Here is a 55433-nt window from a genome sequence, read left to right as displayed (position 1 = left end):
ACGAGGAACTGGACACCCAGGAGCGCTGGGGCCTGCGGTTCATCGCGAGCAGCCACGGCAACCGGGTGCTCCGCAAGCTGCGGGACGCTCGTGCGGCGGCTGAGGGAAGTCACGGCGCGCGCGGCAGGCACCTGGTCATCGTCCGCAACGGGTCGAAGGGCTGGACGGGCGCGGTGACGCGAAGCCTGGTCGCCGAGATCGAGAGCGCGGGCGGCCGGTGCGTCGACATCACGGACGACGACCTGCGGACGTTCAGCGCCCTCAAGGAGATCTCCGCGGTGCAGACCCACCAGCTGCTCGCCTGGCTGGTGGCGCGGAAACCGGCCAGCGGCACGACGTTCCTGAGGTCGGTGCTGCCCGATCAGGAGCGAACCGCGGCCGGCCACCAGGAGACGCGCCCTCCGCCGAAGGCGAAGTCGCAGCCGAAGCCGTCTCCGCAGGCACAGCCGAAACCTCGGCGGGAGCCACGGCTGCAGGGGCCGGTGGCCGGGTCGGGTGACGGGGCGATCGTGCTCGGGATGGACGGCGAGATCCGAATCGAGCTGGAGTCTTTGCGCAAGCACGCCATCGTGTTCGCTGGGTCCGGCAGCGGGAAGACCGTGTTGTTGCGCCGGATCGTCGAAGAGTGTGCGCTGCAGGGTGTTTCGGCGATCGTGCTGGATCCCAACAACGACCTGGCGCGGCTCGGTGACGCGTGGCCCGAGGTGCCGGGGGAGTGGCGTGCCGGAGACGAGGCCCTGGCCGCCGAGTACCTGGCCGGTACCGAAGTCGTGGTGTGGACGCCGGGGCGGGCGGGCGGGCGGCCGTTGAGCTTTCACCCGCTGCCTGATTTCGCGCTGGTGCGAGGCGATCAGGACGAGTTCGAGGCCGCGGTCGAGTCGGCTGTGGCTCGGCTGGTGCCCCATGCCCGGATCGCCAACGAGACCAAGTTCGCTGTTCGTGCGCGGGCTGTGCTCAAGGAGGCCTTGAAGCACTACGCGAGCAAGGATCGGCGAGATTTGAACGGGTTCGTGGACCTGCTGGCGGAGTTGCCGGACGGAGTCAGCAAGCTGTACTCGGCCACGGCCACCGCGGCCGATCTGGCGGAGACGTTGCGGGCCGCGATGGTCAACGATCCTCTTCTCGCGGCGAGTGGAGAAGCGACGGATCCCGGGGCGTTGTTCGAGCCGTCGGAAGGGAAGAAGGCCCGTGTCTCGGTGATCAGCTTCGTCGGGTTGCCGTCCGACGAGCAGCGGCAGGGGTTCATCAGCCAGTTGCAGCTGGAGGTGTTCGCCTGGATCAAGCGGAACCCCGCGGTGAACCGGCCGCTGGGCGGGCTGATGGTGATGGACGAGGCGCAGACGATCGCGCCGTCCGGTGGTGTCACGGCCAGCACCCAGACCACGATTCTGCTCGCGTCACAGGCACGCAAGTACGGGTTGGGGCTGTTGCTCGCCACTCAGGCGCCCAAGGGTGTGCACAACCAGGTGACCGGGAACGCGACCACGCAGTTCTTCGGGCGGTTGAACAGTCCTGCACAGATCGCGGCGGCCACGGAGATGGCGCGGGCCAAGGGCAGTTCGATCGCGGACATCTCCCGGTTGGAGCGCGGGCAGTTCTACGTCACCGGGGACACCTTCGGGTTCCGGCGGATGCGGGCGTCGCTGTGCCTCAGCCACCACCCGCCCAGTCCGTTGCGGCTGGAGGAAGTGGTCGAGAAAGCCCGGAAGTGAGCGAAAGGGCGGTGCCCCGAGGAAGGGGGCACCGCCCTTTCGCTCACCGCGTCACAGCGTGGTGAGCATGTCCTCGATCCGTTGCCACAGCGTGGGGAACTGGTCTGCCGCGCCGCCGAGGACGACGAAGTTCACGATGTCGTCGCTGGTGCCGTCGCGCCGCACTTCGAGTGCGTAGACCGTGTCCTCAGCGCGTTCGACGCGCACCGCGATCGTGGTGTCGCCCTGGTGCATGGTGCCGGCGAGGCCGCGCTTGGCCAGGCTGGGGGAAGCGGCGGCGAACTGCTCTGCCAGCCGGCGCAGAGCAGCGTTCTGCTCGGCGTGGCCGCTGAACGGGGTAAGGGCCGGCTGCTTGACCGCGACGGCGGCGTCGGCCACCGGAATTCGCGGTTGCTGAGCGGTTTCCGCCGCTTCGACGCGGGCCACCAGGGTGTCGACGAGGTGCTCGTCGGCGCGCAGGTACTCGGGCGACCAGGGGACGTCGCCGGTCAGGACCGGCAGCACGTGGTCGTCTCCGGCCGGCAACTCGTCCGCCGTGTCCGCGAAAGGGACCAGGAAACGCACCTGCGCGTGCGGTAGGTCGTTGCTTTCCAGCACGGTCAAGCCGCGCTGGCGGCACGCCTCGACCACCTCGTCGGCCACGGCGCGCTGGTCCTCTGCGAACGACACGGCGATGTCGTAGTTCGCTGGTTCGATCACTCCATCCTCCTCGGTGAGCCGGCCGGCGGCCGGAGGCGCGCAGCATGCGCGCCGGCTGTTGACCAGAAGTGGATGAGGAGTGGACGCGTTGACCACCTCGGTGGGCAACGGGAAACACCTGGTTCCAGGCTTTTCAAAGACGAATGCTCGAAGGGAGCCCGCAGAAAGCGGGCGAAATCCGGAAATCAATTCCGATTGCCTTCGGGAGATTCGCCATGTCCAAAATCATGTCCACTCTCGCTGCCGGCGTCGCCACCCTGCTGACCGCGATCGCCGTCGCGGCCTCCGTTTCCGGTGGTGTTGCGGCCAACGCCGACGACAACCCGCCGCCGCCTCCCACCACGACCACCACAGAAACGCAGGACGGCGGCGGCAACGTCTGGCACGGTTGATTCAGCCGCACAATCGCCCCGGCCATTTTCCGCAAGGCCGGGGCGATTGCGCCGACCAGGTTCGGATGATGTACTCGGAACACGCCGGAGCGGGAGGTAATCGTGGCCGGGACTTTTGGTGAGCTGTTGCGCGAGCACCGCATCGCCGCAGGGTTGTCGATGGGCCAGCTGGCCAAGATGATCCACTACAGCAAGGGCTACCTCAGCAAGATCGAGAACGATCTCAAGCCCCCGACCCCGACCGTGGCGCGGCTGTGCGACGGTGCGTTGAAGGTCGGTGGCCTGCTGGTCGAGGCCGCGGCGCGTCCCGCCTCATCGCTGCGGAGGCAGGTGCTGCTCGCCGGCACGGTGATCGGTGCGGGGACGATGCTCGGCGTCGGTGGTGCGCGGCCGGTACCCGACGCGACGGTGCTCGCCGGCATGCGCACGTCGTTCGAGAACCTGCAGCACCTCGGTCTGCAGACGAGTCCGCTGGTGCTCATCGAACCGTTGAGCGCTTTGCAGCACACCGTGCACGGTATGGCGCGCGAGAACACGGGACCGGTCGGCACGCGGTTGCTGCGGCTCGCGGCGCGCATCGCCGAGTACACCGGCTGGATGTGCCAGGAGGCGGGCGACGAGACGAACGCGCTGTGGTGGACGAGGCACGCGTCAGAACTCTCGCGTGCGGCGGGCGATCCGGACATCGCGAGCTACGCGTTCGTGCGCGAGGCTGGGCTCGCGCTCTACCGCCAGGACGCGGCCGCCACGATCAGGCTCGCCCAGCAGGCGCAGCACACCGGCAGGACCGGGTCGCGCGTGCTCGCCCTGGCGGCACGGCGTGAGGCGCAGGGCCACGCACTCGCCGGCGACAGGTACCGGACGGAGAGCGCCCTGGACAGGGCCGCGGAGCTCATGGAGGCCGTTGATCCGCGGGCTCTGTACCCCGCCCTCGGCTCCAGCGTTCCCGATCCGCTGGAACTCGCCAAGGGCTGGGCGCTCTCCGATCTCGGGCTCAACGAGGAGGCCGCGGACGTGCTGACCCGGCAGTTCGCGCTGGTGCCCGCCACGTCGCGCCGTTCCAGGGCGAGGTTCGGCACCCGGCGCTCGCTGGCGTACGCGCTGTCAGGCGAGGTGGACGAGAGCTGCCGCACTCTCGTCCACACGCTCGAAGACGCGGCCCACGTCGATTCGGCGACGGTGCGGACCGACCTGCGTCAGCTCGCGAGAACCCTTGGGCGCTGGCACAACCACGGTGCAGTGCAGGAGGTCTACCCGGACTTGAAGCGACTGCTATCTCACCGCTGACCGCACGCGCACGTGAACGCCGCGCGGTCTGCGCGCACCACCTCGGCTTCGGGTTGTTCGAGTTCGCGGAACAACGCTTCGGCGGCGTTCCAGTGTGCGACCGCCTCGTCGTGCCGGTCCAGTTCGTGCAGTATCCGCGCGACGCCGATCTCGCCTTGCGCCAGGTTGGTGCGGTTGTCGGCGTCGGTAGCGATGTTCAGCGATGACTGGTAGTGCTGCAACGCCCCGGCCGGGTTGCCGCTGTCGCGCAGGATGGCCGCCCGATCACGGTCCAGCCTCGCTTTCAGGTCCAGGTCGTTCAGCCCCTTGGCCGTCCTGATCGCCAGATCGTTGTTGTGCAACGCGAGGTCCAGCCTGCCCAGCAGGCGGTGGGCATCGGCGATGTTGGTCAGTGCGAAGGCGGCGGTGCACGCATCACCGAGCTCGGCGGCGATCTCGTGCGCTTCGAAGTGCGTCGGGATCGCCTCCTCGACCTGTCCGAGGTGTTGCTTGATCGCGCCGAGATTGTTGAGCACGTGGGCGAGTCCTTGCCGGAACCCGATCTTCCGCAGGATCTCGACGGCTTCTTGCTGCTGCTCCAGCGCGACGTCGTAACGGTGGTGCTGCTCGTTGAGGAAACCGAGCGAGCTCAACGCATGGGCGCGGCCGCGCAGGTCGCCGCACTGCTCGCACTTCGCTTGAGCGGCTTCGAAGTGCTTCATCGCCTCGTCGTGCTGGCCCAGTTGCACGAACGACACGGCGAGTGCACCCAAGGCCACCGCCTCACCCGCCACATCGCCGAGACGCCTCCAGCGCCGCAACGCCTGTCCGGCCTGGTCCAATGCCTCCGCGTGCCTGCCGCGCCGGTCGTTCGCGGTGGAAAGCCGTTGCAGCATGTGAGCTTGGCCGTAGTCGTCGTCCGGGTGAACCGCCCTGACGGCCTCGACCCAGTCCTCGAACCGGTTCGTCGTGTTGAAGTGCCGCCAGATCAACGCGGCCAGTCGCCACGCCTGATCCGGTCCGGAGTGGCTGATCGCGGCCATCAGGTTGTCGCGTTCGGCGGTGATCCACGCCAGCGCCTCGTCCTGAGTGGAGAACCGCACGCTGAGCGGAGCTTCTCCTTGCACGGACGGTGAAGCGAGGCGGTCGAACGGGTAGGCGACGTCCACCGCGTCGGCCAGCGTCACGAGGTAGAAGTCGATCAGGCGGGTCAGTGCGCCGGCCGGTGCTTCCCCGGCGGCGGCGAACTCCTTGATGGAGTCGAGCATCTGGTAGCGGTCCGGCGCGACTTCTTCGAGCAGGCAGACTTCGTGCAGGTCGTAGAGGAGCTTGCGGGTCGTGGCGATGTCGTGGCCTGCGAGGGCGGCCGCACCGGTCAGGTCGACGTCGGGACCGGGCAGGTGGCCGAACAGCCGGAAGAGGCGTTGCTGCCGGTCGTCGAGCTGCTGGTAGGACGCGTGGATGGCCGCGTCGGCGCCTTCCCGCCACGCTCCGCTGTCGTCCAGCCGGCCGAGCAGGTGGTCGAGCGACCACCTGTCGTGCTTGCGCAGCAACGCGGCCGCGACCGTGATCGAGACGGGCAGGTAGCCGCAGCGCTTCACCAGCCCCGCCACGTCCGACGACCGGCCGTGCACGCGGGATCCGATGAGCCTCCGGAACAGCGCCTCCGCGTCGTTGCGCGGCAACGGGGTGAGCCTGAGGTGCTCGCCGATGTCCGGCTCGCCCAACCTGCGGCTGGTGACGATCGCGAAGCAGCCGCGGGCTTCGGGCAGCAACGGCCGGATCTGTTCAGGTGATGCCGCGTTGTCCAGCACGACGAGAGTTCTCGTGCCGTAGAGCTGGGTCTGGTAGAGCGTCGCCTTGCGCCCCTCCGTGTCGGGGATCTGTTCCGGCGGTATGCCCATCTCGGTCAGCAGCTGCGTCAACGCCTCCGACACGGACATGGGTGCCACGTTCGGGGTGAACCCGTTGAGCCCGACGAGGAGCTGTCCGTCCGGGAACCGGTGGCGCAGGCGGTGCGCGGCCTCGACGGCGAGGCCGGTCTTGCCGACGCCGGGCGTGCCGCTGATCCACACCCCGCGGCGTTCGTCCGATCCCGCGGCGGCCGCCTCGATCATGTCGAGCTCCTCGGAGCGGCCGGTGAACCCGCCCGGACGCGACGGCAGTGAGCTCGCCGGCTCGCCGCGGCGGGCGCGTTCGGCGAGGTTGCGCAGCAAGGTTCCGGGTTCGAGACCCAGCTCGGCGAGTGCGTCGGAGGCGGCGTCGAAGGCCTTGATCGCTCCTACCCGGTCGCCACCCGCGATCAGTGCGCGCATCAGCAGTTCCGCGTACTTCTGGTGGGCCGGCTGGATGCGGACCGCACGGCGCATCCGGTCGCGGGCCGAGCGGTGGTCACCGGTGACGAGTTCCAGCTCGGCCAGGTCCCCCAGCGCGTCGAGGTGCGCCTCCTCCGGAGGGATCACCTCGGTGCCGCCGATCCGGTCGATGTTGATGTCCTCCAGGAAGTCGCCACGCCACAGTGCGACGGCCTCGCGCAGCAGGTCGACGGCACGGCGCTGGTCGTTGTCCTGCCGGGCCTGCGCGGCTTCGGCACGCAGCCGGTCGAAGCGCAGCGAGTCGATCTGGTCGTCGCCGACGCGCAGGAGGTATCCGGTGGCCGTCCGCTCGATCTCGGCGCCGGTCCCGTCGAACGCCTTGCGCAGCTTGTTGATGTAGCCGCGCACCAACGTCCGGCGTTCCGGGCTGTCCGGCCACACGACCTCGGTGATCCGTTCGGGTGACACGGGCTTGTTCGCGTTCAGCAGGAGCACGACGAGGATGAAGCGTTGTTGCTGGTCCCCCAACGGTACGGCGGCGTTGTCGTGCCACGCCTCCAGCGGACCCAGCATCCGAAATTCCACGCCGCCTCCCCATCTGAAGCTTCCGTCTGGGGGAATGTCGCGCAAAGCGCCTTACATGTGTCATGGAATCATCTTTTTGTCCACGTTTGATCAACGCGATTCGGTAACGGTGCACGTCATGGTGCCCGAGGTGTTGCCGTGTTACGTCGTGTGCGACGTGTCCTCGTCGATGAGCGACCACATCGACGAGGTGAACGCCGGAATGCGTGAGTTCCGGGGTGCGGTGCACGCGGACCGGCGTGCCTCCGCTCAGGTCAGGTTGTGTGTCGTCGCTTTCGCGGAGAGCCCGCTGGTGGTGCGGCCGTTGTCGCCCGCGCTCGATCCGGCCGAAACCGTTCGATCTCGCCAGGAGCCGGGTTCGGACTTCGGTTCGGCGCTCACACTCGTGCGCACGGTCATCGAACGCGACGTGCATGCCCTCAAACAAGAACGGGTGCGGGTGCGCCGTCCACTGTTGTTCTTCGTCTCCGACGGCAGGCCGACCGACCCGGCGTGGTCCGCGGCGCTGGACCGGCTCGCCGCCACGGCGTCGTGCCCGGAGATGATCGCGTTCGGGCTCGGTGCCGTCGACCGGCCGACGCTCGGCCGCATCGGCACGTCGCGCGTCTTCCTCGGTGATGACGGTGTGCGCCTCGGCATCGCGCTGGTCTCTTCGGTCGCGCGGACCGTCCTGCGATCGGAGCACGTGTGACCGATCCACGACGTGTCCACTTCTCGTCCACACGTCCGCCGCACGCTGCCCCCGCCGCACGCGAGAGCGCAACGGGGAGGAGATACGGAGATGATGACCAACCTGGTCAAGGAGCTGAAGGCACTCCGCAAGGGACGGGGTGTGCACGTCGGCCGGATCGTGGAAAGAATCGGTCCGTCGCTGGCCGTCGCGTGCGGGATCACGAGTGCCGACGGGGCGGTCGCGGCGAAGCAGAAGCTCGTCACCCGGCTGACCGAGCTCGTCGAGCAGCTACCGGAGGACCTCCAGCTCGCGGCGCGGGCGGCGTTCGGCCTCATCCCCGACGTCCGGCAGCCGCTCTACCAGGACCGCGTCACGTGGGTGGCGGCGCGGATCGACCGCGACTCCCGCACGGTGCGCCGCCGCGTCGACGAGGCGGTCGAGCAGCTCGCCGAGCTGGCGGCCACGACCACCAGCCGGGTGGACGGGGGCTGGCACACCGCGGAGCTCAGCGTTGCCGTGGTGCTGGACCAGGGGCAGCCGGAGGTGCTGGAGCGCCACCAGGTCGTCGTCGACCAGGACGGGGTGGACTCGCTGGATTTCACATCGGTGTTCCCGGTGCGCCGGCGGGACGTGGACGTGCATCTGCTGTACGGCGGGACGTTGGAGAACCGCGTGGACCGTCCGGGTTTCACGCTCGTCCCGGCCGAGCCGCTGAGGCGCGGTGACACCCACGACTTCACCGTCCGCTACCGGTTGCCGAACCGCGAGGCCATGCACCCGTGTGTGCTGCACGTGCCCGAACGGCCCTGCGAGCTGTTCGATCTGCGGGTGAGGTTCGAACACGACCGCAGGCGGTTCGTGCGGACGTTCGACGGCGTGCTGCAGCGCTCCGACGTGGAGCCCGCCGGGATGCAGCAGGCGGTGGACCGCGCGGGGGAGGTCCACCTGAGGTTCCGGCGGCTGCTGCCCGGCCTGCTCTACGGCGTGAGGTGGGGAGGGTCGGCCGTCTGCTCGGTGCGGCGGGCGTCATGACCTGCGGGGCTCGTACCAGGTCTCGCCCGCCGGCTCGCCCGCCATGTTCCACGCCCAGGCCCGTGTCGGCGTGATCCGGCAGTAGAGGCCGGGCCCGACGAGCCCCACCCGCTCGACCGGGTCGTCCGCCGTGCCGTAGACGCGGATCGCGCGGGCCACGAAGGGGGTGAGCGACGGCAGGTCGTCGATCACCAGCGACACCTTGCGGCGGCCCGCGGTGATGTTGCGGAACTTGCGGGTGCGCAGGACCTGCTCGCCGACGCCGCCGACCCAGAAGTGGGTGCCGTCGTACTCGAACGCGAGGGGCACGACGTCGGGCTGGCCGTCCTCGTCGACCGTGGCGAGGCGGGCCAGGGGCTGGGAGCGCAGGTAGGCGAGCTCTTCGTCGGTGAACATGCCACCTATACGAACAGCCGCCCGCGGATTCGACCAGGGATGCTGGTGTGGTGCGCCCACTTGTCCTGCTCGACGTCGACGGCCCGCTCAACCCCTGGGCGGGCGGCCCGAAGCCGGCGAACTACCGGCCGTTCGACATCAAGGTCGGGTGGCGGCGCAGGGTGCGCGTCTGGCTCGATCCCGGGCACGGTGACCAGCTGAGACGGCTGGCGGAGGAGACCGGCGCCGAGCTGGCGTGGGCGTCGAGCTGGCTGCACCGCGCGAACGCCGAGATCGGGCCGCGGTTGGGGTTGCCGCCGCTCAAGGTGGTCGAATTCCACGACGCGCACGGCTGGAAGTACCCCGCCGTCGCCCGGTACGCCTACGAACGGCCGCTCGTCTGGTTCGACGACGACTTCGGGCTGCACCCGGCGCGCCGGGAGGAGTTCGTCCACAAGCGACGGCACCTGACCACCGCGCTCATCCACGTCGATCCGGGGACCGGGATCTCGGCGCGGCACCTGGACGAGGCCCGGGAAGCATTCAGCCGCAACCCTTAGGGCACCGAGAATTCACGGTTGGAGTCGAGAAGGTCTCAACCGGCGCGGCTGGCTTGACAACGAAAGCGGTGCGCGCGAATCCTCCGCCTGTGCTGAAGCGAGGGAACGTCACCACGAAACTCATCGGTGTCGGCGCGTTGGTGCTGGCAGTGGCCGCCTGCGGAGCCCCGCCCGCCAAGGAGGCGCAGACCGGCGCCGCCGCGACGGCCAAGTCCGCGAGCGAGTTCGGCGGTGTGGACAAGCTGGTCGAGGCCGCCAAGAAGGAGGGCAAGCTCAACGTCATCGCGCTGCCCCCGGACTGGGCGAACTACGGCAAGATCATCGAGGCGTTCGAGGCCAAGTACGGGATCGAGGTCGACTCCGCGCAGCCCGACGCGTCGAGCCAGGAGGAGATCAACGCCGCCAAGCAGCTCAAGGGCAACGACCGCGCGCCGGACGTGTTCGACCTCGGGCTGAACGTGGCGCTGGCCAACAAGGACCTGTTCGCCCCCTACAAGGTCAGCACCTGGGACGACATCCCCGCGGAGCTCAAGGACGCGGACGGCCTGTACTACGGCGACTACGGCGGCTTCATGTCGATCGGCTACGACGCCGCGAAGGTGCCGGCGCCGACCAGCGTGAAGGACCTGCTCAAGCCCGAGTACAAGGGCAAGGTCGCGCTCAACGGCAACCCGACGGAGGCCGGTGCGGCGTTCGCGGGCGTGGTCATGGCCTCGCTCGGCAACGGCGGTTCCGCCGACGACATCGCGCCCGGTGTCGAGTTCTTCAAGCAGCTCAAGCAGGCCGGCAACTTCCAGCCGGTCGACCCGTCACCCGCGACGATCGAGTCCGGCCAGACGCCGGTCGTCATCGACTGGGACTACACCAACGCCGCCCAGACCGACAAGCTCAAGGGCAAGCTCGACTGGAAGGTCGTCGTCCCGGCCGAGGCGCAGATCGGCGGCTACTACAACCAGGCCGTCAACAAGGATGCGCCGCACCCCGCGGCCGCGCGCCTGTGGCAGGAGTTCCTCTACTCCGACGAGGGCCAGAACCTGTATCTGCAGGGCATGTCCCGCCCGGTGCGCCTCGACAAGATGGGCGACAAGGCGGACAAGGCGGCGAAGGACAAGCTGCCGAAGACCGACGGCAAGCAGGTGTTCCAGACGCAGGCCCAGGCCGACAAGGCCAAGGCCGTCCTGACCGCGACCTGGGCGCAGGCCATCGGATGACCTCGGTCGCTCCCGTAGCGACGACGCCCGGCGGTTCCACCGAGATCAAGGGTGGGGCCGCCGGTCGGCCGTCCGCGGCCGCCTGGCTCGTCGCGGTGCCGTTCCTCGCGTTCGCCGGCACGTTCCTCGTCTACCCCACGGTGCTCGTGCTGGTCGGCGCGTTCCAGGACTCGAACGGCGCGTTCACCCTCACCAACCTCGAGACCCTGTTCACGGGCGTCGTCTTCGACGCCTTCGTGCGCAGCATCGAGCTCTCCGCGCTCACGGCGCTGATCGGCGCGGTCTTCGGTGCGCTGCTCACGTGGGCGATCGCGGTCGGCAACCCCGACGGCATGCTGCGCCGGGTCGTCGTCGCGGGCAGCGGTGTGCTCGCCCAGTTCGGTGGCGTGCCGCTGGCCTTCGCGTTCCTCGCGACGGTCGGCTTCGAAGGTCTCGTCACGAAGTTCCTGCGCGACAACGCCGGCATCGACCTGTTCGCGGGCAGCGCGTGGTTGTTCGAGCTGCCCGGCCTGACGCTCGTCTACACGTTCTTCCAGATCCCGTTGATGGTCATCGTGTTCCTGCCGGCGCTGGACGGGCTGCGGCCGCAGTGGCGCGAGGCGAACGCGAGCCTCGGCGGCACGAGCTGGACCTACTGGCGCCACGTCGGCGGACCGATCCTCACGCCGCCGTTCCTCGGCGCGCTGCTGTTGTTGTTCGCCAACGCCTTCAGCGCCTACGCCACGGCCGCCGCCCTCGTCTCGCAGGGCAGCCCGATCGTGCCGCTGCAGATCCGCGGGTTCCTCACCGGCGAGGTCGTGCTGGGGCAGGAGAACCTCGGCAAGGCGCTGGGCCTCGGCATGGTGGTCGTCGTCAGCATCGCGATGGGCGTCAACGTGCTGCTGCAACGAAGGGTGGCCAAGTGGGTTCGCCAGTGAGGCAACGCGTCCTGCGCACGATCGTCCTGCTGGTCCTCGGCGTCTACTTCGTCCTGCCGTTGATCGCGATGGCGGAGTTCTCGACGCGCGGCAGGAACGGCACCCGCAGCCTCGAGTCGTGGACGTCGATCGTCGACGACGAAGGACTCATGGAGGCGCTGGTCAACTCGCTGTTGCTGTCGGTCACGAGCGCGGTGCTGATGCTGGTGCTGCTCGTGCCGACGATGGCGTGGATCCGGTTGCGGCTCCCGCGGCTGCAGCGGCTCGTGGAGTTCCTGTGCCTGCTGCCGCTCGCGATCCCCGCGATCGTGCTCGTGGTCGGCATGGCGCCGCTCTACGCGTGGGTGAACTACTTCCTCGGCGACTCGGCGCTGACGCTCACGTTCGCGTACACGATCCTCGTCCTGCCGTTCGCCTATCGCGCGATCGACGCCGGACTCGCCGCGATCGACCTCAAGACGCTCGCCGAAGCAGCGCGCAGTCTCGGGGCGTCGTGGCTCACGGTGCTGTGGAAGGTCGTGGTGCCGAACATCCGCGTGGCGCTCATCGGTGCTTCGCTGCTGAGCGTGGCGTTGGTGCTCGGGGAGTTCACCATCGCGTCACTGCTCAACTTCGACACGCTGCAGGTCCAGGTCAACCTGCTCGGCAAGCGCAACGCGGGCGTCTCGATCGCGGTGTCGCTGCTGTGCCTGGTCTTCGCGTTCGTCCTCCTGTTCGCACTCTCCTATGTCGGCCAGCGGCGCCGTCAGACCGTGGTCGAGGAGTAACAACACATGGGTCATCTGGAACTCAAGGGCCTGCGCAAGTCCTTCGGCGGCAACATCGCGCTGGACGGGCTCGACCTCGACCTGGCGGAGGGCGAGCTCGTCAGCCTGCTCGGGCCGTCGGGCTGCGGCAAGACGACGGCGCTGCGCATCGTCGCGGGCTTCGAGACCGCCGACTCCGGCACGGTCGCGGTGGGCGGCAGGGACATCACGAAGGTCCCGGCCAACAAGCGGGACATGGGCATGGTCTTCCAGGCCTACAGCCTCTTCCCGAACATGACGGCGGCGCAGAACGTCGCGTTCGGCCTCAAGATGCGCAAGGCCGACACGAAGCGCACGGGAGAGCTGCTCGAACTCGTCGGCCTCTCCCACCTCGGCGGCCGGTACCCGCACCAGATGTCCGGCGGTCAGCAGCAACGCATCGCACTGGCGCGCGCACTCGCGATCCAGCCGCGCGTGCTGCTGCTCGACGAGCCTTTGTCCGCGCTGGACGCCAAGGTGCGCGTGGCACTGAGGGACGAGATCCGCCGCATCCAGACCGAGCTGGGCATGACGACGTTGTTCGTCACGCACGACCAGGAGGAGGCGCTCGCCGTCTCGGACCGGGTCGGCGTCATGTCGCACGGCAGGCTGGAGCAGCTCGACACCCCGTCCGCGGTCTACCGGCAGCCGGCGACGGCGTTCGTGGCGCAGTTCGTCGGCGTCACGAACTCGGTGGAGGCCAAGGCGGAGGGCCAGACCGTCGTCATCAACGGCGTCACGGTGCCCGCCGAGCACGACCAGCCGTCCGGCAGCGACGTCCGCGTCATCGTGCGACCGGAGGACATCGGGGTGTCCGGGCACGACGGGGACGCCGATGGCAAGATCGTGGGCGACGTGCTGACCCAGTCGTTCCTCGGGCCGGTCACGCGGATCTCGGTCAGGGTCGGCGACCAGGTGCTGCGCATCGACCAGCCGTCCAACGCCGCCTCCGCGTACCAGCCGGGCACGCGGGTCGCACTGGACCTCAGCGAGTCGAGGATGATGGTGGTGCCGGGATGATCAGGAAGCTCCTCGCGCGCGACACGGCGGAGACCCACCGGGTCGCGACGCCGTTGGAGCTGTTGTTCGACCTGAGCTTCGTGGTGGCGGTCGCCCAGGCCGCCGCCTCGCTGCACCACGCCGTCACCGAGAACCACGCCGGTGCCGGGCTGATGGCGTTCTGCATGGCGTTCTTCGCGCTCTGGCTGCCGTGGCTCAACTTCACGTGGTTCTCCAGCGCGTTCGACAACGACGACACGCTCTACCGGATCCTCACGATGGTCCAGATCGCCGGCGTGCTCGTGGTCGCGTCGGGCATCCCGGCCGTCTTCGAACGCCAGGACTACCGCATCGTCGTCGGCGGCTACGTCGTCATCCGGCTCGCGATGGTCGCGCACTGGCTGCGGGCGTCACGGGACAACCCGGAGCACAGGACCTGCACCCGCCGGTACGCCGGTGGCATCGCCGTCATGCAGGTCGTCTGGGTGTTGTGGGTGCTGGTCGCGCCGCCCGCCCTGCAGGTCCCGCTGTGGGTGCTCTTCATGATCGGTGAGCTGCTGGTGCCGGCCTGGGCCGAGCGGTCGGGCGCGACGACGTGGCACCCGCACCACATCGCCGAACGGCACGGCCTGTTCACCCTGATCGTGCTCGGCGAGTCGATCCTCGCGGCGACGCTCGCGTTCCAGAAGGGCTTCGACAGCGGCGTCAACCTGATCTCGCTCGCCGCGGCGTCGCTCGTCATCGTCTTCTCGGTGTGGTGGATCTACTTCGAGGCGCCGACCCACCTGCACAACCTGAGGAAGGCGTTCCTCTGGGGCTACGCGCACCTCTTCATCCTCGGCTCGATCGCGGCGCTCGGCGCGGGCCTCGCCGCGTCGGTGGACTACGACCTGCACCTCTCGCACGCGCCGGGGACGACGGTCGCGGCGTTCACGACGGTGCCGCTGGCGGTGTTCTTCCTGTTCGTCTGGTACGTGCAGGACTGCCCCGGGCAGGACGGCCCGCGCAGGTACCTGCTGCCGCTCGGGGCGGTGGCGGTGCTGGCGGCGACGTTCGGGCCGGCGCCGATCCACGTGACGGCGGGGATCGTGCTGGTGCTGGTCGTCGCGACCCGGCTGGTGCGGGGAGCGCCTCAGCGCGTCGAGGTCTGAGGCAGTTCCGCGTCTTCTCCTCGTTCCGGCACGAGGGGTGAAATGATCGTCACCATGACCGGTGTCCGTGAGCTCCGCCTGGTCGTCACCGCCGACGACTACGAAGAAGCCCTGCGTTTCTACCGAGACGTCCTCGGCCTCGAGCAACGGGCGGCGTTCGCGTCCGAGGGCGGCCGGGTCACGATCCTCGAGGCCGGCCGGGCCACGCTCGAGATCACCGATCCGCCGCACGCCGAGTTCATCGACTCCGTCGAGGTGGGCAGGCGCGTCGCCGGGCACATCCGCGTGGCGTTCGAGGTGACCGACGCCGAAGGGGTGACCCGCACGCTGGAGGCGGCCGGGGCCGAGGTGGTCGCGGAACCCACGCGCACGCCGTGGAACTCGCTCAACGCCAGGCTGCGAGCGCCCGCCGGGCTGCAGCTGACGCTGTTCGAGGAGTTGGGCGAGTAGATGACGATCTCCGCTGCCGGTTACCGCGACCTCGCGAACCGGGACGTGCTGGCGTGCGCCGTGGTGACGGTCGCCGCGAAGCTGCCGATGTCGATGACGCCGCTGATGATGGTGTTCCTGACCAGGGGACTGCCCGGCGGGTACGTGCTGGCGGCGTCGCTCGTCGCGGTCTACGTGCTGGGGGAGGTCCTCGGCGCCGCGCTGCTCGGGTTGTTCCTCGACCCGTCCCGGATGCGCGGGCAGCTCTCGGTCGGGCTGGTCGTCGGGGCGGCGGCGTTCACGACGCTGGCGCTGACCCAGAACGTGACGGTGCTGGCGATCGCGGCGTTCGTCGCGGGCGCCGGTCCGTCGACGACGCCGGGCGGGCTGCGGGCGATGCTGCTCGGGCTGGTGCCGGACTCGCTGGTGCCCAAGGCGATGGGCTTCGACGCCATGATCACGCAGGTGGTGTGGGCGGTGGCGCCCGCACTGGTCACCGTGCTGGCGCTGAGCGTCGACCACCGCGCGCCGGTCGTGGTGTCGGTCAGCCTCGTCGTCGTGGCGGCGTGGCTCGTGTTCATCCTGCCGCGCGGGCACGTGACGTCGCGGTCCGGCACGGCGAAGGTGCGCGTGGTGGCGTCGGCGTGGCCGATCTACCTCGTCAGCGCGGCGGCTCTGGCGCAGCTCGCGGTGGCGGAGCTGGTGCTGCCCGCGTTGCTGGAGCACCGGGGGATCGGCATCGGCTGGACCGGGCCGCTGCTCACCGGGTTCGCGGCGTGCAGCGCGCTGGGCGCGGTGCTGTACGGGCTCAAGCCGTGGCCCGGCACGTTCCGCACGCAGGGGCTGGTGCTGCTCGTCGTGACGGCGACCTGCGCCGGCGCCCTGGCGCTCTTCCCGAACCTGCCGGGCATCGCGGGCGCGTTGCTCGCGGGCGGGCTGTTCCAGTCCGGTGTGCTGGTGACGCGGAGCCTCGCGCTGCGCGAACGGCTCCCGATCGGCGCGCACGCGGCCGGGTTCTCGATGATGTACGCGGTGACCGGCGCGGGCTACGGCCTCACGGCGGTCGTCGCCGCGTGGGCGATGGACGTCGGCTCGCCGGTCTGGGCGGTCTTCGGCGGCGTCGCCGTCACCCTGGTCCTGACAGCGATCAGCGCGGCTGCCGAACGCCGGCAGCCGCGCTGATCTGGGTGGGAACTCCTACCCGCGGTAGAAGTTGCCCTGGGTCTGCACGTTCAGCTCGTCCGTGCGGAACAGCTTCGCGACGAACGTGCGCGGGTCGCGCATGTCGATGACGTCGAAGCCGCGGCCCATCTCCGAGGAGTAGATGTAGCCGTTGTACCAGTAGGTCGACCACGTGCCGCCGGTCACGCCGTTCGGCATCGCGCCACGCTCGAAGAAGCCGATCTCACGCGGCTTGTCCGAGTTGGTGAAGTCCCACACCGAGATGCCGCCCTGGTACCAGGACTGCACCATGATGTCCTTGCCGGGCACCGGGATCAGCGAACCGTTGTGCGCGACGCAGTTCTCCGTGTCGCCCTGCATGCGCGGGATCTTGTAGTAGGACTTGAACACCAGCTTGCGGTCCTTGCCCTTGCCCACGATGTCGTAGATGCCGTTGGCACCGCGCGTCGGGCCGATCTTCTCGTTGCAGGTCGCGGCGCCACCGCCACCGAGCTCGTCGGTGAAGACGACCTTGGTGCCGTTGTTGTTGAAGGTGGCCGAGTGCCAGAACGCGAAGTTCGCGTCGTCCTGCACGCGGTTGATCTCGACCAGGTTCTCCCGGTCGGAGATGTCCCACAGGACGCCGTCACCCATGCAAGCGCCGGCCGCGAGGTCGATCTGCGGGTACACGGTGATGTCGTGGCAACCGGAGGTCGCGCTGACGTAGCCGGTCTCGATGGTGCCGGTGCGGCCCTGGTTGCCGCCGTCCGGGAACACCACGGGCGCCTTGAGCAGCGAGGCCTGGGCCGGGTTCTTCACCGGGACCTTGACGATCGAGATCTTGTCGTGCGGCGGCTGGCAGTCCGGGAACGTGGCGTTGGGCGAGTAGGACGAGACGTAGAGGTACACGTCCTTCTTGTTCTTGCCCGGGACCAGCGTGTGGGTGTGCGAGCCGCAGGCGGTCTCGACGGCCGCGACGTACTTGGGCGAGGCCTTGTCGCTGATGTCGAAGACCTTGATGCCCTCCCACGACTCCTTGATCGTCGCGGACTGGGACACGCTGGTGCACGAGTTGTCGCTGCGCGACGAGTCGGTCGACAGGAACAGCAGGTTCCCGTACACCGAGATGTCGTTCTGCGAGCCCGGGCACAGGACCTGCGACTTGATCGTCGGCTTCTTCGGGTTGCGGATGTCGTAGATGACGAAGCCGTCGTAGTTGCCGACGAACGCGTAGTTGTCCTGGAACGCGATGTCGGTCTGCGTCGAGCTGAGCGGAGCCTGCTTGTCCAGGTGCGCGACCGGGACCATGTTGCGGCTGCGCGAGATCTCGTCGGCGCCGGGGAGACCGTCGACCGCTTCCGCCTGCGCTTCGAGCTGTGCCTCGGTCAGCCCCTTGCCGTCGGCGGGCAGGTCGGGCTCGGCGAGCGCGGGCGCGGTCAACGTCGACAGCGTCAGCGCGAGCGCCCCCAGAACCGCCAACGGCGCTCTGCGCCGCCGGGTCGTTGCGCGTGAAGTCACTGCTGTACCCCCTCGGTACGGGTTGGTGGAGGGGAGTATGACCCCTTCGCCTTGCTAAGGGCCAGCATCTTTCGGAGGGATCTGAACTTTGTCCGCACGAGGGGGACCGGACAACGGAGTCGATCACCTGTTCGACCGGGCCGTTCCCGGGAGTGCCCGTTCGCGGGCGGTCGAACTGTATTGTCCGGGCATGCGCTCTCCGGTTCTGGTCGTCGTGGCGGCGTTCGCCCTGCTGGCAGGCTGTTCGTCGGAGCCGGCCGCGGCTCCGGTCATCGCACCGGACACGCCGGGGGGATCGGCGCCGACCGTCGCGCCCTCGGACGTGAGCGCCAGGGTCGCGCCGCCGCCGAACGACGCCGACCGCCAGTACGTGGCGATGATGATCGCCCACCACGAGCAGGCGCTCGCGATGACCAGGTTCGCGCCCGACCGCGCCGAGAACGCGACGGTGAAGGGCCTCGCGGACCGCATCCGGTTCAGCCAGGAACCCGAGATCGGCGCCATGAAGCAGTGGCAGCGCACGTTCAACGCGATCGGCACGCACGGCGACCACTCGTCGATGCCGGGCATGGCCACCCAGGACCAGCTCAACGCCCTCGGCGCGGCGCGGGGCAAGGACTTCGACCGGATGTTCCTGGAGCTGATGATCAAACACCACGAGGGTGCGATCAAGATGGCGACGGACGTGCGCGGGGCGGGCACCAACGTCCAGGTCGAGGAGATGGCGGACGACGTGGTGGCCACGCAGTCCGACGAGATCAACCGGATGAAGACGCTGCTGACGACCCTGTGAGCCGGGCGCGGGCCTTCGCGGCCGGGTGTCGCCGAGGTTCACGAGCGTGGTGGCGATCTCCAGCTGTTCGCGGCGGTGAACACGGTCCGGAATGGACACCCGGCAGCCGGAAGAGGCGTTGCGCCGCAGGCGAAAGGCGTTGGTAGGACCAGTCGGGCACCGAGCGGACGCTCGTCGTCTCCTCGCCGGTGCCGAGCACGTCGTCGTCCGCGAAGTCGTCGGCCGGCGAGTGCTGCGGATCGGCGCGGGCGGCCACGACCGCGCGGGCGACGAGGATCGCCGGCAGGTCCCTGCGGCGCGCTCGGCCGGCCGCCCACCTCGGCCGCGAGCCGGCCGAGCACCAGAAGCGGACCTCCCCCACGCGGGGGAGTATCGCCTACACCTCGGCGCGCTGCTGCGGCAGCACCAGGTCCTCGGCGTGCTGGAACGTCTCGACGGCGTTGCCCGTGACGTGCCGCGCGATGCCGCGGTTGCGCTTGTGCGCCTCGCGGAACGAGTCGGACGCGACCCAGGCGCGGAAGTGCTCCTCGGACTCGAACTCGTTGACCGACACGTACGGCTGGTCGTCCTTCGTGGGCTTGAGCAGCGTGCTGCGCAGCAGGCCGGGGACGCCGGGCAGGTACGTGCGCATGTTGTCGCGGAAGTGGGCCTCGAACTCCTCTGCCCGGTCGGCGGGGACGAACAGGCGGTTCGTCGCGATGAACATGGGGCCCTCCTGATTCCGACGCTGTGTCGGGAACTATTCCAACTCCCCGTCGGGAAATCAAGCGCGATACGATTCCGGTGTGCCGAGGATCAGCGCAGACACCGTGGCGGAGCACCGCGCGAACCGGTTGCGCGCCCTACTGGACGCGGGGCGGGACATCGTGGCGACCGGGGGCGCGGAGGCGCTGACGCTCGCGTCGCTCGCCCGGCGCGTGGGCCTGTCGCGGCCGAGCCTCTACGAGTACTTCCGCTCGCGCGAGGAACTGGTCGCGGCGATCGTGTCGGACGCGCTGCCGGAGTGGGCGGACAAGCTGGAGGACGCGGTCAACGGGGCCTCGTCCGTGCCGGACAAGATCGAGGCGTACCTGCGCGCGGAGCTCGCGATCATCACCGACGGCAGCCACGGGGCCGTGGTGGCCCTGTCCGCGCACGCGCTGCCGGACTCGTCGCGCGAGCAGATCAGGGCCGAGCACGAACGGTTGCTGGCACCGCTGGTCGGTGTCTTCACGACGGCCGGTGTGCAGCGCGCGCACCTGCGGGCGATGCTCGTGCACGCGATGGTCGAGGCGACGTCGCGGATGATCACGCCGGGGCGCACCGAGCACAACGAAGCCGTCATCCAGACGTTGCTCGACCAGGTGGTGCACGGGCTGGACAAGCCCATCAGCTGAAGGGCACCACCTCGCCGTGGCGCACCAGCTCGCCGTAGTGCCGCGGTTCGGCGGGGTTCAGGGCGAGGTCCAGCACCGCGGTCGCGGCCTGGTCCGGGGTCGGGGCGGTGCTGACGTCCCACCACAGCGCGGAAGTCGGCGTGTTGATCATTCCTGGGCACACGGCGGCGATCAGGACGCCCCTCTTGAGGTCCGCGTCTCGCCGTTGGGCGGCCAGGATGCGCACGGCGGCGACCTGGCCGATCTTCGACGGGATGTTCACGAAGTCCGGCCACGCCCCGGTGCGCCGGTCCGCGACCTCGTCACGCCAGCGGGCGACCTGGGCGTCGAGCTCGTCCAAAGTGGAGGGAGCGGTGAACCTCCCGTGCAGCACCGGGGCCAGGTGGTGCAGGGTGCCGAGCGAGCTGGCGACGACGAGCAGCTTCCCGCCGTCGTTCACCAACGGGGCGAACGCCCGCAGAAGCCTTGTGGTGCCGTGGTTGTTGACCTGGACGTACTCGTCGATGAACGCCCGTGGGTCGTCGTCGGGGCCGATGCGCATCACGGCGTTGCCGATCACGACGTCGATCCCGCCGTGCCGCCGCGCGATCTGCTCGGCGAGTTCCCGCGCCGCGCCGGGGTCGGCGACGTCGAACAGCGCGCCGCGGACCTCGGCCCCACCCCGGGGCGCGGCCTCGGCGGCGGTCGCCACGCGGCTCGCGTCGCGACCGGTGAGGTAGACGGTGTCCGACGGCCCCAGGCGCCGCGCGAGCCCGTGGGCCAGCGCGAGTCCGAGCCCCTGCGTGGCTCCGGTGACCAGTGCGACCGCCACGGCTCAGGCCTTCGCGAGGAGGAGCTCGGAGTGCGCCCACGGGCGGGCGGCGGTGCCGGTGACTTCGAACTGTGTCGCGATCATGTCTCCACGCTAGGGTCGCCGGAGGTATGCGAGTAGCGAGACTTTTTCAAGCCAGGTATGCGGAGATGTCATGGCCTTCACGGATGCGTCGCTGGTCGCCCTGAGGGTGTTCCGCGAGGTGGCGGAGCGCGGCACGCTGACCGCGGCGGCGACGGCGCTGGGATACACGCAGTCGGCGGTCTCGCGGCAGATCGCGGCGCTGGAGCGGGCGGCGGGCGTGGAGCTGCTGGAACGGCGGCACGACGGCGTGCGGCTCACCGCCGCCGGGCGTCTCGTGCTGCGGCGGGCGGCGGCCGTCGTGGACGAGATCGACGCGGGAACCCGCGAGCTCGCGGGGCTGCCGGACGACGAGAGCACGGTCCGGCTCGGCTGGTTCGCGACGGCGGGCGCGTGGCTGGTCCCCCAAGCGCTGATAGCGCTCGGGCGGACGCATCCGTCGATCACCGTCATCACGCGCGAGGGGAGCACACCGGCGTTGGTGCGCGCGCTGCGTGCGGGCACGTTGGACGTCGCACTTATCGCGTCGGCACCGCCTTTCCGCGCGCCTGACGACGAGACGCCCGCGCTGGAGGTCGACACCCTCGTCGAACGCAGCTTGCGCGTGGCTGTTCCGGCCGTGCACCCGTTGGCGCGCAACGACTACATCGACGTGGAGGACCTGCGGGGCCAGCGGTGGATCTCCGGACCCGGCGACCCGTGGGTGATGGGGGTGTGGCCGGGGCTGGACGAACGGCCGGTCGTCGCGCACACCGCCCGCGACTGGCTGGCGAAGCTGCAGCTCGTCGCGGCCGGGTTCGGCATCACCACGATCCCCGCGTCACTGGTCGCCGTCGCGCCCGCCGGTGTGCGGGTCCTGCCGGTGCGGGGCGGGCCCGCCGAGCAGCGCCGCGTGCTGCTCGCCCGCCTGCCCGGACCGGTGCCCGAGCCGGTCGCGCGTCTGGCCGCCGCCCTGCGCGCCGTCGTCGTGGAGACCGGGTAGCGGCATCAACCGATCGGTTGATCCGGGTGGGACTCGTCGTTCGATGATCGGCGCCGTTGTTCCGGCGAGGCTTGGCGCATGGCAATCGTCGAAGTGCGCGACCTCGGGAAGCGCTACGGGCCCCGCGTCGCGGTGGACTCGGTGTCGTTCGAGGTGGCCGAGGGGGAGATCTTCGGTGTCCTGGGCCCGAACGGGGCGGGCAAGACGACGACGGTCGAGTGCGTGGCGGGCCTGCGGACGCCGGACCGGGGCAGCGTCGCGGTGCTGGGGAAGCGGCCGGCCGACGTGCGGGCGGCGATCGGGGTGCAGTTGCAGGCCTCCGAACTGCCCGAACGGATGCGGGTCGGCGAGGCGCTGTCGCTGTTCTCGTCGTTCTACCCGTCACCGGTCGACTGGTCCGGGCGGCTGGGGCTCACCGAGCACCTGAAGGCGGAGTTCGGGCAGCTGTCCGGCGGGCTGAAGCAGCGGCTGTCGATCGCGCTGGCCCTGATCGGGTCGCCGCGGGTCGCGGTCCTGGACGAGCTGACGACCGGGCTGGACCCTCAGGCGCGCCGCGACACGTGGTCGGTGATCGAGGAGGTGCGGGCGGCCGGCGTGACGATCCTGCTGGTCACGCACTTCATGGAGGAGGCGGAGCGGCTCTGCGACCGGGTGGCGGTGTTCCGCGACGGGCGGATCGTCGCGCTGGACACGCCCTCCGCGCTGGTGTCGCGTGTGGACTGTGCGGCGCGGGTGCGGTTCGTGCCGTCGGATCCCCTGGACCTGTCCGCTCTGCGGGCGCTGCCGGAGGTCACCGAGGTGACGTCGGTGGGTGAGCAGCTCGTCGTCAGCGGGTCGCAGGACCTGCTGCACGCGGTGACTTCCTTCCTGGCGCGCAAGCACGTCGTGGCGCGCCATCTGCGCGTCGACCAGCTCTCGCTGGACGACGCCTACGTCGAGCTGACCGGGGGTAGCGGTGCTGAAGATCGTTGAGGTGGAGGCGCGGCTGTTCCTCCGCGACCGGCTGAACTCGTTGTTCGCCGTGGTGTTCCCGAGCGTGCTCCTGCTCGTGCTGGGGGCGGTTCCGGCGTTGCGGACGCCCGCTCCGGAGTTCGGCGGCCTGCGGTTCATCGACGGCTACCTGTCGTCGCTGGTCGTGTTCACGCTGGGGTTCATCGGGTTGCAACGCGTGCCGACGGTCGTGGCGACCTACCGGGAGAAGGGTGTGCTGCGGCGGCTGTCGACCACTCCCATGAGCCCGGCGCGGTTGCTCGTGGGCCAGATGGTGGTCAACTTCGCCGCGGTGATCTTGTCGGTGCTGCTGACTATCGTGGTGGCGTACGTCGTTTTCGGCGTCGACCTGCCTCACCACCCCCTCGGCCTGGCGTGTGCCCTGGTGCTGGGAGGCACCGGGACGTTCGCGCTGGGCCTGGTGATCGCCGCCCTGGCCCCCACCGCGCGGGCGGCCGGCGGCTGGGCGGCGGCGGTGTTCATGCTGCTGATGTTCCTCGGCGGCGTGTACCTGCCGCGGTTCATGCTGCCCACCGCGATCCAGGCGATCGGTTCGTACACGCCTCCCGGTGTGGAGGCGCTGCACCAGGCGTGGCTCGGCACCGCGCCGGACTGGAGGCATCTCGCGATCATGGGGCTCGTGAGCCTCGTGGCGGGTACCGTCGCGGCCAGAACGTTCCGCTGGGAGTAGCTCGTGGACATGGCCGCGCTGGACAGGTGGGAGCGCAGACTCACCTCGATCGCCCACGTGATCCCGTACTTCGTGCTGACCGTGACCACCGTGGTGTACTCGATCTTCACCACGCACCCGGCCTCGGAGCGCTGGTTCACCTATGGCGTCGTGGCGTTCGGTTACGCGTGGATGGTGTGGTGGTTCACGCTGCATCCCGCGTGGCACAAGCGCACGGAGCTCATGGCCGTGTTCATCGGTGGCATGGTCGTGTTCTACGCGGTGCTGGGCCTGCGCGATCACTGGTTCGGCGCGGTGTCGTTCGCGGTCTACCTCTTCGCGAGCGAGGTCCTGCGCGGCCGCTGGATGTTCTTCGTCGTGGCGATCACCGCCGCGCTGGCGACGCTGTCGTTGTTCGGCGGCTATCCGCCCGAGGGCGCGGAGGCGGCCTTCTGGCTGCTGCTGCTCATCTTCGTGGTGGTGGCGTGCACGTTCACGTACGTCGGCCACGTGACGACCGAGCAGTCCCGCCTGCGCAAGGAACTGCTGGAGGAGAACGAGGGCTTGCACGCCCAGCTCCTCGTGCAGGCGCACGAGGCGGGCGTGCAGGACGAACGCCACCGCTTGGCCGGGGAGATCCACGACACCCTGGCCCAAGGCTTGGCGGGCATCATCACGCAGCTGTCGGCGGCCACCCCCGCAGACTGGGAGCGCCGCGTGGCGGTGGCCACCGGCCTGGCCCGCACGAACCTGACCGAGGCCCGCCGCTCGGTGCACGCCCTGCGCCCGCCGGCCCTCGACTCCGCCGCGCTGCACGAGGCGCTGGACGAGGTGGCCGCGGGCTGGTCGGCGCTGAACGGCGTCCCGGTGTCGGTGACGCTGACCGGCTCCGTGCGCGAAACGCACCCGGAGGTGGAGGTCGCGCTGCTGCGCACGGCGCAGGAAGCGCTCGCCAACGTGGCGAAGCACGCCTCGGCCTCGCGGGTGGGGCTGACCCTGTCCTACATGGAGGACGTGGTGACGCTCGACGTGCGCGACGACGGCGTGGGGTTCGACCTCACCGTGCCGTCGCCGGGCTTCGGGCTGCCCGCGATGAGGCACCGGGTGCACCGGCTGTCGGGGGCGTTGTTCGTGGAGTCGGAGCCCGGGGCGGGGACGGCGATCTCGGCTCGAGTCCCGGCGTGAGGTGGAGGGTGGGGGCGCTGTGAGCGGCCGGCTGGAGTGCGTCGTGCGGGACAGTGATCGCTCGAGGTGCGCCTCGGGTGTGGCTGGGGGCTTCGGGGTGGTCGCGTGATCCGGCTGGTCATCGTCGACGACCACCCGGTCGTCAGGGACGGTCTGCGCGGCATGCTCTCGTCGGGAGACTTCGAGGTGGTGGGCGAGGCGGCCTCGGGGGACGAGGCGGTCGCCGTCGTCACGGCCGTGTCGCCGGACGTGGTGCTCATGGACCTGCGCATGCCGGGCTCGGACGGCGTGTCGGCGATCGAACGGCTGCGCGGCCACCCGTGCCGCGTCCTGGTGCTCACCACCTACGACACGGACCGCGACGTGCTGCCGGCCATCAAGGCGGGCGCCACCGGCTACCTGTTGAAGGACACGCCTCGCGACGAGCTGCAGCGCGCGATCCGTGCGGCGCACTCGGGTGAGGCCGTGCTGTCGCCCGCGGTGGCCACGAGGCTGCTGGGGCAGGTGCGGGAGCCCGCGCTGGAGCCGTTGTCGGCGCGCGAGCTCGACGTGCTCGCGCTGGTGGCGAAGGGGACCACGAACCGGGCGGTGGCGGCGGCGCTGTTCATCAGCGAGGCGACGGTGAAGACGCACCTGCTGCACGTCTACGCGAAGCTGGGCGTCTCGGACCGGGCGGCGGCCGTCGCGGTGGCGTACGAGCGCGGGCTGCTCGAGGTGGGGCGGGAGAGCTGAGAGGCGCCGGAGAGGCGGCCGGTCGGCACGGGTGCCGGTGGACGACCTGCACGGCGTCCGCTGTGCGGGGCCGAGGGACCCCCGCGGCGGGACCACTTCGGTTGGTCCCGCCGCTGCGGCAACTCCCCCTTGCCGGTGGCACCCCCCGATGCCACTTCCCTCACCCCTCGTGATGTAGGAACGCGCGCCAGTCCCCGAGATACGAGATGTCCCGGATGTCACCCGATCGGAGCAACGGCTCCACCATCGCGTCGCGCAGCACGGTGGCCAGGGCGGCGCTGCCGTCCTCCAGTTCGATGACGCCGATCTCCAGTTCGGCGGGCTCGGCGGGGACGAGGTGGTCGCGCAGGACCTTCAGCGGCAGGTCGTAGAGCTCACCCGCCACCGAGGCCGAGCCCGACTCGTGCATCGCGGGGAACTGGTTCCGCACCGAGAAGTACCGGTACTTCGGCGCACTGCGCGCCCGGCACACCATCGGGGTGCCCTGCAGCTGCGGGTGCAGCGGCCCGCCCCTCATGCCGCCGCCGTTGAGGAAGATCAGTGCCATGGCTCTCCAGGGTCCGGTGGATGGGGGAGGACAGGTCCGACAGCGGCAGGCCGGTGCCGCCGTGCCGCAGGGCCACCAGCTCGGCGGCGATGGAGACGGCGGTCTCGGCCGGGCTGCGGCCGCCGAGGTCGAGGCCGATGGGCGAACGGAGCCGGGCCAGCGCGGCCTCGGGAACGCCTTCGGCACGCAGGCGGGCCAGGCGCTCGGCGTGCGTGCGGCGGGAACCCAGCGCGCCCACGAACGCCAGCGGGCGGGACAGGGCCTCCACGAGCACCGGGACGTCGAACTTCGGGTCGTGGGTCAGCACGACGACGGCGGTGGAGGCGTCGGTGTGCGTGGCGGCGAGGTAGCGGTGCGGCCAGTCGACGACGACCGAGTGCGCCGCGGGGAAGCGTTCGGGTGTGGCGAAGACGGGGCGCGCGTCGCACACCGTCACGTGGTAGCCGAGGAAACGGCCCACTTCGGCGACGGCGGCGGCGTGGTCGACGGCGCCGAACACCAGCAGGCGCGGGGGCGGTGTCCACGACTCGGTGAACACCCGGCCCTCCGCCTCGAAGCGGACCGAGACCGGGTGCCCGGCGACGGAGGCCGCGAGGGCCGCGCGCAACGACGGCGTGTCGCGCTGCACCAGCACGTCCAGCGACCCGCCGCAGGTCAGGCCGACGGCGAACGCGGTGTCGTCGGAGTAGCCGAACGTCGCCAGAACGGGCTCGGACGTCGACAGCACCTGGCACGCGAGGTCGTACACCTCGGCCTCCACGCACCCGCCGGACACGCTGCCGGCCACCTGGCCCGACGGTCCCACGGCCATCGCGGCGCCGACCGGCCGGGGCGCGCTGCCGCGCACGGCCACCACCGAGGCGACCGCGAACCGGTCCCACGACAGCAAAGTCGAAGCGAGGTCACGCATCGAGCCCTCCTCGGAACGGGGGCCCGGCCGGGTGGCCGCCCGGCCGGGCCACGCGGTCACCTGCCGCTGATCAGGTCCACGCCGAAGTACACGGCGAACATCAGCGCGAGGCCGGTCATCAGCCAGCCGGGCCAGCGGCCCTTGCAGACGCGCAGCACGACGTAGGACACGAGGCCCGCGCCGATGCCGTTGGTGATGGAGTAGGTGAACGGGATGATGGCGATGGTCAGGAAGACGGGGATCGTGTAGTCCGTTTCCTGCCAGGGGATCCGGCGGATCTGGGTCATCATCAGGCCGCCGATCACCACCAGCGCCGGAGCCGCGGCCTGGGCGGGCACGACCGTCGCGAGTGGGGTGAAGAGCAGCGCCACCAGGAACAGCCCGCCGGTCACCACCGAGGCCAGGCCGGTCCGGGCGCCTTCGCCGACGCCCGCGGCCGATTCCAGGAACACGGTGTTCGGGGCGGACCCCGTGACGCCGCCGGCGATCGCGCCGGCGCCGTCGACCACGAGGATCCGGCCCATGCCCTCGACCTTGCCGTCCCTGGTCAGGCCGGCCTCGTCGGACACCGACGTGATCGTGCCCATGGCGTCGAAGAACCCGGACAGCACCAGCGTGAACAGGAACACCGTCGCCGCGACCACGCCCGCCGACACGAAGCCGCCGAACAGGTCCACGCGCCCGAGCAGACCGAAGTCCGGTGAGCTGACGACCGACGACGGCAGGGTCGGCGTCACGAGGCCCCAGCCGGAGACGTCGAACACCGCGTTCACGACGACGGCGACGGTCGTGGCGCCGACGATGCTGATCAGCACGGCCCCCGGCACCCCGCGCGCCATCAGGACGATCATCAGCAGCAGGCCGAGGCAGAAGATCGCGATGGGCCAGCCGCTCAGGTGGCCGTCCACGCCCATCCGCACCGGCACCGCCGACCCGGCGGCGTCCGGCGTGCGCGTCACGAAACCGGCGGAGACCAGGCCCACCAGCGCGATGTAGAGCCCGATGCCGACGGTGATCGCGATCTTCAACGGCTCCGGGATCGCGTTGATGATCCGCTCGCGGACCCCGGACGCGGCCATGACCACGATGCAGACGCCTTCCAGCACCACCAGCCCGAAGGCCTGCGCCCACGTCATGGCCGGCGCCATCTGGAACGCCACCACCCCGTTGACGCCCAGGCCCGCCGCCATCGCGAGCGGCGCGTTGCCGACCAGTCCCATGAGGACGGTCATGACGCCCGCGGCCAGCGCGGTCGCCGTGGTGATCTCGGCGGTGGTGAGCTCGGCGCCGGTGATGTCGGCGGACGCGCCGAGGATCAGCGGGTTCAGCAGCACGATGTACGACATCGCGACGAACGTCGTGATGCCACCGCGGACCTCACGGCCCAGGGAGCTGCCACGTTCGGTGATGCGGAAGAAGTGGTCGAGGACCGACGCCGGTTGTCGGCTCCGCAACTGTGTCATGGAAGACGGCCTTTCCCATGCCGGTGGGCGCGTTCCGACGCCGGAACGCGTTGGTGCGGTGCAGCTCCGGTCAGCCAGTCGGCTTGTGGCCTCCAGGGCCAGTGTCGAAGTCCCGTTCGACGAGAGCCGCGCCTGAGGTGGTTCCTGGCGGTGCGGCCGACTGACCCGCACACCGGTGTTGTACGTGGGTCAGTCGGCCGTGCCCCCGGGGGCCGCCTCAGGCCCGGCTATCGCGAACACGGACTTCGACACAGGCCCTAGTAGTCGATACGGGTCGCGAGGGACGTCCACGCGGTGAACGGGGCGTTGTCCTCGCCGGTGGAGATCCGGTGCACGCGCAGGTCCCACTCGTCGCGGGGCCTGCTGAACAGCTCGTAGAACTCCCGGTCGTCGAAACCGGCCGCCGCCGCGTCGTGGCGGTCGGCGGCGTATACGACCTCGTCCACGCGCGCCCACAGCGCGGCGGACAGGCACAGGGGGCACGGCTCGCACGAGGAGATCAGCGTGCAGCCGGTCAGCTTGAAGTCGCCGAGCGCCCGGCAGGCGGCGCGGATCGCGACCACCTCGGCGTGCGCGGTGGGGTCGAGCGTCGGCGTCACCTGGTTCACACCGGTGGCGATCACCTCACCGTCCCGGACGATCATCGCGCCGAACGGGCCGCCCCCGGAGGCCACGTTGCGGGTGGCCAGGTCGATGGTGGCGAGCAGATGTGCGTTCACAGCAGGGGGCTCCAGGAGGATCAGGTACCGGTGAGGTGTTCCGGGCGGACCGGGACGCGGGTGAGCGCCAGGCCGGTCGCGGCGCGGATCGCCGCCACGATCGCCGGGGTCGACGAGATGGTGGGCGGTTCGCCGACGCCGCGGATGCCGTACGGGGCGTGGGGGTCGGCGAGCTCGAGCACGTCGATGCTCATCGGCGGCATGTCGAGCACGGTCGGGATGAGGTAGTCGGTGAACGACGGGTTGCGCACCTTGCCGCCGGAGGTCTGGATCTCCTCCATCACCGCGAGGCCGAGGCCCTGGGCGGAGCCGCCCTGGATCTGGCCCACCACGGCCTGCGGGTTCAGCGCCTTGCCCACGTCCTGCGCGCAGTCCAGCGCCACGACGCGCACCAGGCCGAGGTCGACGTCCACGTCGACGACCGCGCGGTGGGCCGCGAAGCCGTACTGGACGTGCGCGTTGCCCTGCCCCGTCTCGGGGTCGATGGCCTCGGTCGCGCGGTGGCGCCACTCGGTGGTCTCGTCGATCACCTCGTCGCCGATGTCGGTGCGGCCGTCCAGGCGTGCTTTGACCAGCGCGCACGCGGCCTTCACCGCGCCACCGGTCACGTACGTCTGGCGCGAGGCCGAGGTCGAACCGCCGTTGCCGATCGTGGTGTCCATCGGCAGCACGGTGACGCGCTCGATGCCGAGCTCGGTCCGCACGATCTGCTGCATGATCGTCACCAGGCCCTGGCCGACCTCGCACGCGGCGGTGTGCACCGCGGCGGCCAGCTCGCCGTTGACCATCGAGACGCGCACCCGGGCGGTCGAGTAGTCGTCGTAGCCCTCGGAGAAGCAGATGTTCTTGATGCCGACCGCGTACCCGACACCGCGGACGACACCCTCGCCGTGCGTCGTGTTCGAGACGCCACCGGGCAGCTCGCGGATGTCGGTCGAGGTGCCGGCGGGCAACGGCTTGTCCTGCACCAGCTTCAGCAGCCGCGCGACGGGCGCGGCCGAGTCGACCACCTGCCCGGTCGGCATCGTGGAGCCCTCGGTCATGGCGTTGCGGATCCGCACGTCGACGGGGGACATGCCGAGCGCCTCCGCCAGCTTGTCCATCTGGGACTCGTAGGCGAAACCCGCCTGCACAGCGCCGAATCCGCGCATCGCGCCGCACGGCGGGTTGTTCGTGTAGACGCCGTACGCGTCGACCGTGACGTTGTCGACCTCGTACGGACCGACACCCAGCGTCGCCGCGTTGGCCACGACAGCGGGAGTCGAAGAGGCGTAAGCGCCGCCGTCGAGGTACATCTTCGCCCGCACGTGGACGAGCTTGCCGGTGCGATCGGCGCCGTGCTCGTAGTAGAGCACCGCCGGGTGCCGGTGCACGTGGCCGTAGAACGACTCTTCGCGGTTGTAGACCATCTTCACCGGCTTGCCGGTGTGCAGGGCCAGCAGGCACGCGTGCACCTGCATCGACAGGTCCTCGCGGCCGCCGAACGCGCCGCCGACGCCGGACAGCGTCAGCCGCACCCGCTCCTGCGGCAACCCCAGCGCCGCCGCGATCTGGTCGCGGTCGACGTGCAGCCACTGCGTCGCGATGTAGAGGTCCACCGAGCCGTCGGTCGCCGGCACCGCGAGCCCGGACTCCGGCCCGAGGAACGCCTGGTCCTGCATGCCGACCTCGTAGCGCCCGCTCACGACGACCTCGGCCGTGACGTCCTGCGAGCCGCGTCGGATCGGCACGTGCCGCACGAGGTTGCCGCCGGGGTGCAACGGCGTGTCGTCCACGGCCGTCTCCATGTCCACCACGGGTTCCAGCACGTCGTAGGTCACGACGATCTTCTTCATCGCCCGCAGCGCGGTCTCGGGGTGGTCGGCACCGACCAGCGCGACCGGTTCGCCCTGGTAGCGCACGACGTCCACGGCCAGCACCGGCTGGTCCTTGTGCTCCAGGCCGTACAGGTTGCGTCCGGGTACGTCCGAGTGCGTCAGCACCGCGTGCACACCCGGCACCTTCAACGCCTCGGTGATGTCCACCGACGTGATGCGGGCGTACGGGTGCGGTGAGCGCAGGGTCGCGCCCCAGATCATGTCCTCGTGCCACAGGTCGGAGGCGTAGGCGAACTCGCCGCGCACCTTCAGGTTGCCGTCCGGGCGCTGCGGCGACGTCCCGATGCCGCCCGAGACAGCGGACGTGAGTTCGGTGGGGGTGAGGGTCATCGCGCAGCCTCCTGGAGCTTGGCACTGGCGGCGGAGAGGTCGCGCGCCAGCTCGTCGGTCGAGGCCGTCAGCAGGACTCCGTCCCGCACCACGACCTCACCGCCCACGACCAACAGTTTCAGCGGCGGAGGAGTGCCGAGGACGAGTGCCGCCACCGGGTCCGCGATGCCCGCGTGGTCCAGTCCCGACAGGTCCCACACGGCGAGGTCGGCGACCTTGCCCGGCTCGATCGAGCCCAGCGAGTCCGCGCGGCCCAGCACCCGCGCGCCGCCCATCGTGCCCATCCACAACGCCTCGCGGGCGTTCATCGCGGCCGGTCCGCCGCGCTGACGTGCCTGGTAGAGCGCCGATCGCAGCTCGACGACCAGCCCACCGTCCTCGTTGGACGCGGCCCCGTCGACGCCGAGCCCGACCGGCGCGCCGGCGTCCAACAGGTCGCGGACGGGCGCGATCCCGGTGCCCAGCCGCCCGTTGGACGTCGGGCAGTGCGCCGACCCGGTCGACGTGGCCCCGAGCCGCTTCACCGCGTCGCCGTTGAGGTGCACGGTGTGCGCGAGCCACACGTCCGGGCCCAGCCAGCCGAGCTGCTCGGCGTACTCGGTCGGCGTGCAGCCGTTCTCGGCCAGGCACTGCTCTTCCTCGTCCTTCGTCTCGGCGAGGTGCGTGTGCAGGCGGACGCCGTGCCGCCGCGCGAGAGAGGCCGCGCCGGTCATCAGCTCCTTCGACACCGAGAACGGCGAGCAGGGGCCGACGGCGACGCGGACCAGGGCGTCGTCCGCGGTCGAGTGGTGGTCGCCGATGGCCCGCTCGGTCGCGATCAGCGCGGCCTCGGTCTCCTCCACGAGGTTGTCCGGCGGCAGCCCGCCCCGGGACCGGCCGCGGTCCATCGACCCGCGGACCGCCTCCAGCCGGATCCCGACCCGCCGCCCCGCCGACACGAGCGCGTCGAACACGTCACCACCGCCGGAGGGGAAGACGTAGTGGTGGTCGGCGGCGAGCGTGCAGCCCGTCAACGCCAGCTTGGCCAGGCCCGCGGACGCCGCCGCGTGCGTCACGGTGTCGTCGAGCCCGCGCCACACCGGGTAGAGGGTGGTCAGCCACTCGAACAGCGTGGCGTCGGTCGCGAGCCCGCGCGTCGCCCACTGGTAGAGGTGGTGGTGGGTGTTGATCAGGCCCGGGGTGACGAGGCACGACGACGCGTCGACGTACGTGTGCGCCCCGGAGGGCCGTGGGGCGGGACCGGACGCGACGGAGGAGATCCGCCCGTTCTCGACCACCACGTGCCCGGACGCGTGCTCGGTACCGGCTTCGTCCACAGTGGACACCGCACAGCGGTCGAGGACGATCATCGGCGCGACGCCGCCAGCCGCACGGCGTCCAGGATCTTCTCGTACCCGGTGCAGCGGCACAGGTTCCCGGCGAGGGCCTCGCGGATCTCCGGGTCGGACGGGTTCGGCACGCGGTCGAGCAGGTCGTGCGCCTGGACGACGAGACCGGGCGTGCAGAAGCCGCACTGCACCGCGCCCGCCTCGACGAACGCCTCCTGCACGGGGTCGAGCCGGTCGCCCTCGGCGAGTCCCTCGACCGTGCGCACCTCGCGGTCCTGCGCCTGCCCGGCCGCGACCAGGCACGCGCACACCGGCACGTTGTCGAGGTAGACCGTGCACGAACCGCACTCGCCCTGCTCGCAGGCGTTCTTCGACCCGGGCAGCCCGAGCCGTTCGCGCAGCACGAACAGCAGCGACTCGCCCTCCCACACGTCGTCGGCCTGGCGTTGCTCGCCGTTGACCGTCACGTTCACGCGCATGCCCGCTCCCCGTCGAGAAGTTCCTGCCAGGCCCAGCCCAGCGTCCTGCGTGCCATCACTGCCAAGGCGTGCTTGCGGTACGCCGCCGAGCCGCGCACGTCGTCGATCGGCGACGCGGCCCGCGAGACCAGCTCCCCGAACTCGCGCTTCACCGAGTCCAGCAACGGCTTCGGGTCGCGGAAGTCCAGCGCCGACGCCAGGAACCGCTCCGCCTCCGGTGCCCGCCGCGGCGTCGGGGCGGCCGACCCGACCGCCGCGCCGACCCGGTTCTCCCGCGGGAACAGCGAGATCGCGAACGAGCACACCGCGATCACCATGGCGTTGCGCGTGCCGACCTTCGAGAACTGCTGTGGCCCCTCGGCAGGCGTGAGGTGCACCGCCACGATGAGTTCGTCCTGCTCCAGGGCGTTGCGCTTCACGCCCAGGTAGAACTCGGCGGCCGGGATCATCCGCGTGCCGCGCACGGAGGCCACCTCGATGACCGCGTCCGACGCCAGCAGCACCGGGTGCGTGTCCCCCGCGGGGGAGGCGGCACCCAGGTTGCCGCCGATCGTGCCGCGGTTGCGGATCTGCGGCGACCCGACCGTGCGCGAGGCCATCGCGAGGCCGGGCAGCTGCGCGCCGAGCTCGTCGATGATGCGCGCGTACGGCACGCCGGCACCGATCCGCAGCCCGTCGGACCACCGCCGCAGCTCGGGGACTCGGGTCAGGTCGAGCAGGGCGGCTGGCCTGCGGTGGTCGAAGTTCAGCTCCACCATCACGTCGGTGCCGCCGGCGATCGGCACGGCGTCCGGCCGTGACGCCTTGAGCTCCAGCGCCTCCGCGAGCGTCTCCGGTCGAAGGAAGTCCATCGTCAGCTACCTCGGTAGGTGGAGTAGGCGAACGGCGACAGCAGCAGCGGCACGTGGTGGTGCTGCGCGGGGTCGGAGTAGTCGAAGGTGAGCACGACCTCGGGGAAGAACGGCGCGGCCCGCGCGGTGTCGAACACCAGCCGGTACACCCCGGCCTCCAGACCCTCACCCCATCCGGTGATCCGTCCGTCGGCGTCCGTCTCGGCGCTCGCCACCTCTGTCCCGTCGCGGCGCTGCAGCGACACGGCGATGCCCGTGAACGGCTTGCCGCGCGCCGCGTCCAGCACGTGCGTGGAGATCGTCACTCGCCCTCCCATCCGGTTGTGAGCCAGTACACAGAGGTACGGCTGCCTTCCTCTACGGCAGGAGTACATGAATCGCCGGGCTCCTGCACAACGAGGATTTGTGCTTTCCTACAAACACGAATGGACGAAAGTGACCTGTCATGCTGTTGCTGCGGACGTTGCTGGGGATGCCGGAACTGCGCCTGAGCCTGCACACCGGTGAGGACCAGCTCGACCGCACGGTCACCCGCGTGTACGGAACGGAGCTGCCCGACCCCAGCCGGTACCTGTCCGGCGGGGAGCTCGTGCTCTCCGGCCTGCTCTGGCACCACGGCCCGCAGGACTCCGAGACGTTCGTCCGCTCGCTCGCCTCCGCCCGCGTCGCAGGCCTCGCCGCCTCCGGGCCCGAGAACCGCGCGCTGCCGTCCGACCTGGTCGGAGCCTGCCTGCGCCACCACGTGCCGTTGCTCGAAGTGCCCGTCGACCTCTCGTTCGCGACCATCACCGAACGCGTCTCGATGGAACTGGCCGGCCTCTCCCGGCACCGCCGCCTGCTGAACGTCGTCGCCGAGGGCTCCGGCCTGCCCGCGCTGCTGCTGGCGGGCGGCCACGAGCTGAACGCGCCCTGCTGGGTGCTCTCCACCGCCGGCCGGGTCGTCGCGGGCGGCGCGCTGCCGGACCGCCAGACGCTCGTGAAGGAGTTCCTCCAGGCCGACCGGCTCCCGAAGACGGTCAGGGGCATGACCCTCGTGCCCGTCTCCGAACGCGGCGGCACCCGCCTCACCAGCTGGATCCTCGTCGTCGGCGGCCCGGTGCAGCAGGAGGCCGCCGCCGAGCTCGCGTCGCTGGTCGGCCTGGAACGCCTGCGCCAGGCCCAGGGCCGCCGGATCGAGAACCGCACCGCCGCCCCCTTGGTCTCCGCCGTCCTGAGCGGCTCGGCCGACCTCGAGTCCCGCCTCGCCGCCGCCGGCCTGGAACGGACCCGCCTGCGCGTCATCAGCGCCGTGACGTCCGACCAGCGCACGCACCTCGCCGCCGCGGTGCTGGAGGAGACGCTGCCCCGGGCGCTGGTGACCCCCGTCGGCGACACCGTCTACGCCGTGGCGAAAGCAGGCGACTCACAACCCGACGACGTCCGCGAGGCGATGCGCGTGATGGAACCGGGCCTCGGCTCGTCCCGCGTGCTCGTCGGCATCAGCTCCCCGGTCGAGTGGCGCGGCCTGCGAGGAGCCGCGGAAGAGGCCGCGCACGCACGCCGCCTGGGCGAACGACGCGGCGGCCGCACGTGCGTGGTGGCGGGCGAGGAGATCGCACTGCACCAACTGCTGCTCGCGGGCGTGCCGGAGGAGCTGCGCACCTCGTTGCGCCGCCGCCTCCTCGGACCGGTCCTCGACTACGACGCCGAACACGGCTCGGACCTCGTCGGCACGCTGAAGGTGTTCCTCGACTGCTCCGGCTCGTGGACCGCGGCCGCCGCCCGGCTGCACGTCCACGTGAACACGCTGCGGTACCGGGTCGGCCGGGTCGAGGGACTGCTGGGCGTCGACCTCGCGGAGTTCGAGGCGCGCGTGGACCTCTTCCTGGCGTTGCAGGCGGGGTAGCTTGGGGTGCGTGCCCTTCGGTTTCGTGAAGGCGCTCCTGCGGCCTTCCGCCCCGGTGCCCGACCATCGGCCGATAGAACGAATAGCGGCCGACCTCCGTCGTGTGCGCCGGGCACGGGCCTGCTTCGGGCCCGGCGTGTCGGCCGCCAAGAAGATCGGTGCTCGTCAGGCCCATGACGCGTTGCTCGCGCAGGCCTGTTCGGCGTTGGAGGTGGAGCACCGGCTGGACGTCCTGGGGGAGGGAGTGGACCGCGAGGTCGAGCGGTTCAGGGTCGAGGAACGACTGAGGGGCCTCGGGTTGTCACTCTGATGGCTGATACCGGTCGAGCCTTCAGGCTGATGCCGGAGCACCCCCGCGCTTCCTACCGTTCCCGGCATGAAGACCGCCGCTTTACTCGTGGGCCTGCTGCTGGCCGGAGCGACCGGCTGCGCGGCGGCGCCCAGCATCCGCGTGGTGGTCGAGGGGACCGGCACGACCGACCAGCTCACCTACACGTTCCCCGGCGAGGAGGAACGCACCCTGCGCAACCCCGACATGCCGTTCGAGCGCATCGGCAAGCGCAAGGGGCGGGTCGCCATCCGGCTGGAGGGCGTGCACGGCGAGCTCACGTGCAAGATCATCGTCAATGGGCGGCAGGTGCGGTCCTCGACGTCGAGCACCGGGGCCGCGCTCACGTGCGATCACTCTATGGCCGTCTGATGCAAGACGCGGGAAAGACCGTAACTTCGACGTGTCGGGGAGGTGCGGGTATGGGTGACGTGCTGGCCGGGGCCGCCGCAGGGGTCATCAGGGGCAGGAACGACGTACCGCCGAGGTTCCGGCCTCCCGCGCCGCCGCGGCACTTCGTCGGCAGGGACGCCGAGCTGGACGCGATCCGGTCCGGGGTGACGCTGCTGCACGGCGCGGGCGGGGCGGGCAAGACCGCGCTGGCGCTGAAGTGGTTGTGGGAGCGGGGATCCGGTGATCAGCTGTACGTCGACCTCGGAGCGCACGACCTCGGGCGGGTGCTGAGGGCGTTCGGGCTCGGCGCCGATCCCGGCGAGGAGCAGGCGGTGTTCCGCGGGCTCGTCACGCGCCGGCAGTTCACCCTGTTGCTGGACGGCGCGGACTCGGCCGAGCAGGTGACGCCGCTGCTGCCGGCGTCGGGCACGGTGCTCGTGACGAGCCGGTCGGAGCTGGACCTGCCGCGGGCGCACGCCGTCGAGGTCGGGCCGCTCACCGACGACGGACGGCTCGGGCGGCTGCTCGACCTGTCCTATGTGGAGCTTCCCGAGCGGCAGGCGCGGCTCTACCGGTTGTGCGCGTGGGAGGCGGACGCGTTCGGCGTGCCGGTGGCGGCGGCGATCGCGGGGGAGCCCGAGTGCGACGTCGAGGACGCGCTGGACGACCTGGTGGAGAAGTCGTTGCTGACCGAGGTCGGCGATGACGCGTTCCGGTTCCACGACCTCGTGCGTGCTCATGCGCGCGCAAAGCGCTATCAATAGTAAAAAGTGCTCTCGGTCGTTTAACGCAAAGCCCGCCGTTGAACGGAGATCGTTGGTATTTAAGGGTTGTCCACACCGACCCGTCCCTTTCGGGAATCCGAATTGGTCATATCCTTCGCGTCATGCCGAAGGATTTCCGGGCCACGACGCTCGAACGCGCCATCGGGCGGCAGCTGGCCGGGTGGCGCGGTGAGCGCGAGCTGAGCCTCACCGAGGCCGGTCAGCGCGTGGGTTTCAGCAGCGCCAAGCTGTCCATGATGGAGAACGCCGTGCAGCCGTCGGCGCCCGTGGACGTCATGGCGCTCGGTTACGTCTACAAGGTGCCCACCGCGGAATGGCAAGCCGTGGTGTTGCGGGCGCAGTACGCGGAACGAGTTCGTTCGCGCGTTTCGGGTGCGGTGCAGTTCGACCCGGCCGCGGACTTCGCCGATCTCGTGTTCGAGGCGACGGTGCTGCGCGCGTTCACGACGGATCTCGTTCCGCCGGTCTTCCAGCTCCCCGGGTACACCGATGCCGTTCTGCGCGAGGACGAGCCCGTGCGCGCCGCGCGGGTGGCGGCGGTGCGCGAGGCGTGGGCCGGCCGCCTCGGCGACAAGGACCCGCTGTCGGTGGAGGTGGTGTTCCCGGAGGCCGTGCTGCGGCAGGTCGTCGGCGGGCCGCGGGTGATGAAGGCGCAGCTGCTGCACCTCATGGAGGTGAGCGAGCAACCCGGGGTGAGCGTTCAGGTGGTGCCGCGCGGCGCCGGGGCCTACCCGGCGATGGGATCACCGTTCACGCTGCTCGGTTTCCCGCACCGGCAGCACGACGACGTGGCGTACCTGGAGACGTTCCTCAAGGGCGAGTACGCCGAGGGGCCGGGGCTGACCGAGCAGTGCGCTCGGCGGTTCGCGCGGCTGCGGCAGGTCGCGGCGGGGACCGGGGAGTCGCTGGAGCTGATCGCCGAGGCGGCGGCCGAGCTGTGAGCCCGCCGGAGCGGGGCGTGCGACGATGGCGCCGACCGGGTGGACGGACGACGGAGGTGTGCAGGTCGTGGTCGGCGAGAACACAGCCAGGCTCGCGGTGCTGATCGACGCGGACAACGCGCGGCCCTCGATCACCGAAGACCTGCTCGCCGAGGTCGCCAAGTACGGCACCGCGCACGTGAAGCGGGCCTACGGCGACTGGACCGGCACGAACCTCAAGGGCTGGAAGGAGCACCTGCTCGCGCAGTCGATCCAGCCCATCCAGCAGTTCGCGTACACGACCGGCAAGAACGCCACGGACGCGGCGATGGTCATCGACGCGATGGACCTGCTGTACTCGGAGCGCTTCGACGGGTTCTGCATCGTGTCGAGCGACAGCGACTTCACCCGGCTCGCCGCGCGGCTGCGCGAGTCCGGGCTCACCGTCTACGGGTTCGGCGAGCGCAAGACGCCCCAGCCGTTCGTGGCGGCCTGCGACAAGTTCGTCTACATCGAGAACCTGACCGGCGCGACGACGCCCGAGGAGGTGGCGCCCAAGCAGAAGACCGCGACGGCGGCCGCGCAGCTCAAGGCCAACAGCGCGCTCGTGAAGCAGCTGCGCAACGCGGTCGAGGCCGCCTCGGACGACGACGGCTGGGCGGCGCTGGGATCGGTGGGCAACATCATCACCAAGCAGCGGCCGGACTTCGACTCCCGCACCTACGGCTACACCAAGCTCAGCGACCTGATCACCGCGACGACGCTGTTCGAGCTGGAGCGCCGCAGCCCGGGGGAGGGCAAGTCGGCGATCATCTACACCCGCGACAAGCGGCGGCGTCCCGTCAGCTGAGAGCGCTGAGCTGGGGAGATGTCGGATTGCTGAGGAAACTCCGGTTCTGCCGCCGGGCTGGAGAAGGATCGGGGGCACCCCAATCCGACAAGGAGGCGGCATGTACCGCAGATTCGGTGTCCTGCTCGCGGCGGTTCTGGGCGTCACGCTCGGCGTCGCGGCGCCGGCCACCGCGGACGGTTCCGGGCACTCCCGTCCCGGGAGCTTCCCCACCGAGTTCTCGCTGCCCGACGGGTGGCAACCGGAAGGCATCGCGATCAGCGGCACCACGGCCTACTTCGGGTCGCGGGCCGACGGGTCGATCTACGCGGCGGACCTGCGCACGGGCCGGGGGAAGGTGCTCGCGAAGGGGCCCGGCACCCCGTCGCTCGGCCTGAAGGTCGACTCGCGCAAGCGGCTCTGGGTCGCCGGTGGCGTCGGCGGCGACGCACGGGTCTACGACGCGCGAAGTGGTGCTTTGCTGGCGAAGTTCCAGTTCGCGACCGCGGACACGTTCGTCAACGACGTCGTGCTGACCGAGAAGTCGGCGTGGTTCACCGACTCGCGCAAGGCGGTGCTCTACGAGGTGCCGCTGAGCCTCGAGCCGCACCGCACGCTCGCCCTGACCGGCGACCTCGTCATCACGCCCGGCGCGACGAACCTCAACGGGATCGTCACCGGGCTCGGCGGCGGGCTGATCGTCGTGCAGAGCAACACCGGAAAGCTGTTCAGGGCCGATCCCCGGAGCGGGAAAACGACCGAGATCAATTTGAACGGTCAAACACTCACCAATGGTGACGGGCTGTTGCGCGAGGGGCGGCAGTTGTACGTGGTGCAAAACAGGCTCAACAAAGTCGCGCGGTACACGTTGAGCCGTGATGGGGCAACGCTCGCCGCGGAACGCACGGACGCTCGTTTCGACGTTCCCACGACGGTCGCCGCGTTCGGCAAGCGCCTCTACCTGCCGAATGCCCGCTTCACGACTCCTCCGACGCCCGAGACGACCTACAACGTCGTCGCGGTCGAGCGTCCTTAGCGACGGGGAACGGAACAGGCGGCGGAACACTAGCCCGTACGGGGGTTCTTGCCTTGTGAGAACCCCCGTACCGGGTGTTGCTTCACTCACTCGACTGGGTAGCCTGCCAACCGCATACCGCGTGTGATCGCTGTCAACGAGTAACCATGATCACTCGCCGTAACTTGAATGCAGCCGAAGGAGTTACTCAGGTAACCCGCAGCGCTAGCCGTGGGACACAGGAGACCGTGAGAGCGCTGTGAACGAGAAGAGCGGTTACACACCGACCAACTACCGGACCATTCGGTCGCGGCTGGCCGGTGTCGTGGTCGTTCCGAGCGTGGTGCTCCTCGTCATGTGGGCCGTTTTCTCCTCTTACACCCTTTTCGACGGTTTCTACATGCGTTCCGTCGCGGCCGGGGTGAAGGGCGCGGCGATCCCGTCCGTCGAGGCGTTCGCCGGACTGCAGGAGGAACGCGGGCTGAGCCTCGAACTGCTCAGCGGTGCCGAGGGAGCAGGCGAGCTGAAGAACCAGCACGGCCGGACCGACGAGGCCGTGCGGAGGATGAGGGACGCGTTCGCTGACCTCGCGGACGACGCGCCCCAGGACATCGCCGGCCGGATCTCCGCGCTCGGCTCCGCGCTGGACGAGCTGCCGCAGCAGCGTTCGCGCGTCGAGGCGAGGACGGCGAGCCCGCAGGCGGTCTACGACTACTACAACGGCCTGCTCGACTCGGGCATCGCCCTGCTGGCACGGCAGGCGCGGCTCGTGCCGGACGCGGAGGCGGGCCAGGCGAACGTCCAGGCCGTCACGATCTTCCAGGCCGCGGACTGGCTGTCGCGGGGCACCACGATCGGGTCGCGCGGGCTGCTCAACGGCACGTTCACCCCGGCCGAGCGCGTCGAGTTCTCCCGGCTCGCCGGCGCCTACCACTCGAGCCTCGACTCCACGATCCCGTTCGCGCTGGAGCAGGCGAGGGGTCAGTACGACGCGCTGCGCGGCAGCGCCGAGTACCGGACGCTGCTCGACCTCGAGGGCCGGATCATCAACGGCGACCGGTCGGTGACCGACCGGCAGTGGCGCTCGGCGGCCGGTCCCGTGCACGACAACCTCGTCGGGCTCGCCGTCCGGCAGGCGCGTGACGCGGCCGACCTCGGTCTCGACAAGGCCGACAGCCGGGTGGCCGCGGTGCTGATCGGCAGCCTGATCGCGTTGCTGGCGGTCGTGGTCGGCATCGTGCTGGCGCTGCGCATCTCGAACCGGCTCGTGTCGAGGGCCCTGATCACGCGGCTGACGTCGTTGCGCGAGGACACCCTGCGGCTGGCCCAGGAACGGCTGCCGCACATCGTGGCGCGGCTGCGCGGCGGCGAGCACGTGGACGTCCACCGCGACATGCCGCCGCTGGACTACGGCAACGACGAGATCGGCCAGGTCGCCGACGCGTTCAACACCGCCCAGTACACGGCGGTCGCGGCGGCGGTGAAGGAGACGCAGGCCCGCGAGGGCGTCAACCGGGTCTTCCTCGACATCGCGCACCGCAACCAGGGGCTCGTGCACCGCCAGCTCAAGATCCTCGACAAGCTGGAGCGCGAGGAGGAGCACCCCGAGCAGCTCGACTCGCTCTTCCAGCTCGACCACCTGGCGACCCGCGCGCGCCGCAACGCCGAGAACCTGATCATCCTCGCCGGGGAGCAGCCGGGCAGGCAGTGGCGCAAGCCGGTGCGCCTGAGCGACGTCATCCGGTCCGCGGTCGCCGAGACCGAGCAGTACGTCCGCGTCCGGGTCAACCCGGTGCCCGACCGCGCGCTCGTGGGCGTCGCCGTCGCCGACACCATCCACCTGCTGGCGGAGCTCGTCGACAACGCGACGGCGTTCTCGTCGCCGCGGTCGGAGGTGGTCATCCACTCCACCGCGGCGCCGCACGGGATCGTGATCGAGATCGAGGACCACGGCCTCGGCCTCACGCAGGAGGAACGCCTGCAGGCCAACGCGAAGCTCTCCAACCCGCCGGACTTCGAGACGATGGCCTTCCGCGGCGAGTCCCGGCTGGGGCTCTTCGTCGTCGCCCGTCTCGCGGCGCGGCGGGGCATCAAGGTCGAGCTGCGCGACTCGCCCGGTGGTGGCACCGTTGCGTTGTGCGTCCTGCCGCCGAACATCATCGCCCCGCACGACACCGCGGGCGACATCACCGAGACCACGCAGATGCCGCCGGTGCGGTCGTTGCACGACCGGCACCCCGAGGAGCACCCGAGCTTCCCGATCACGGTCACGCCCGAGGGGCTCAAGGCCCTGCACGCGGGCCTGAACGCCTTGGCGCCCGCCGGCGTTCCCGGGACAGGTGCACCGGCGGACGAACCACCCCCAGCGGCACCTCCTCCCACGGGAGACGGGAAGGCACCCCTTCCCCGCAGGAAGAAGCGGCAGAACCTCGCGCCGCAGCTCGTGCACCCGTCTGAGGAACCGCCACCCCACGCCGAGCCGGTGACCGGCGAAAGGTCGGCCGAGCGAACCCGTGACGGGCTCGCCGCGTTCCAGCGCGGCACCCGTGACGCGAGGCTGACCGATGACTGGAGATCAGAAGGAGCCCCCTCGTCATGAAGGACAACCACAGCCAGCACGGCGAACTGAACTGGTTGCTGGAGGACCTGATCCAGCGCGTGGTCGGCGCCCGCCACGCGGTCGTGCTGTCGGCGGACGGACTCCTGCTCGGCCGCTCGGCCGGGCTGTCCCGCGACGACTCGGAGCACCTGTCCGCGATGGCGTCGGCGTTCCAGTCGCTCGCCCGCGGCACCGGCCGCCACTTCGGCGGCGGTGCGGTGCGCCAGACCATCGTCGAGATGGAGCACGCCTACCTGTTCGTGACCGCTGCCGGGCACGGCGCCTGCCTGGCCGTCCTGGGCGAGGAGGACGCCGACATGGGCATGATCGCGTACGAGATGAACATGCTGGTCAAGCGCGTGGGAACGTACCTGTCGTCGGCACCGCGCGCGGAGACCGCCACCGTCCCCTCGGCGCGTGAGTCGCGCTGATGAGCGCGCGGGACGACTGGTGGTACGACGAGGCCGCGGGGCCGCTGGTGCGGCCCTACGCGATGGTGCGCGGCCGCACCCGGCCGAACGCGCCCGACCTGCACCTCGTGACGCAGGTCCGGGCCGCCGCGTTTGCGTCCGACCAGACGTCGCTGACGGTCGAACATCGCGAGATCATGGCCCTGTGCGCACGCCCGCTCTCGGTCGCCGAGGTCGCCGCCTACCTCGACGTCCCGCTCGTCGTCGTGAAGGTCCTGCTGTCGGACCTCATCGAGCGGGGTGACGTGCTCGTGCAGACCTCTTCCCCCACGATCCCGGACAGGGATCTCCTGCAGGCCGTACTGGATGGTGTTCGTGGCATCTGAGCTGACCGTGCCGACCGCGGTCAAGATCGTCATCGCGGGCGGGTTCGGCACCGGCAAGACCACGATGGTCGCGTCGGTGTCCGAGATCCCGCCGCTCCGGACAGAAGAGCTGCTCACCGAGGCCGGCGTGCACGTCGACGACCTCGTGGGCGTCGAGGGCAAGGACACCACCACCGTCGCCCTGGACTTCGGGCGCATCACCATCAACACCAAGGTGGTGCTGTACCTCTTCGGCACGCCGGGCCAGAACCGGTTCTGGTTCATGTGGGACGAGCTGGCGACCGGCGCGATCGGCGCCGTCGTCCTCGTCGACACGCGGCGGCTCGACTCGTCGTTCCCGTCGATCGACTTCTTCGAGCACCGCGGCATCCCGTTCATCGTGGCCGTGAACTGCTTCGACGGGTCGCAGAACTACACGGTGGACGAGGTGCGGCACGCGCTCGACCTGGACGAGACGATCCCGGTGGTGCTGTGCGACGCGCGGAACCGGGAGTCGTCGAAGGCGGTGCTGGTCGGGCTGATCCAGCACTCGATGAACCGGCTGGCGGCCGTGTAGCCGTGGTGCGAGCAGAAGGCCCGCTCCCCGGAGCGGGCCTTCGCCGCGATCACTTCGCGTAGTTGTGGAAACCGCGGCCCGACTTCTTGCCCAGCAGGCCCGCGTCCACCATGCGCAGCAGCAGCGGCGGCGGCGAGTACAGCGGCTCCTTGAACTCCTCGTACATCGACTCGGCGATGGCCTTCGTGGTGTCGAGGCCGATCAGGTCGGTGAGGCGCAGCGGGCCCATCGGGTGGGCGCAGCCGAGCACCATGCCGTTGTCGATGTCGTCGGCCGAGGCGAAGCCGGACTCCAGCATGCGGATCGACGAGAGCAGGTAGGGGATCAGCAGCGCGTTGACCACGAAGCCGGCGCGGTCCTGCGAGCGGATGACCTCCTTGTGCAGGGTCTCGCGCACGAACGCCTCGGCGCGGTCCTGCGTGGCGGCGCCGGTCAGCAGCGACGGCACGATCTCGACCAGCTTCAGGACGGGCACCGGGTTGAAGAAGTGCACGCCGATGACCTGCTCGGGCCGGTTGGTGGCCATGCCGAGCTTCATGATCGGGATGGACGACGTGTTCGACGCGAAGATGGCGTCCTCGTCGGTCACGACCTTGTCGAGCGCGGTGAAGACCTCGGTCTTGACCTGCTCGTTCTCGGCGACGGCCTCGACCACGAACTGGCGGTCGGCGAAGTCGCCGATGTCGGTCGTGAAGCGGATGCGGCCGAGCGCGGCGTCGCGGTCCGCTTCGCTCAGCTTGCCCGACTTGACGCCCCTGGCCAGCGAGGTGGCGATCCGCCCCTGCGCCGCCTCGGCCGCGCCCGCGTTGACCTCGACGACGATGACGTCGAGGCCGGCACGGGCGCTCACCTCGGCGATTCCGGAGCCCATGAGGCCGGAACCGACGACTCCCACACGTTGAATGTCACTCACAACGCCCGATCCTGCCACGACCTGCTCGAAACGAGGTCGCGGAGAGCCTCCTGGACGGTGTGGGCGTAGTCGCCCACCGGCACGTAGCCGAGCGCGCGTGCCGCCGAGGTGTCGAGGACGAAGCCGCGCCGCCACGGGTGGCGGCCCGCCTGGTCGTGGTCCAGCAGGACCTCGCGCCACTCGTGCCGCAGCGAGCGGGCGATGATCCGGGAGATCTCCAGGCCGTTCGGGGCGTCCGGGTCCGCGGCGTTCAGCACGCGCGCGCCGGGGTTCTCCGCGACCGCCTCGATCAACGCGGCCAGGTTCGCGGTGGCGGTCGGGTGGTCCACGCCCTCGCCGCGTGACGCGAGCACGACCACCTTGTGCCCGGCGAGGACCCGTTCGACGAAGTACTGCTCCAGCGGGCGCTTGTTGCCGGGACCGTGCACTTTGGACGCTCGCAGCACGGTGACGGGCAGGCCGCTGTCGAGCAACGTCCGCTCCGCCGCGACCTTGTTCGGCCCGTACCCCTCGCGCGTGAACGGATCCGAGACCGCGGGCGCGAGCGTCGGCTGGTCCTCGGACACGGGGCCGTCGAAGCGGGGAGGGTCGTCGGAGTTGGCGTGCCGCCCCCGGGAGTCCACGTACACGGCCTTGGTCGAGATCATCACGACCGAACGGGCCTTGCGCGCCAACGGCACCAGCGTTCGCGCGTCCCGAGCCGAATAGCAGAGGCAGTCGACCAGCAGGTCGGCGCCGTCGCCCATCGCGGCCGCCAACGCCCCGGGATCGCCCCGGTCCACCTCGCGTCCGGGGGCGTCGACGGTCCAGCCCGCCTGCCGCAGACGCCGGGCGGCGGCACGGCCGATGAGGCCCGTGCCGCCGAGGATCAACGCTCGTCTGCCCACGCGGGACATCAGATCAGAGGCCGAGGCCCTCGGTCAGGCCACCGACGCCGTCGAGCAGGTCGAGGTCGGCGACGTCGCCGCCGAGCACGGTGCCGACGGTGCCGTCGACGACGCCGTGGACGGTGTCGTGGACGCCGCTGACCGGCGCGACGTCCGGGACGACCTCGTGGACCACGTCGGTGACGGTCGTGACGTCGGTGGTGACGGCGCCGAGCACGCCGGGCACGCCGTCGACGGAGACGACGCCGGTCACGCCGGTGACGGTGCCGAGGACGCCGCCGACGTCCGCCACCCCGGTCGCCGTGCCGAGGACGTCGCCGGTGCCGGCGAGGTCCGTGACACCGGACAGGTCGGTGACGGTGCCGAGGTCGGTGACGCCGCCCAGGCCGGAGAGGTCGCCGACGCCGGTCACGCCGTCGAGGGTCTTCGACACGTCGCAGTGGCCGGCCAGGTCGCCGGCCAGGCCGCCGGCGGCGCCGACGTTCGCGAGGCCCGTGAGGGCGCTGTAGGACGCGAGGCCGTCGACGTCGGCGAACGAGGCGGCGTCGAGCACCAGCGGGAGGATCTCCTGGACGTCACCGGGGGTGATGTCGCTCAGGCCGCAGGAGCTGAGGACGCCCTCGGGGTCGAGGTCGAACGCCGACAGGGCCGCCGGGTCGTTCAGGAGGTTCAGGGCGAACTCCTGCAGCGTGGCCGGCTGGGCCTCCTGCGGCACGGCCGCCGGGGTGACCGGGGCGGTCGCCTCGGGGGCGGCGGGCTGAACGGGCTGCTGCGGGGTGGCCTGCTGCATCATGGAAGTAGGGCTCCTACGGCGGGTCGGGGATGTCGCCGGGAACCGTACTGAGATCACCATCTGCCGGGCATCGGGTGTGAGCCCTAGATCTCGGGCGGCCGGGTTCCCTAGGGGCGGGCGGTCACCTGTTAGGGGATGCCCTGCCTCGTCGGGGGCGCGGACGCCGAGCGGCGGCACGGCCGATGAGGCCCGTGCCGCCGAGGACCAGCGCTCGCCTGCTCAGTCGAGCTCGGCCTCCGCCCTGGCGATCGCCGCGAACTCCTCCTCCGGAGCGTTCGCGACCAGGTGGTGCCGGCTGTAGAACCAGTAGTAGGCCACGGCGATCACGACGATGCCCGCCGTCACGGCGGCAGCGACCTCGTCGACGAAGAACGTGGCGATGACAGCGGCAACGGCGAGAACCAGCGCCACGCCCGTGGTCACCACACCACCGGGAGTCCGGTACGGACGCGGCAGGTCCGGCGCCGTCTTCCGCAGGACGATGTGCGACACCATCATCAGCACGTACGACAGAGCCGCGCCGAACACCGCGATGTTGATGAGCCGCGCGCCGCCCGTCACCGGGTCGGCCGTCTTCATGATCGTCGCCAGCGCGAACCCGATGGTGCCGGGCACGATCAGCGCCAGGTACGGCGTCTTGCGCTTGCCCGTCTTCGACAGCCACCGCGGCAGGTATCCCGCGCGCGACAACGCGAAGAGCTGGCGCGAGTAGGCGTAGATGATCGAGAAGAACGACGCGACCAGGCCCGCCAGGCCGACGTAGTTCACCAGCTGCGCCAGGAAGTTGTCGCCGCCGTAGGCCGCGCGGACCGCCTCGGGCAACGGGTTGCCGGACGCCTCCAGCGCCTTGGCGCCCGCGCCGCCCGGTGCCACCAGCAGGATCGCGGCGGCGAACACGAGCAGCACCACCATCGCGCCGATGATGCCGCGGGGCATGTCCCGCTTGGGGTCCCGGGCTTCCTCGGCGGCCAGCGGAACGCCCTCCACCGCCAGGAAGAACCAGATCGCGAACACGATCGCGCCCCACGCGCCCGTCACGCCCATCGGCAGGAAAGAGCCGTCGCCGATGTCGAAGAGCTTGGAGGCGTCGAACTTCGGGATCATGCCCGCCACGAACGTCACCAGGGCCACGACGGCGACGCCGGTGATCACGAACATCACCCGCAACGCCTCGCCCACGCCGTACAGGTGGATGCCGACGAAGATGACGTAGCAGGCGAGGTACACGGGCCACGTCGCGTCCAGCAGGCCGAGCGCTTTGACGTAGTCGCCGATGAAGACCGAAATCGCCGCGGGGGCGATGGCGTACTCGATCAGGATGGCGATGCCTGTCGCGTACCCGCCCAACGGGCCGAGTGCGCGCCTCGCGAAGCCGTAGCCGGCGCCTGCCACAGGCAGTGCGGAGGCCAGTTCGGCGAGACCGAACACCATGCACGTGTACATCGTCGCCATCAGGACCGTGGCGACCAGCAACCCGCCCCACCCGCCCTGGGCGAGACCGAAGTTCCACCCCGCGAAGTCGCCGGAGATCACATACGAGACACCCAGCCCGGCCAGCAGGACCCACCCCGCCGCGCCACGTTTGAGCTGCCGGTGCTCCAAGTAGTCGCTGCTCACGTTCTCGTACTCGACGTGCTTGGCCATATGGACTCCTAACAGCCCTTTGAGCAGTGGTTGAGGGTGGCGCTCGTCCCCCGGCGGTGTCAAGATGATGCCGTCAATGGCTCGTAGACATACCTTTGGAGGAAAGCGGAGATGCTGACCGTCGAAGAGTTGCGCGAGGCCGTGGACACCGGTGAGATCGACACCGTCCTCGTCGCGATCGCGGACATGCAGGGTCGCCTGCAGGGCAAGCGGTGTGCCGCCCGGTACTTCCTCGACGAGGTCCTCGGCCACTCCGCCGAGGGCTGCAACTACCTGCTCGCCGTCGACGTCGAGATGAACCCCGTCAGCGGCTTCGAGATGTCGAGCTGGGAGAGCGGGTACGGCGACTTCGTGATGAAGCCGGACGTGGAGACGCTGCGCAGGGTGCCGTGGCAGGAGGGCACCGCGCTCATCATGTGCGACGTCGTCTGGAAGAACGGCGACCCCGTCGTCGCCTCACCGAGGCAGGTCCTGCGCAAGCAGCTCGACCGCCTCGCGGAACTGGGCTTCGACGCGTACGTCGGCACCGAGCTCGAGTTCATCGTCTTCGACGACACCTACGAGCGGGCCTGGAACTCCGGCTACCGCAACCTCACGCCGTCCAACCAGTACAACGTCGACTACTCGTTGCTCGGCACCGCGCGCGTCGAGCCGTTGCTGCGGGCCATCCGCAACGGCATGACGGGCGCGGGCATGGTCGTCGAGTCGGCCAAGGGGGAGTGCAACCCCGGCCAGCACGAGATCGCCTTCCGCTACACGACGGCGTTGCGCACGTGCGACCAGCACGTCATCTACAAGAACGGCTCCAAGGAGATCGCCGCGCAGCAGGGGAAGTCGCTCACGTTCATGGCGAAGTACAACGAACGCGAGGGCAACTCCTGCCACATCCACCTGAGCCTGCGCTCGAAGGACGGCGAGCCGGTCTTCGCCGAGGGCCTCGGCATGTCCCCGCTGATGGAGCACTTCCTCGCCGGGCAGCTCGCCGGGTTGCGGGAGCTCACGTACTTCCTCGCGCCGAACATCAACTCCTACAAGCGCTTCGTGCGGGGCTCGTTCGCGCCGACCGCGGTGGCGTGGGGCCGGGACAACCGCACGTGCGCGCTGCGCGTCGTCGGCCACGGCCAGTCGCTGCGGTTCGAGAACCGGGTGCCCGGAGGGGACGTCAACCCGTACCTCGCGGTGGCGGCGCTGATCGCGGCCGGTCTGCACGGCGTCGAACAGGAGCTGGAGCTCGAGGACGAGTTCGCCGGCAACGCCTACGCGTCCGACCGGCCCACCGTGCCGACCACGCTGAAGGAGGCCGCCGGTCTGCTGGCCTCCAGCGCGATCGCGCGCGACGCGTTCGGGCAGGACGTCGTCGACCACTACCTGAACGCGGCGAAGGTCGAGCTCGACGCGTTCGAGGCGGCGGTCACGGACTGGGAGAAGGTGCGCGGTTTTGAGCGCCTCTAAGCCCCTCGTCGGCATCAGCACCTACCTGGAGCGCACGCGCTTCGGGCACTGGGACGTGGAGGCCGCGGTGCTCTACCGCGGCTACCTCGACTGCGTGGTCCAGGCCGGCGGCAACCCTGTCATGCTGCCGCCGGTGGGTGCGTGGAACGCCGAGACCATCGCGTTCCTCGACGGCCTGGTGATCGCGGGCGGTGCCGACATCGACCCGGCCGCCTACGGCGCGGAGCCCGACGAGCGGACCGGCACGCCGAACCCCGCCCGCGACGAGGCCGAGTTCGCCCTGGTCGAGGCCGCGCTGAAGCTCGACCTGCCGCTGCTCGGCGTGTGCCGGGGCATGCAGGTGCTCAACGTGGCTCTCGGCGGCACGCTGCACCAGCACGTCGAGGGCCACAACCCGGCGCCCGCGGTCTTCGAGCACACCGAGATCGAGATCGCCGGAGGCACCGCGCTGCACGGGATCCTCGGCGGCCGGACGACCGTCCAGTGCCACCACCACCAGTCGCTCGACCGCGTGGCGGCTGGTCTCAGGGTCACGGCGCGGGCGCCCGACGGCACGGTCGAGGCCGTGGAGCTGGAGGGCGCGCGGTTCGTCGTCGGCGTGCAGTCGCACCCGGAGCAGGACATCGAAGACCTGAGGCTGTTCGCGGCCCTCGTGGATGTTGCAAGGAGAAAAGCGTGACCTTCGACGTCATCAACCCGGCCACGGAGGAGGTCGTGCGGTCCGTCCCGCACACCTCGCTCGAAGAGACGGACGCGGCGATCGCCCGCGCGCAGAAGGCGTTCGAGAGCTGGCGGACCGTCGCGCCCGGCGACCGCGCCCGGCTGCTGCGCGGGTTCGCGGAGGTCGTCGACGCGCACACCGAGGAGCTGGCGCGGCTGGAGGTCGAGAACTCCGGGCACACCATCGGCAACGCGCGCTGGGAGGCGGGCAACGTCCGCGACGTGCTGCAGTACTACTCGGCGGCGCCGGAACGCCTGTTCGGCAAGCAGATCCCCGTCGCGGGCGGCCTCGACGTCACGTTCCACGAACCGCTCGGCGTCGTCGGCGTGATCGTGCCGTGGAACTTCCCGATGCCCATCGCGGGCTGGGGGTTCGCGCCCGCGCTGGCCGCCGGCAACACCGTCGTGCTCAAGCCCGCCGAGGTCACCCCGCTCACCGCCGTCCGGCTCGGCGAGCTCGCGCTGGAGGCGGGCATCCCCGAGGGCGTGTTCCAGGTGCTGCCCGGCAAGGGCGGCGTCGTCGGCACACGGTTCGTCACGCACCCGTTGGTGCGCAAGGTGGTCTTCACCGGCTCCACCGAGGTCGGCAAGCAGGTCATGGCGGGCTGCGCGGACCGGGTGAAGCGGGTGACGCTGGAGCTGGGCGGCAAGTCGGCCAACATCGTCTTCGCGGACTCGGACCTGGAGAAGGCGGCGGCGACCGCGCCGTACGGGGTGTTCGACAACGCGGGGCAGGACTGCTGCGCCCGGTCGCGGATCCTCGTGCAGGCGAGCGCCTACGACCGGTTCATGGAACTGCTGGAGCCCGCCGTCCAAGGCGTCAAGGTCGGCGCACCAGGCGACGAGGCCACCGAGATGGGGCCGCTCATCACCGCGGCGCACCTCGGCAAGGTGGCGTCTTACGTCCCAGACGACACCCACGTCGCGTTCCGCGGCACGGCTCCGGACGGACCGGGCTTCTGGTTCCCGCCGACCGTCCTGACGCCGCCGGCGGACCACGTGACCGTCCACGAGGAGATCTTCGGCCCGGTCGTCGTCGTGCTGCCCTTCGAGGACGAGGCCGACGCCGTCAGGATCGCGAACGACTCCGAGTACGGGCTGTCCGGTTCCATCTGGACGAACGACGTCGGCCGGGCGATCCGGGTGTCCCGCGCCGTCGAGGCCGGCAACCTGTCGGTCAACTCCCACTCGTCCGTCCGCTACTGGACGCCGTTCGGCGGCGTGAAGCAGTCCGGTCTCGGCCGCGAGCTCGGCCCGGACGCGCTCGACGCCTTCACCGAAGTCAAGAACGTCTTCATCGCAACCTGATCCCGCGCAACCCGAGGAGAACAGAAATGGTGCAGCGACTCGAGGGCCGCGTGGCCGTCGTGACGGGCGGCGGCAGCGGCATCGGACTCGCGACCGCGCGCAGGTTCGCGAGCGAGGGCGCGAAGGTCGTCGTCGCCGACCTCGACCCGGCGACGGGCAAGGCCGCGGCGGACGAGGTGGGCGGGCTGTTCGTCCAGGTCGACGTGACCGACGAGGAGCAGGTGAAAGCGCTCTTCCAGACCACTGTGGACACCTTCGGCAAGCTGGACATCGCCTTCAACAACGCCGGTATCTCGCCGCCCGACGACGATTCGATCCTCACGACGGGCATCGAGGCGTGGGACCGCGTGCAGAAGGTGAACCTCACGTCGGTCTACCTGTGCTGCAAGTACGCCATTCCGCACATGCAGGCCGGCGGCAAGGGCTCGATCATCAACACGGCGTCGTTCGTGGCGACGATGGGCGCGGCGACGTCCCAGATCTCCTACACGGCGTCCAAGGGCGGCGTCCTCGCGATGTCGCGCGAGCTCGGCGTGCAGTTCGCCCGCGAGGGCATCCGCGTCAACGCCCTGTCTCCCGGGCCGGTCAACACCCCGCTGCTGCGGGAGCTGTTCGCCAAGGACCCGGAGCGGGCCGCGCGGCGCCTCGTCCACGTGCCCCTCGGCCGGTTCGCCGAACCCGAGGAGATCGCCGCGGCCGTCGCGTTCCTGGCGTCTGACGACTCGTCGTTCATCACCGCGTCGAACTTCCTCGTCGACGGCGGCATCGCCGGCGCGTACGTGACACCGCTCTAGAGATGGTGGAGCACGCGCAGGAGGCGTTGTTCCGCCCGGTCCGGGCGGGCAACGCCTTCGAGGAGACCGTCGAACGGCTCATGCAGTCCATCCGGCTCGGCGTCGTCGCGCCGGGGGAGCGGCTGCCGTCCGAACGGGAGCTGGCCACCCGGCTCGGCGTGAGCCGGGTGACCGTGCGCGAGGCGATCAGGTCGTTGCAGGAGAACGACTACGTCGAGTCACGGCGCGGCCGGTACGGCGGCACGTTCGTCAACGAGGTCATCCCGAAGCCCGCCCTCGGCAAGGAGTTCGGCGACCTGCACGACCTGCTGACGCTGCGCGGGGTGCTGGAGACCGGTGCCGCGGAGACGGCGGCGGGCCGGTCGCTCGGCCCGGCCGAACGGCGCGGGCTGCGCGCCCGCCTGGAGGAGGCCTCCACCTCGTCGCTCGCCGAGTACCGCCGCAAGGACTCGCGGCTGCACCTCGCGATCGCCGAGGCCACCGGCTCCGCGTCGCTCACGGCCGCCGTCGCCGAGGCCCGGATGCGCACCAACGAGATGCTCGACCACATCCCGCTGCTCGAACCGAACCTCGCGCACTCCAACACCCAGCACGAGCGCATCATCACCTCCATTTTGGACGGAGACCCCGCGACGGCCCGCCAGGCGATGGCCGAGCACCTCGACGGAACGGCGTCGTTGCTGCGCGGCTTCCTCGTCTGATGGGCCGGACAGCAGGTTTCGAAACGGGCGCGAATGGTCACGGTTCGGATCCGGGCGACCTGAAAACGTTTACACCTCAGAATGTCGTGTTGTCATGCACATTCCGCGGGGAACAACCCTTGGCGAGAGCCTTGCGGACAGTTACCGTCCGAACACCTCGGGGACTTGCAGCGCGAGGAGCTGTTGATGCCAGGGTTGCGCAAGGTGTTCCGCGACGCCATGGGCCGGGTGCACTCGCTGCGCGTCTTGTCCGCCGCCGGCATGGTGAGCATCACGAACGTCAAGATGTCCATGCAGGCGCTGCGGGAGGTCAAGGTCTGGGGGCCGAACGTCACGGCGCTGCGCCGGTCCGTCCGGCTGAACCCGGACGGCGTCGCGGTCGTCGACGAGCGCGGTTCCGTCACCTACCGCCAGCTGGACAGGCGGTCCGACGCGATCGCGCAGGGCCTGCGCGCGCTGGGCGTGCAGCACACCCACATCGTCGCGCTCATGTGCCGCAACCACCGCGGCATGGTCGAGTCGCTGCTGGCGTGCGCGAAGCTCGGCGTCCGCGTCCTGCTGGTGAACACGGGCTTCGGAGCGCCGGTCGTCCTCGACCTCCTGCAGCGTGAACGGGCGTCACTCGTCATCCACGACGAGGAGTTCACGCCGCTGTTCCACCAGCTGCCGCCGTCGATCCCGCGCTGGCTATCGTGGTCGCGCGACGGCCTGGACCGCCGCACGCCCACGCTGGACCAGCTGGTGGCCAAGGCGCCGCGGGGCGAGCTGGAACCACCGCGCGAGCCCGGCGTCGTCATCCAGCTGACGTCCGGCACGACCGGCGTCCCCAAGGGCACGGCCCGCGAGATCAAGTCGGTGCTGACCGCGTCGGACTTCCTCGACCGCATCCCGATGCGCTCGGGCGAGTCGACGTTCATCGCCGCCCCGATCTTCCACTCGGTCGGCTACTCGCACCTCACGCTCGCGATGTCGCTGGGCTCGCGCGCGGTGCTGCACCGCCGCTTCGACCCGCGCAAGACGCTGTGGTCGGTGCAGGGCCAGCGCTGCACGACGCTCGTGCTGGTGCCGACGATGCTGCAGCGGATCATGGAGCTCGACCGCCACGTGCTCGACTCGTTCGACCTGTCCCACCTCGAGGTGGTGTTCTCCTCGGGCGCGCCGATCTCACCGGAGCTCGTGCAGCGCACCCAGGCCGTCCTCGGCCCGGTGCTATACAACCTTTACGGCTCAACGGAAGTCGCCGTCGCCACCATCGCCACACCGGAGGACCTGGCCGCCGCGCCGTCGAGCGTCGGCCTGCCCCCGCACAACTGCGTCGTGCGCCTCTACGACGAGGACGGCAACCGCATCACGCGCTCGTTCGTGACGGGCCGGATCTACGTGCGCGGCTCGCTGACCGTCGACCTCTACACCGACGGCACGCAGAAGGACTCCATCGACGGCTTGGTCGCGACCGGCGACCTCGGCCACTTCGACCCCAGCGGCCGGCTGTACTTCGACGGCCGCGAGGACGACATGATCGTCTCCGGTGGCGAGAACGTCTACCCCGTCGAGGTCGAGAACCTGCTGATGACGCACTACCGGGTGCGCGACGCGGCGGTGCTCGGCGTGCCGGATCCCGAGTACGGGCAGCGGTTGCGCGCCTTCGTCGTACCGGTGGCGGGTACGCGGATCGACGTGCGGGAGCTGCGCGAGTTCGTGCGGACGCGGCTCGCGCGGCACAAGGTGCCGCGCGAGGTCGTGGTCGTGCCGAAGCTGCCGCGCAACGCGACCGGCAAGGTGGTGCGGCGGCAGCTGCTGGCGATCCGGCTGGGACCGCAGGCCCGCTGAGGGCGTTCGTGAGTTCCGGGGAGCGCGCGGCCCACGTCGTCGGGGACTCGGGCAGGACGTGAGCCGCGCGCTCGGTCGGTGTCACCGCTCGAAGCGGTCTCCGCGCTCGCCGAACGGTCCGCGCTGCTCGAAGCGGTCTCCACCGCGGTCATCCCGGTCGGGTCCGCGGTCGCCGCGCTCGTGGACGCGCGCGTGACCGGGCCCGCCGCGGTGGCCGGACCGGTCAGCGGCGACCGCTCCCACGACGCCGCCGCCGAGGACGAGCCCCAGCAGACCCGCGGCGACCACCTGGGTGGCGCGGTGGCCCGCGAAACGCCTCGCCCGGCCAGGGCGTGCCGGTACCGCGACCGAAGGGGTCGCTGCTGCCGCGGGCGGCGGAGG

Annotated in this window: 57 protein-coding genes (1 of these 57 running past the window's edge); 38 read left to right on the top strand and 19 right to left on the bottom strand. The window is 70.5% G+C overall.

Features of this window, described 5'->3' with window-relative positions:
• Window positions 1-1712, top strand: partial view of a helicase HerA domain-containing protein gene (locus L6E10_RS05275; protein ID WP_236217332.1) — the 3' portion only. The gene continues 1444 nt to the left of window position 1, outside the view; the window shows 1712 of its 3156 coding nt (coding positions 1445-3156); the start codon falls outside the window, past its left edge; the stop codon is at window positions 1710-1712.
• A 51-nt stretch (window positions 1713-1763) separates the two neighbouring features.
• Here the strand turns inward: L6E10_RS05275 and L6E10_RS05270 are convergent, their stop codons facing one another.
• A complete protein-coding gene (locus L6E10_RS05270; protein WP_236217330.1) occupies window positions 1764-2507 on the bottom strand; it encodes a hypothetical protein in 744 nt (247 codons plus the stop codon).
• Between the two features lie 119 nt (window positions 2508-2626).
• Between L6E10_RS05270 and L6E10_RS05265 the strand changes: the two genes are divergently transcribed.
• Together L6E10_RS05265 and L6E10_RS05260 are read left to right on the top strand one after the other, a co-directional pair.
• Window positions 2627-2803: a hypothetical protein gene (locus tag L6E10_RS05265; protein ID WP_236217328.1), complete on the top strand. Its 177-nt coding sequence runs from the start codon at window positions 2627-2629 to the stop codon at window positions 2801-2803.
• A gap of 102 nt (window positions 2804-2905) precedes the next feature.
• Window positions 2906-4090, top strand: coding sequence for a helix-turn-helix transcriptional regulator (locus L6E10_RS05260; RefSeq protein WP_236217326.1), 1185 nt, complete (start codon window positions 2906-2908; stop codon window positions 4088-4090).
• On the opposite strand, the gene L6E10_RS05255 is transcribed toward L6E10_RS05260, so the two are convergent.
• Complete coding sequence (locus L6E10_RS05255) at window positions 4081-6969, bottom strand: tetratricopeptide repeat protein (protein WP_236217324.1); 2889 nt, start codon at window positions 6967-6969, stop codon at window positions 4081-4083. The genes L6E10_RS05260 and L6E10_RS05255 overlap by 10 nt on opposite strands.
• Before the next feature lie 118 nt (window positions 6970-7087).
• Here L6E10_RS05255 and L6E10_RS05250 point away from each other — a divergent pair, with 118 nt between their 5' ends.
• Window positions 7088-7660, top strand: a complete 573-nt coding sequence (locus L6E10_RS05250) for a hypothetical protein (protein WP_236217323.1) — start codon at window positions 7088-7090, stop codon at window positions 7658-7660.
• A 90-nt stretch (window positions 7661-7750) separates the two neighbouring features.
• A complete protein-coding gene (locus tag L6E10_RS05245; RefSeq protein WP_236217321.1) occupies window positions 7751-8674 on the top strand; it encodes a hypothetical protein in 924 nt (307 codons plus the stop codon).
• Here L6E10_RS05245 and L6E10_RS05240 read toward each other — a convergent pair.
• On the bottom strand, window positions 8669-9070 hold the full coding sequence (locus L6E10_RS05240) for a PPOX class F420-dependent oxidoreductase (RefSeq protein ID WP_236217319.1): 402 nt from the start codon (window positions 9068-9070) through the stop codon (window positions 8669-8671). The genes L6E10_RS05245 and L6E10_RS05240 overlap by 6 nt on opposite strands.
• Before the next feature lie 50 nt (window positions 9071-9120).
• Here L6E10_RS05240 and L6E10_RS05235 point away from each other — a divergent pair, with 50 nt between their 5' ends.
• The 8 genes from L6E10_RS05235 to L6E10_RS05200 all read left to right on the top strand — a co-directional run bounded on the left by L6E10_RS05235 (window position 9121) and on the right by L6E10_RS05200 (window position 16283).
• Window positions 9121-9609 carry an HAD domain-containing protein gene (locus L6E10_RS05235; protein WP_236217317.1) on the top strand — a complete coding sequence of 163 codons (489 nt, stop codon included), beginning with the start codon at window positions 9121-9123 and terminating at the stop codon, window positions 9607-9609.
• Window positions 9610-9698: 89 nt separating this feature from the next.
• Window positions 9699-10820, top strand: a complete 1122-nt coding sequence (locus tag L6E10_RS05230; protein WP_236217315.1) for an ABC transporter substrate-binding protein — start codon at window positions 9699-9701, stop codon at window positions 10818-10820.
• Entirely contained in the window at window positions 10817-11737 is a 921-nt protein-coding gene (locus L6E10_RS05225) for an ABC transporter permease subunit (protein ID WP_236217313.1), read from the top strand. Before L6E10_RS05230 ends, L6E10_RS05225 begins: the two co-directional genes overlap by 4 nt.
• A complete protein-coding gene (locus L6E10_RS05220; protein ID WP_236217311.1) occupies window positions 11722-12504 on the top strand; it encodes an ABC transporter permease in 783 nt (260 codons plus the stop codon). Before L6E10_RS05225 ends, L6E10_RS05220 begins: the two co-directional genes overlap by 16 nt.
• A gap of 6 nt (window positions 12505-12510) precedes the next feature.
• Entirely contained in the window at window positions 12511-13542 is a 1032-nt protein-coding gene (locus L6E10_RS05215; protein WP_236217309.1) for an ABC transporter ATP-binding protein, read from the top strand.
• Window positions 13539-14672, top strand: a complete 1134-nt coding sequence (locus L6E10_RS05210; protein WP_236217307.1) for a low temperature requirement protein A — start codon at window positions 13539-13541, stop codon at window positions 14670-14672. The genes L6E10_RS05215 and L6E10_RS05210 overlap by 4 nt, the downstream gene beginning before the upstream one ends.
• Before the next feature lie 54 nt (window positions 14673-14726).
• Complete coding sequence (locus L6E10_RS05205; protein WP_090103362.1) at window positions 14727-15122, top strand: VOC family protein; 396 nt, start codon at window positions 14727-14729, stop codon at window positions 15120-15122.
• Complete coding sequence (locus L6E10_RS05200; RefSeq protein WP_236217305.1) at window positions 15123-16283, top strand: MFS transporter; 1161 nt, start codon at window positions 15123-15125, stop codon at window positions 16281-16283.
• A gap of 15 nt (window positions 16284-16298) precedes the next feature.
• Here the strand turns inward: L6E10_RS05200 and L6E10_RS05195 are convergent, their stop codons facing one another.
• The gene (locus L6E10_RS05195) at window positions 16299-17570 is read right to left on the bottom strand and encodes an LVIVD repeat-containing protein (RefSeq protein ID WP_236217752.1); all 1272 of its coding nucleotides are present in this window, start codon (window positions 17568-17570) and stop codon (window positions 16299-16301) included.
• 400 nt (window positions 17571-17970) lie between these two features.
• On the opposite strand from L6E10_RS05195, the gene L6E10_RS05190 reads away from it, so the two are divergent.
• Window positions 17971-18573 (top strand): DUF305 domain-containing protein, encoded by a 603-nt coding sequence (locus L6E10_RS05190; RefSeq protein WP_236217303.1) that lies wholly within the window; start codon window positions 17971-17973, stop codon window positions 18571-18573.
• Window positions 18574-18949: 376 nt separating this feature from the next.
• Here the strand turns inward: L6E10_RS05190 and L6E10_RS05185 are convergent, their stop codons facing one another.
• Window positions 18950-19279, bottom strand: a complete 330-nt coding sequence (locus L6E10_RS05185) for an antibiotic biosynthesis monooxygenase (protein WP_090103257.1) — start codon at window positions 19277-19279, stop codon at window positions 18950-18952.
• Between the two features lie 79 nt (window positions 19280-19358).
• Between L6E10_RS05185 and L6E10_RS05180 the strand changes: the two genes are divergently transcribed.
• Window positions 19359-19949 (top strand): TetR/AcrR family transcriptional regulator, encoded by a 591-nt coding sequence (locus L6E10_RS05180; protein WP_236217300.1) that lies wholly within the window; start codon window positions 19359-19361, stop codon window positions 19947-19949.
• Here the strand turns inward: L6E10_RS05180 and L6E10_RS05175 are convergent.
• On the bottom strand, window positions 19942-20760 hold the full coding sequence (locus L6E10_RS05175; protein WP_236217298.1) for an SDR family NAD(P)-dependent oxidoreductase: 819 nt from the start codon (window positions 20758-20760) through the stop codon (window positions 19942-19944). The genes L6E10_RS05180 and L6E10_RS05175 overlap by 8 nt on opposite strands.
• 154 nt (window positions 20761-20914) lie before the next feature.
• Here L6E10_RS05175 and L6E10_RS05170 point away from each other — a divergent pair, with 154 nt between their 5' ends.
• The 5 genes from L6E10_RS05170 (at window position 20915) to L6E10_RS05150 (ending at window position 25400) form a co-directional block, all read left to right on the top strand.
• Window positions 20915-21823: a LysR family transcriptional regulator gene (locus tag L6E10_RS05170; protein ID WP_236217296.1), complete on the top strand. Its 909-nt coding sequence runs from the start codon at window positions 20915-20917 to the stop codon at window positions 21821-21823.
• Between the two features lie 78 nt (window positions 21824-21901).
• Window positions 21902-22795, top strand: a complete 894-nt coding sequence (locus L6E10_RS05165) for an ABC transporter ATP-binding protein (RefSeq protein WP_236217294.1) — start codon at window positions 21902-21904, stop codon at window positions 22793-22795.
• Window positions 22779-23504 (top strand): ABC transporter permease, encoded by a 726-nt coding sequence (locus L6E10_RS05160; RefSeq protein WP_236217292.1) that lies wholly within the window; start codon window positions 22779-22781, stop codon window positions 23502-23504. Before L6E10_RS05165 ends, L6E10_RS05160 begins: the two co-directional genes overlap by 17 nt.
• A gap of 9 nt (window positions 23505-23513) precedes the next feature.
• Window positions 23514-24668 (top strand): sensor histidine kinase, encoded by a 1155-nt coding sequence (locus L6E10_RS05155; protein ID WP_236217751.1) that lies wholly within the window; start codon window positions 23514-23516, stop codon window positions 24666-24668.
• A gap of 105 nt (window positions 24669-24773) precedes the next feature.
• Complete coding sequence (locus L6E10_RS05150; protein ID WP_236217290.1) at window positions 24774-25400, top strand: response regulator transcription factor; 627 nt, start codon at window positions 24774-24776, stop codon at window positions 25398-25400.
• Between the two features lie 160 nt (window positions 25401-25560).
• Here the strand turns inward: L6E10_RS05150 and L6E10_RS05145 are convergent, their stop codons facing one another.
• The 9 genes from L6E10_RS05145 to uraH all read right to left on the bottom strand — a co-directional run bounded on the left by L6E10_RS05145 (window position 25561) and on the right by uraH (window position 34221).
• Window positions 25561-25890 (bottom strand): gamma-glutamylcyclotransferase, encoded by a 330-nt coding sequence (locus tag L6E10_RS05145; RefSeq protein WP_308102675.1) that lies wholly within the window; start codon window positions 25888-25890, stop codon window positions 25561-25563.
• Entirely contained in the window at window positions 25775-26857 is a 1083-nt protein-coding gene (locus tag L6E10_RS05140) for an XdhC family protein (protein WP_308102665.1), read from the bottom strand. The genes L6E10_RS05145 and L6E10_RS05140 overlap by 116 nt, the downstream gene beginning before the upstream one ends.
• A gap of 56 nt (window positions 26858-26913) precedes the next feature.
• Window positions 26914-28320: an NCS2 family permease gene (locus L6E10_RS05135; protein ID WP_236217286.1), complete on the bottom strand. Its 1407-nt coding sequence runs from the start codon at window positions 28318-28320 to the stop codon at window positions 26914-26916.
• Window positions 28321-28577: 257 nt separating this feature from the next.
• The gene (locus L6E10_RS05130; protein WP_236217283.1) at window positions 28578-29039 is read right to left on the bottom strand and encodes a nucleoside deaminase; all 462 of its coding nucleotides are present in this window, start codon (window positions 29037-29039) and stop codon (window positions 28578-28580) included.
• A 20-nt stretch (window positions 29040-29059) separates the two neighbouring features.
• On the bottom strand, window positions 29060-31246 hold the full coding sequence (locus L6E10_RS05125) for a molybdopterin cofactor-binding domain-containing protein (RefSeq protein WP_236217281.1): 2187 nt from the start codon (window positions 31244-31246) through the stop codon (window positions 29060-29062).
• Entirely contained in the window at window positions 31243-32595 is a 1353-nt protein-coding gene (locus L6E10_RS05120; RefSeq protein WP_236217279.1) for an 8-oxoguanine deaminase, read from the bottom strand. The genes L6E10_RS05125 and L6E10_RS05120 overlap by 4 nt, the downstream gene beginning before the upstream one ends.
• A complete protein-coding gene (locus L6E10_RS05115; protein ID WP_236217277.1) occupies window positions 32592-33053 on the bottom strand; it encodes a (2Fe-2S)-binding protein in 462 nt (153 codons plus the stop codon). The genes L6E10_RS05120 and L6E10_RS05115 overlap by 4 nt, the downstream gene beginning before the upstream one ends.
• Window positions 33044-33904 carry a xanthine dehydrogenase family protein subunit M gene (locus L6E10_RS05110; RefSeq protein ID WP_236217275.1) on the bottom strand — a complete coding sequence of 287 codons (861 nt, stop codon included), beginning with the start codon at window positions 33902-33904 and terminating at the stop codon, window positions 33044-33046. Before L6E10_RS05110 ends, L6E10_RS05115 begins: the two co-directional genes overlap by 10 nt.
• 2 nt (window positions 33905-33906) lie before the next feature.
• Window positions 33907-34221, bottom strand: coding sequence for a hydroxyisourate hydrolase (uraH, locus tag L6E10_RS05105; RefSeq protein WP_236217273.1), 315 nt, complete (start codon window positions 34219-34221; stop codon window positions 33907-33909).
• Between the two features lie 128 nt (window positions 34222-34349).
• On the opposite strand from uraH, the gene L6E10_RS05100 reads away from it, so the two are divergent.
• From L6E10_RS05100 to L6E10_RS05050, 11 genes are all read left to right on the top strand, one after another.
• Window positions 34350-35789, top strand: coding sequence for a PucR family transcriptional regulator (locus tag L6E10_RS05100; RefSeq protein WP_236217271.1), 1440 nt, complete (start codon window positions 34350-34352; stop codon window positions 35787-35789).
• A 10-nt stretch (window positions 35790-35799) separates the two neighbouring features.
• Window positions 35800-36099: a hypothetical protein gene (locus L6E10_RS05095; RefSeq protein WP_236217270.1), complete on the top strand. Its 300-nt coding sequence runs from the start codon at window positions 35800-35802 to the stop codon at window positions 36097-36099.
• A gap of 66 nt (window positions 36100-36165) precedes the next feature.
• A complete protein-coding gene (locus tag L6E10_RS05090; protein ID WP_236217268.1) occupies window positions 36166-36489 on the top strand; it encodes a hypothetical protein in 324 nt (107 codons plus the stop codon).
• A 50-nt stretch (window positions 36490-36539) separates the two neighbouring features.
• Complete coding sequence (locus L6E10_RS05085) at window positions 36540-37274, top strand: hypothetical protein (RefSeq protein ID WP_236217266.1); 735 nt, start codon at window positions 36540-36542, stop codon at window positions 37272-37274.
• Window positions 37275-37396: 122 nt separating this feature from the next.
• Window positions 37397-38236, top strand: a complete 840-nt coding sequence (locus tag L6E10_RS05080; RefSeq protein ID WP_236217264.1) for a helix-turn-helix transcriptional regulator — start codon at window positions 37397-37399, stop codon at window positions 38234-38236.
• A 25-nt stretch (window positions 38237-38261) separates the two neighbouring features.
• Window positions 38262-39065 carry an NYN domain-containing protein gene (locus L6E10_RS05075; RefSeq protein WP_236217262.1) on the top strand — a complete coding sequence of 268 codons (804 nt, stop codon included), beginning with the start codon at window positions 38262-38264 and terminating at the stop codon, window positions 39063-39065.
• Window positions 39066-39165: 100 nt separating this feature from the next.
• Window positions 39166-40080: a superoxide dismutase gene (locus L6E10_RS05070; RefSeq protein WP_236217260.1), complete on the top strand. Its 915-nt coding sequence runs from the start codon at window positions 39166-39168 to the stop codon at window positions 40078-40080.
• A gap of 238 nt (window positions 40081-40318) precedes the next feature.
• Complete coding sequence (locus tag L6E10_RS05065) at window positions 40319-42658, top strand: nitrate- and nitrite sensing domain-containing protein (protein ID WP_308102664.1); 2340 nt, start codon at window positions 40319-40321, stop codon at window positions 42656-42658.
• A complete protein-coding gene (locus L6E10_RS05060) occupies window positions 42655-43089 on the top strand; it encodes a roadblock/LC7 domain-containing protein (RefSeq protein WP_236217258.1) in 435 nt (144 codons plus the stop codon). The genes L6E10_RS05065 and L6E10_RS05060 overlap by 4 nt, the downstream gene beginning before the upstream one ends.
• Window positions 43089-43454, top strand: a complete 366-nt coding sequence (locus L6E10_RS05055) for a DUF742 domain-containing protein (protein WP_236217256.1) — start codon at window positions 43089-43091, stop codon at window positions 43452-43454. Before L6E10_RS05060 ends, L6E10_RS05055 begins: the two co-directional genes overlap by 1 nt.
• Window positions 43435-44010, top strand: a complete 576-nt coding sequence (locus tag L6E10_RS05050; RefSeq protein ID WP_236217254.1) for an ATP/GTP-binding protein — start codon at window positions 43435-43437, stop codon at window positions 44008-44010. Before L6E10_RS05055 ends, L6E10_RS05050 begins: the two co-directional genes overlap by 20 nt.
• 49 nt (window positions 44011-44059) lie before the next feature.
• Here L6E10_RS05050 and L6E10_RS05045 read toward each other — a convergent pair whose 3' ends face one another.
• The 4 genes from L6E10_RS05045 to eat all read right to left on the bottom strand — a co-directional run bounded on the left by L6E10_RS05045 (window position 44060) and on the right by eat (window position 48247).
• The gene (locus L6E10_RS05045) at window positions 44060-44923 is read right to left on the bottom strand and encodes a 3-hydroxybutyryl-CoA dehydrogenase (RefSeq protein ID WP_236217252.1); all 864 of its coding nucleotides are present in this window, start codon (window positions 44921-44923) and stop codon (window positions 44060-44062) included.
• The gene (locus L6E10_RS05040) at window positions 44920-45810 is read right to left on the bottom strand and encodes an NAD-dependent epimerase/dehydratase family protein (RefSeq protein WP_236217250.1); all 891 of its coding nucleotides are present in this window, start codon (window positions 45808-45810) and stop codon (window positions 44920-44922) included. The genes L6E10_RS05045 and L6E10_RS05040 overlap by 4 nt, the downstream gene beginning before the upstream one ends.
• A gap of 13 nt (window positions 45811-45823) precedes the next feature.
• Window positions 45824-46603: an IniB N-terminal domain-containing protein gene (locus L6E10_RS05035; protein ID WP_236217248.1), complete on the bottom strand. Its 780-nt coding sequence runs from the start codon at window positions 46601-46603 to the stop codon at window positions 45824-45826.
• A gap of 219 nt (window positions 46604-46822) precedes the next feature.
• The gene (eat, locus tag L6E10_RS05030) at window positions 46823-48247 is read right to left on the bottom strand and encodes an ethanolamine permease (protein WP_236217246.1); all 1425 of its coding nucleotides are present in this window, start codon (window positions 48245-48247) and stop codon (window positions 46823-46825) included.
• Between the two features lie 111 nt (window positions 48248-48358).
• On the opposite strand from eat, the gene L6E10_RS05025 reads away from it, so the two are divergent.
• From L6E10_RS05025 to L6E10_RS04995, 7 genes are all read left to right on the top strand, one after another.
• Window positions 48359-49699: a glutamine synthetase family protein gene (locus tag L6E10_RS05025; protein ID WP_236217244.1), complete on the top strand. Its 1341-nt coding sequence runs from the start codon at window positions 48359-48361 to the stop codon at window positions 49697-49699.
• On the top strand, window positions 49686-50378 hold the full coding sequence (locus L6E10_RS05020) for a gamma-glutamyl-gamma-aminobutyrate hydrolase family protein (protein ID WP_236217242.1): 693 nt from the start codon (window positions 49686-49688) through the stop codon (window positions 50376-50378). Before L6E10_RS05025 ends, L6E10_RS05020 begins: the two co-directional genes overlap by 14 nt.
• Window positions 50375-51727 carry an aldehyde dehydrogenase family protein gene (locus tag L6E10_RS05015; protein WP_236217240.1) on the top strand — a complete coding sequence of 451 codons (1353 nt, stop codon included), beginning with the start codon at window positions 50375-50377 and terminating at the stop codon, window positions 51725-51727. Before L6E10_RS05020 ends, L6E10_RS05015 begins: the two co-directional genes overlap by 4 nt.
• 26 nt (window positions 51728-51753) lie before the next feature.
• The gene (locus L6E10_RS05010) at window positions 51754-52521 is read left to right on the top strand and encodes a 3-oxoacyl-ACP reductase (RefSeq protein ID WP_236217238.1); all 768 of its coding nucleotides are present in this window, start codon (window positions 51754-51756) and stop codon (window positions 52519-52521) included.
• A gap of 2 nt (window positions 52522-52523) precedes the next feature.
• Window positions 52524-53222: a FadR/GntR family transcriptional regulator gene (locus tag L6E10_RS05005; protein ID WP_236217235.1), complete on the top strand. Its 699-nt coding sequence runs from the start codon at window positions 52524-52526 to the stop codon at window positions 53220-53222.
• A 186-nt stretch (window positions 53223-53408) separates the two neighbouring features.
• Window positions 53409-55052, top strand: a complete 1644-nt coding sequence (locus L6E10_RS05000) for an AMP-binding protein (RefSeq protein ID WP_236217233.1) — start codon at window positions 53409-53411, stop codon at window positions 55050-55052.
• A gap of 78 nt (window positions 55053-55130) precedes the next feature.
• The coding region (locus tag L6E10_RS04995; protein WP_236217231.1) for a hypothetical protein at window positions 55131-55433 on the top strand (303 nt) is incomplete at its 3' end.

This window comes from Lentzea sp. CC55 (genome assembly GCF_021056325.1).
Lineage (GTDB): Bacteria > Actinomycetota > Actinomycetes > Mycobacteriales > Pseudonocardiaceae > Lentzea > Lentzea jiangxiensis.
This window is presented reverse-complemented; position numbering and strand designations above follow the sequence as displayed.

Excerpts from the sequence above, each read along its gene's own strand:
- L6E10_RS05110 (WP_236217275.1), bottom strand. The coding sequence starts at position 33,904 with ATGGACTTCCTTCGACCGGAGACGCTCGCGGAGGCGCTGGAGCTCAAG.
- L6E10_RS05190 (WP_236217303.1), top strand. The coding sequence starts at position 17,971 with ATGCGCTCTCCGGTTCTGGTCGTCGTGGCGGCGTTCGCCCTGCTGGCA.
- L6E10_RS05090 (WP_236217268.1), top strand. The coding sequence starts at position 36,166 with ATGAAGACCGCCGCTTTACTCGTGGGCCTGCTGCTGGCCGGAGCGACC.
- L6E10_RS05195 (WP_236217752.1), bottom strand. The coding sequence starts at position 17,570 with ATGGTCCCGGTCGCGCACCTGGACAAGCAGGCTCCGCTCAGCTCGACG.
- L6E10_RS05005 (WP_236217235.1), top strand. The coding sequence starts at position 52,524 with ATGGTGGAGCACGCGCAGGAGGCGTTGTTCCGCCCGGTCCGGGCGGGC.
- L6E10_RS05070 (WP_236217260.1), top strand. The coding sequence starts at position 39,166 with ATGTACCGCAGATTCGGTGTCCTGCTCGCGGCGGTTCTGGGCGTCACG.
- L6E10_RS05025 (WP_236217244.1), top strand. The coding sequence starts at position 48,359 with ATGCTGACCGTCGAAGAGTTGCGCGAGGCCGTGGACACCGGTGAGATC.
- L6E10_RS05265 (WP_236217328.1), top strand. The coding sequence starts at position 2,627 with ATGTCCAAAATCATGTCCACTCTCGCTGCCGGCGTCGCCACCCTGCTG.
- L6E10_RS05185 (WP_090103257.1), bottom strand. The coding sequence starts at position 19,279 with ATGTTCATCGCGACGAACCGCCTGTTCGTCCCCGCCGACCGGGCAGAG.
- L6E10_RS05125 (WP_236217281.1), bottom strand. The coding sequence starts at position 31,246 with ATGACCCTCACCCCCACCGAACTCACGTCCGCTGTCTCGGGCGGCATC.
- L6E10_RS05140 (WP_308102665.1), bottom strand. The coding sequence starts at position 26,857 with ATGCGTGACCTCGCTTCGACTTTGCTGTCGTGGGACCGGTTCGCGGTC.
- L6E10_RS05010 (WP_236217238.1), top strand. The coding sequence starts at position 51,754 with ATGGTGCAGCGACTCGAGGGCCGCGTGGCCGTCGTGACGGGCGGCGGC.
- L6E10_RS05080 (WP_236217264.1), top strand. The coding sequence starts at position 37,397 with ATGCCGAAGGATTTCCGGGCCACGACGCTCGAACGCGCCATCGGGCGG.
- L6E10_RS05085 (WP_236217266.1), top strand. The coding sequence starts at position 36,540 with ATGGGTGACGTGCTGGCCGGGGCCGCCGCAGGGGTCATCAGGGGCAGG.
- L6E10_RS05205 (WP_090103362.1), top strand. The coding sequence starts at position 14,727 with ATGACCGGTGTCCGTGAGCTCCGCCTGGTCGTCACCGCCGACGACTAC.
- L6E10_RS05035 (WP_236217248.1), bottom strand. The coding sequence starts at position 46,603 with ATGATGCAGCAGGCCACCCCGCAGCAGCCCGTTCAGCCCGCCGCCCCC.
- L6E10_RS05120 (WP_236217279.1), bottom strand. The coding sequence starts at position 32,595 with ATGATCGTCCTCGACCGCTGTGCGGTGTCCACTGTGGACGAAGCCGGT.
- L6E10_RS05165 (WP_236217294.1), top strand. The coding sequence starts at position 21,902 with ATGGCAATCGTCGAAGTGCGCGACCTCGGGAAGCGCTACGGGCCCCGC.
- L6E10_RS05155 (WP_236217751.1), top strand. The coding sequence starts at position 23,514 with ATGGCCGCGCTGGACAGGTGGGAGCGCAGACTCACCTCGATCGCCCAC.
- L6E10_RS05055 (WP_236217256.1), top strand. The coding sequence starts at position 43,089 with ATGAGCGCGCGGGACGACTGGTGGTACGACGAGGCCGCGGGGCCGCTG.
- eat (WP_236217246.1), bottom strand. The coding sequence starts at position 48,247 with ATGGCCAAGCACGTCGAGTACGAGAACGTGAGCAGCGACTACTTGGAG.
- L6E10_RS05170 (WP_236217296.1), top strand. The coding sequence starts at position 20,915 with ATGGCCTTCACGGATGCGTCGCTGGTCGCCCTGAGGGTGTTCCGCGAG.
- L6E10_RS05245 (WP_236217321.1), top strand. The coding sequence starts at position 7,751 with ATGATGACCAACCTGGTCAAGGAGCTGAAGGCACTCCGCAAGGGACGG.
- L6E10_RS05075 (WP_236217262.1), top strand. The coding sequence starts at position 38,262 with ATGGCGCCGACCGGGTGGACGGACGACGGAGGTGTGCAGGTCGTGGTC.
- L6E10_RS05250 (WP_236217323.1), top strand. The coding sequence starts at position 7,088 with ATGGTGCCCGAGGTGTTGCCGTGTTACGTCGTGTGCGACGTGTCCTCG.
- L6E10_RS05000 (WP_236217233.1), top strand. The coding sequence starts at position 53,409 with ATGCCAGGGTTGCGCAAGGTGTTCCGCGACGCCATGGGCCGGGTGCAC.
- L6E10_RS05240 (WP_236217319.1), bottom strand. The coding sequence starts at position 9,070 with ATGTTCACCGACGAAGAGCTCGCCTACCTGCGCTCCCAGCCCCTGGCC.
- L6E10_RS05100 (WP_236217271.1), top strand. The coding sequence starts at position 34,350 with ATGCTGTTGCTGCGGACGTTGCTGGGGATGCCGGAACTGCGCCTGAGC.
- L6E10_RS05060 (WP_236217258.1), top strand. The coding sequence starts at position 42,655 with ATGAAGGACAACCACAGCCAGCACGGCGAACTGAACTGGTTGCTGGAG.
- L6E10_RS05135 (WP_236217286.1), bottom strand. The coding sequence starts at position 28,320 with ATGACACAGTTGCGGAGCCGACAACCGGCGTCGGTCCTCGACCACTTC.
- L6E10_RS05115 (WP_236217277.1), bottom strand. The coding sequence starts at position 33,053 with ATGCGCGTGAACGTGACGGTCAACGGCGAGCAACGCCAGGCCGACGAC.
- L6E10_RS05200 (WP_236217305.1), top strand. The coding sequence starts at position 15,123 with ATGACGATCTCCGCTGCCGGTTACCGCGACCTCGCGAACCGGGACGTG.
- L6E10_RS05210 (WP_236217307.1), top strand. The coding sequence starts at position 13,539 with ATGATCAGGAAGCTCCTCGCGCGCGACACGGCGGAGACCCACCGGGTC.
- L6E10_RS05050 (WP_236217254.1), top strand. The coding sequence starts at position 43,435 with ATGGTGTTCGTGGCATCTGAGCTGACCGTGCCGACCGCGGTCAAGATC.
- uraH (WP_236217273.1), bottom strand. The coding sequence starts at position 34,221 with ATGGGAGGGCGAGTGACGATCTCCACGCACGTGCTGGACGCGGCGCGC.
- L6E10_RS05215 (WP_236217309.1), top strand. The coding sequence starts at position 12,511 with ATGGGTCATCTGGAACTCAAGGGCCTGCGCAAGTCCTTCGGCGGCAAC.
- L6E10_RS05225 (WP_236217313.1), top strand. The coding sequence starts at position 10,817 with ATGACCTCGGTCGCTCCCGTAGCGACGACGCCCGGCGGTTCCACCGAG.